The organism is Asanoa siamensis, assembly GCF_016862555.1.
Taxonomy (GTDB): Bacteria; Actinomycetota; Actinomycetes; order Mycobacteriales; family Micromonosporaceae; genus Asanoa; species Asanoa siamensis.
This window is the reverse complement of record NZ_BONE01000061.1, coordinates 1-44,817: the sequence shown is the minus strand read 5'-3', so window position 1 is coordinate 44,817 and position 44,817 is coordinate 1. Positions and strand designations below refer to the sequence as shown.

Annotated in this window: 44 protein-coding genes and 2 pseudogenes; 23 read left to right on the top strand and 23 right to left on the bottom strand. The window is 72.4% G+C overall.

Features of this window, described 5'->3' with window-relative positions; genetic code table 11:
* Positions 1-254: pseudogene (locus tag Asi02nite_RS29865) on the top strand (hypothetical protein); the annotation flags it as partial.
* Positions 255-287: 33 nt separating this feature from the next.
* Positions 288-878, top strand: a complete 591-nt coding sequence (locus tag Asi02nite_RS29860; RefSeq protein WP_203717331.1) for a septum formation family protein — start codon at positions 288-290, stop codon at positions 876-878.
* Here the strand turns inward: Asi02nite_RS29860 and Asi02nite_RS29855 are convergent.
* The 4 genes from Asi02nite_RS29855 to Asi02nite_RS29840 all read right to left on the bottom strand — a co-directional run bounded on the left by Asi02nite_RS29855 (position 787) and on the right by Asi02nite_RS29840 (position 2,988).
* The gene (locus Asi02nite_RS29855; RefSeq protein ID WP_203717330.1) at positions 787-1,194 is read right to left on the bottom strand and encodes a VOC family protein; all 408 of its coding nucleotides are present in this window, start codon (positions 1,192-1,194) and stop codon (positions 787-789) included. The two genes, Asi02nite_RS29860 and Asi02nite_RS29855, sit on opposite strands and share 92 nt — an antisense overlap.
* Before the next feature lie 9 nt (positions 1,195-1,203).
* Positions 1,204-1,647: a helix-turn-helix domain-containing protein gene (locus Asi02nite_RS29850; RefSeq protein ID WP_203717329.1), complete on the bottom strand. Its 444-nt coding sequence runs from the start codon at positions 1,645-1,647 to the stop codon at positions 1,204-1,206.
* Complete coding sequence (locus Asi02nite_RS42445) at positions 1,648-2,304, bottom strand: DivIVA domain-containing protein (protein ID WP_203717328.1); 657 nt, start codon at positions 2,302-2,304, stop codon at positions 1,648-1,650. It lies immediately after the preceding gene.
* Between the two features lie 195 nt (positions 2,305-2,499).
* Entirely contained in the window at positions 2,500-2,988 is a 489-nt protein-coding gene (locus Asi02nite_RS29840) for a cupin domain-containing protein (RefSeq protein ID WP_203717327.1), read from the bottom strand.
* A 109-nt stretch (positions 2,989-3,097) separates the two neighbouring features.
* On the opposite strand from Asi02nite_RS29840, the gene Asi02nite_RS29835 reads away from it, so the two are divergent.
* Positions 3,098-3,574 (top strand): RrF2 family transcriptional regulator, encoded by a 477-nt coding sequence (locus Asi02nite_RS29835; RefSeq protein ID WP_203717326.1) that lies wholly within the window; start codon positions 3,098-3,100, stop codon positions 3,572-3,574.
* Between the two features lie 430 nt (positions 3,575-4,004).
* The gene (locus Asi02nite_RS29830) at positions 4,005-4,316 is read left to right on the top strand and encodes a MerR family transcriptional regulator (protein WP_203717325.1); all 312 of its coding nucleotides are present in this window, start codon (positions 4,005-4,007) and stop codon (positions 4,314-4,316) included.
* Positions 4,317-4,320: 4 nt separating this feature from the next.
* Here Asi02nite_RS29830 and Asi02nite_RS29825 read toward each other — a convergent pair whose 3' ends face one another.
* The 5 genes from Asi02nite_RS29825 to Asi02nite_RS29805 all read right to left on the bottom strand — a co-directional run bounded on the left by Asi02nite_RS29825 (position 4,321) and on the right by Asi02nite_RS29805 (position 7,536).
* Positions 4,321-4,635 carry a winged helix-turn-helix domain-containing protein gene (locus tag Asi02nite_RS29825; RefSeq protein ID WP_239127226.1) on the bottom strand — a complete coding sequence of 105 codons (315 nt, stop codon included), beginning with the start codon at positions 4,633-4,635 and terminating at the stop codon, positions 4,321-4,323.
* Positions 4,632-5,084, bottom strand: a complete 453-nt coding sequence (locus Asi02nite_RS29820) for a hypothetical protein (protein ID WP_203717324.1) — start codon at positions 5,082-5,084, stop codon at positions 4,632-4,634. Before Asi02nite_RS29820 ends, Asi02nite_RS29825 begins: the two co-directional genes overlap by 4 nt.
* 74 nt (positions 5,085-5,158) lie before the next feature.
* Positions 5,159-5,938: a hypothetical protein gene (locus tag Asi02nite_RS29815; RefSeq protein ID WP_203717323.1), complete on the bottom strand. Its 780-nt coding sequence runs from the start codon at positions 5,936-5,938 to the stop codon at positions 5,159-5,161.
* A 194-nt stretch (positions 5,939-6,132) separates the two neighbouring features.
* A complete protein-coding gene (locus Asi02nite_RS29810) occupies positions 6,133-7,002 on the bottom strand; it encodes a DNA/RNA non-specific endonuclease (protein WP_203717322.1) in 870 nt (289 codons plus the stop codon).
* A gap of 96 nt (positions 7,003-7,098) precedes the next feature.
* Entirely contained in the window at positions 7,099-7,536 is a 438-nt protein-coding gene (locus Asi02nite_RS29805; RefSeq protein WP_203717321.1) for an ATP-binding protein, read from the bottom strand.
* A 207-nt stretch (positions 7,537-7,743) separates the two neighbouring features.
* On the opposite strand from Asi02nite_RS29805, the gene Asi02nite_RS29800 reads away from it, so the two are divergent.
* Positions 7,744-8,538: a SigB/SigF/SigG family RNA polymerase sigma factor gene (locus Asi02nite_RS29800; RefSeq protein ID WP_203717320.1), complete on the top strand. Its 795-nt coding sequence runs from the start codon at positions 7,744-7,746 to the stop codon at positions 8,536-8,538.
* Positions 8,539-8,572: 34 nt separating this feature from the next.
* Entirely contained in the window at positions 8,573-8,902 is a 330-nt protein-coding gene (locus tag Asi02nite_RS29795; RefSeq protein WP_203717319.1) for a DUF6506 family protein, read from the top strand.
* On the opposite strand, the gene Asi02nite_RS29790 is transcribed toward Asi02nite_RS29795, so the two are convergent.
* On the bottom strand, positions 8,871-9,821 hold the full coding sequence (locus Asi02nite_RS29790) for a threonine ammonia-lyase (protein WP_203717318.1): 951 nt from the start codon (positions 9,819-9,821) through the stop codon (positions 8,871-8,873). The genes Asi02nite_RS29795 and Asi02nite_RS29790 overlap by 32 nt on opposite strands.
* A gap of 119 nt (positions 9,822-9,940) precedes the next feature.
* Here Asi02nite_RS29790 and Asi02nite_RS29785 point away from each other — a divergent pair, with 119 nt between their 5' ends.
* Positions 9,941-10,225 (top strand): GlsB/YeaQ/YmgE family stress response membrane protein, encoded by a 285-nt coding sequence (locus Asi02nite_RS29785; protein ID WP_203717317.1) that lies wholly within the window; start codon positions 9,941-9,943, stop codon positions 10,223-10,225.
* Positions 10,226-10,281: 56 nt separating this feature from the next.
* Here the strand turns inward: Asi02nite_RS29785 and Asi02nite_RS29780 are convergent, their stop codons facing one another.
* Positions 10,282-11,097 carry an alpha/beta fold hydrolase gene (locus Asi02nite_RS29780; RefSeq protein ID WP_239127228.1) on the bottom strand — a complete coding sequence of 272 codons (816 nt, stop codon included), beginning with the start codon at positions 11,095-11,097 and terminating at the stop codon, positions 10,282-10,284.
* 181 nt (positions 11,098-11,278) lie between these two features.
* Between Asi02nite_RS29780 and Asi02nite_RS29775 the strand changes: the two genes are divergently transcribed.
* Positions 11,279-11,593: a serine aminopeptidase domain-containing protein gene (locus Asi02nite_RS29775; protein ID WP_203717316.1), complete on the top strand. Its 315-nt coding sequence runs from the start codon at positions 11,279-11,281 to the stop codon at positions 11,591-11,593.
* On the opposite strand, the gene Asi02nite_RS29770 is transcribed toward Asi02nite_RS29775, so the two are convergent.
* Genes Asi02nite_RS29770 through Asi02nite_RS29755 form a run of 4 tightly spaced genes read right to left on the bottom strand, consistent with a single transcriptional unit; the run spans position 11,546 to position 15,055 of the window.
* Positions 11,546-12,730 (bottom strand): ABC transporter permease, encoded by a 1,185-nt coding sequence (locus tag Asi02nite_RS29770; RefSeq protein ID WP_203717315.1) that lies wholly within the window; start codon positions 12,728-12,730, stop codon positions 11,546-11,548. The genes Asi02nite_RS29775 and Asi02nite_RS29770 overlap by 48 nt on opposite strands.
* Positions 12,727-13,413 carry an ABC transporter ATP-binding protein gene (locus tag Asi02nite_RS29765; RefSeq protein ID WP_203717314.1) on the bottom strand — a complete coding sequence of 229 codons (687 nt, stop codon included), beginning with the start codon at positions 13,411-13,413 and terminating at the stop codon, positions 12,727-12,729. Before Asi02nite_RS29765 ends, Asi02nite_RS29770 begins: the two co-directional genes overlap by 4 nt.
* Complete coding sequence (locus Asi02nite_RS29760; protein WP_203717313.1) at positions 13,410-14,489, bottom strand: peptidoglycan-binding domain-containing protein; 1,080 nt, start codon at positions 14,487-14,489, stop codon at positions 13,410-13,412. Before Asi02nite_RS29760 ends, Asi02nite_RS29765 begins: the two co-directional genes overlap by 4 nt.
* Complete coding sequence (locus Asi02nite_RS29755) at positions 14,486-15,055, bottom strand: hypothetical protein (protein WP_203717312.1); 570 nt, start codon at positions 15,053-15,055, stop codon at positions 14,486-14,488. The genes Asi02nite_RS29760 and Asi02nite_RS29755 overlap by 4 nt, the downstream gene beginning before the upstream one ends.
* A gap of 129 nt (positions 15,056-15,184) precedes the next feature.
* On the opposite strand from Asi02nite_RS29755, the gene Asi02nite_RS29750 reads away from it, so the two are divergent.
* The 6 genes from Asi02nite_RS29750 (at position 15,185) to Asi02nite_RS29725 (ending at position 20,880) form a co-directional block, all read left to right on the top strand.
* Positions 15,185-16,492: a sensor histidine kinase gene (locus Asi02nite_RS29750; RefSeq protein ID WP_203717311.1), complete on the top strand. Its 1,308-nt coding sequence runs from the start codon at positions 15,185-15,187 to the stop codon at positions 16,490-16,492.
* Positions 16,489-17,145, top strand: a complete 657-nt coding sequence (locus Asi02nite_RS29745) for a response regulator transcription factor (protein WP_203717310.1) — start codon at positions 16,489-16,491, stop codon at positions 17,143-17,145. Before Asi02nite_RS29750 ends, Asi02nite_RS29745 begins: the two co-directional genes overlap by 4 nt.
* Positions 17,146-17,176: 31 nt before the next feature.
* Complete coding sequence (gene mhuD, locus Asi02nite_RS29740) at positions 17,177-17,473, top strand: mycobilin-forming heme oxygenase MhuD (RefSeq protein WP_203717309.1); 297 nt, start codon at positions 17,177-17,179, stop codon at positions 17,471-17,473.
* A 661-nt stretch (positions 17,474-18,134) separates the two neighbouring features.
* Positions 18,135-18,647: a DUF2231 domain-containing protein gene (locus Asi02nite_RS29735; RefSeq protein WP_203717308.1), complete on the top strand. Its 513-nt coding sequence runs from the start codon at positions 18,135-18,137 to the stop codon at positions 18,645-18,647.
* Between the two features lie 19 nt (positions 18,648-18,666).
* On the top strand, positions 18,667-20,457 hold the full coding sequence (locus Asi02nite_RS29730) for a thiamine pyrophosphate-requiring protein (RefSeq protein WP_203717307.1): 1,791 nt from the start codon (positions 18,667-18,669) through the stop codon (positions 20,455-20,457).
* Between the two features lie 24 nt (positions 20,458-20,481).
* Complete coding sequence (locus tag Asi02nite_RS29725) at positions 20,482-20,880, top strand: ChaB family protein (protein WP_203717306.1); 399 nt, start codon at positions 20,482-20,484, stop codon at positions 20,878-20,880.
* Here Asi02nite_RS29725 and Asi02nite_RS29720 read toward each other — a convergent pair.
* From Asi02nite_RS29720 to Asi02nite_RS29700, 5 genes are all read right to left on the bottom strand, one after another.
* Positions 20,792-21,727 (bottom strand): carbohydrate ABC transporter permease, encoded by a 936-nt coding sequence (locus Asi02nite_RS29720; RefSeq protein WP_239127224.1) that lies wholly within the window; start codon positions 21,725-21,727, stop codon positions 20,792-20,794. The genes Asi02nite_RS29725 and Asi02nite_RS29720 overlap by 89 nt on opposite strands.
* Positions 21,724-22,650, bottom strand: a complete 927-nt coding sequence (locus Asi02nite_RS29715) for a carbohydrate ABC transporter permease (RefSeq protein ID WP_203717305.1) — start codon at positions 22,648-22,650, stop codon at positions 21,724-21,726. The genes Asi02nite_RS29720 and Asi02nite_RS29715 overlap by 4 nt, the downstream gene beginning before the upstream one ends.
* Complete coding sequence (locus Asi02nite_RS29710) at positions 22,651-24,000, bottom strand: extracellular solute-binding protein (protein ID WP_203717304.1); 1,350 nt, start codon at positions 23,998-24,000, stop codon at positions 22,651-22,653.
* Between the two features lie 115 nt (positions 24,001-24,115).
* Complete coding sequence (locus Asi02nite_RS29705) at positions 24,116-25,537, bottom strand: serine/threonine-protein kinase (protein ID WP_203717303.1); 1,422 nt, start codon at positions 25,535-25,537, stop codon at positions 24,116-24,118.
* Positions 25,538-25,583: 46 nt separating this feature from the next.
* Positions 25,584-26,378: an MBL fold metallo-hydrolase gene (locus Asi02nite_RS29700; protein ID WP_203717302.1), complete on the bottom strand. Its 795-nt coding sequence runs from the start codon at positions 26,376-26,378 to the stop codon at positions 25,584-25,586.
* Positions 26,379-26,453: 75 nt separating this feature from the next.
* Between Asi02nite_RS29700 and Asi02nite_RS29695 the strand changes: the two genes are divergently transcribed.
* A complete protein-coding gene (locus tag Asi02nite_RS29695) occupies positions 26,454-27,179 on the top strand; it encodes a DUF72 domain-containing protein (RefSeq protein ID WP_203717301.1) in 726 nt (241 codons plus the stop codon).
* Between the two features lie 9 nt (positions 27,180-27,188).
* On the opposite strand, the gene Asi02nite_RS29690 is transcribed toward Asi02nite_RS29695, so the two are convergent.
* Complete coding sequence (locus tag Asi02nite_RS29690) at positions 27,189-27,782, bottom strand: TetR/AcrR family transcriptional regulator (protein ID WP_203717300.1); 594 nt, start codon at positions 27,780-27,782, stop codon at positions 27,189-27,191.
* Positions 27,783-27,885: 103 nt separating this feature from the next.
* Here Asi02nite_RS29690 and Asi02nite_RS29685 point away from each other — a divergent pair, with 103 nt between their 5' ends.
* Together Asi02nite_RS29685 and Asi02nite_RS29680 are read left to right on the top strand one after the other, a co-directional pair.
* On the top strand, positions 27,886-28,758 hold the full coding sequence (locus Asi02nite_RS29685; protein ID WP_203717299.1) for an SDR family oxidoreductase: 873 nt from the start codon (positions 27,886-27,888) through the stop codon (positions 28,756-28,758).
* The gene (locus Asi02nite_RS29680; protein ID WP_203717298.1) at positions 28,755-29,150 is read left to right on the top strand and encodes a VOC family protein; all 396 of its coding nucleotides are present in this window, start codon (positions 28,755-28,757) and stop codon (positions 29,148-29,150) included. The genes Asi02nite_RS29685 and Asi02nite_RS29680 overlap by 4 nt, the downstream gene beginning before the upstream one ends.
* Here Asi02nite_RS29680 and Asi02nite_RS29675 read toward each other — a convergent pair.
* Positions 29,147-29,389, bottom strand: a complete 243-nt coding sequence (locus Asi02nite_RS29675; protein ID WP_203717297.1) for a hypothetical protein — start codon at positions 29,387-29,389, stop codon at positions 29,147-29,149. The genes Asi02nite_RS29680 and Asi02nite_RS29675 overlap by 4 nt on opposite strands.
* A gap of 3 nt (positions 29,390-29,392) precedes the next feature.
* Positions 29,393-30,565 carry a DUF418 domain-containing protein gene (locus Asi02nite_RS29670; RefSeq protein WP_203717296.1) on the bottom strand — a complete coding sequence of 391 codons (1,173 nt, stop codon included), beginning with the start codon at positions 30,563-30,565 and terminating at the stop codon, positions 29,393-29,395.
* 55 nt (positions 30,566-30,620) lie between these two features.
* Here Asi02nite_RS29670 and Asi02nite_RS29665 point away from each other — a divergent pair, with 55 nt between their 5' ends.
* The 6 genes and pseudogenes from Asi02nite_RS29665 to Asi02nite_RS29640 all read left to right on the top strand — a co-directional run.
* Complete coding sequence (locus tag Asi02nite_RS29665) at positions 30,621-31,721, top strand: sensor histidine kinase (RefSeq protein WP_203717295.1); 1,101 nt, start codon at positions 30,621-30,623, stop codon at positions 31,719-31,721.
* On the top strand, positions 31,718-32,395 hold the full coding sequence (locus Asi02nite_RS29660) for a response regulator (RefSeq protein ID WP_203717294.1): 678 nt from the start codon (positions 31,718-31,720) through the stop codon (positions 32,393-32,395). Before Asi02nite_RS29665 ends, Asi02nite_RS29660 begins: the two co-directional genes overlap by 4 nt.
* Positions 32,396-32,399: 4 nt before the next feature.
* On the top strand, positions 32,400-33,395 hold the full coding sequence (locus Asi02nite_RS29655; RefSeq protein WP_203717293.1) for a hypothetical protein: 996 nt from the start codon (positions 32,400-32,402) through the stop codon (positions 33,393-33,395).
* 235 nt (positions 33,396-33,630) lie between these two features.
* Entirely contained in the window at positions 33,631-37,230 is a 3,600-nt protein-coding gene (locus tag Asi02nite_RS29650) for a LamG domain-containing protein (protein ID WP_203717292.1), read from the top strand.
* Between the two features lie 42 nt (positions 37,231-37,272).
* Complete coding sequence (locus Asi02nite_RS29645) at positions 37,273-43,818, top strand: RHS repeat-associated core domain-containing protein (RefSeq protein WP_239127221.1); 6,546 nt, start codon at positions 37,273-37,275, stop codon at positions 43,816-43,818.
* Positions 43,819-43,929: 111 nt separating this feature from the next.
* Positions 43,930-44,511 (top strand): annotated as a pseudogene (locus Asi02nite_RS29640) (hypothetical protein); the annotation flags it as partial.
* Positions 44,512-44,817 lie beyond the last annotated feature (306 nt).

Genomic DNA, 44,817 nt, shown 5'->3' with positions numbered 1-44,817 from the left:
CGACCGGCATCAGGCTTTCCCCCGGCACGACCCAGACCTCGGGTGTACGCCTCGGCGGCGCGGGAGCACCCGTGCCGGAGTCGAAGCGGACCCCGACGAGGAAGCCGACGCCGAGCGCCGCGGCGAGCCCGACGCCCACCGCGACACCCGCCGTCCCGACCTCGGCCCCGGCGACGGCGACGCCGGCGGCCGGGCCGACCGGGGCCGACGTGCTGGCCGGCGACGAGGCCGGCCTCGGCAGCCGCTGCGACTGACGAACCTGGCGGCGACCGGTAGCCTGCTCGCTCGTGACCGAACCCGCGTGGGAAGAGACCGGCTACGTGCCACCCAAGCCGTCGCGCCGGGGCTGGGTCGTCCTCCTCGCCGTGCTGGGCGTCCTCGTCGCGCTCTGCGCCGCCGGCTTCGTCTGGTTCTTCGACAGGGAAGGCATCTCGCGGGATCTCGAGGCCTACGAGCACATGGCGGTCGGCACCTGCTTCGACGTCCCGAAGAACCCGGCGTCGCTCGACGTCCCGATGGTCCCGTGCGACGAGGACCACGACGGCGAGGTGATCGCCCAACTACGGGTCTACGACGCGCGCGACTGGCCGGGCTTCGACTGGTTCGACGCGGAGTTCGCCCCGCGGTGCGCGGAGGCACTGAAGGCGTACGCACCCGGGGCGGACCCGGCGGTCGAGTCGAGCTGGATCGCGACCGACGAGGCCGGCTGGCACAAGGGCGCCCGCTGGGTGTCCTGCGTCGCCACCGACCCGGCCGGGAAGCGCTCCGCCCCGTTGCGCTGGGCTCCTAACCCTGTTGCAGGATCCGGATCGCGTTGCCCGACGGGTCCCGTAGGCCCATGTCCGTGCCGTAGAAGTGGGTCGTCGGCTCCTGCGTGAAGTCGGTGAAGCCCTTCGCCTTCAGCGACTCGTACAGGCCGCGCACGTCGTCCGTGTTCAGGACGAGGCCGTTCATGGCGCCCTTCGCGATCAGCTCGCGGAGGTGCCCGGCCGTCGCCTCGTCGTGCAGCGGAGGCCCCGGCTGCTCCAGCGAGATCTCCGTGCCGTCGACACCCGGCACGCGGACCGTCAGCCAGCGGTAGTCGCCCTGCTGGACGTCGTTGCCCTTCTCGAGGCCGAGCTTCCCGACGTAGAACTCCAACGCTTCGTCCTTGTCGAGGACGAAGATGGACACGACGTTCAATTTCGTGATCATCGTGTCAGGTTAGAGAGACACCACCGGCGGGCGCTTATCCGGAACTGCTGGATCGGGCGCGGCGGGTCGCGGCCGGGTGTTGGCCATCTGTACGCACTGCGGCACGACGACCGGCCGGTGACCGCGCCGGTAGCGCGACGGCGTCTCGCCGACGATCGCCCGGAAGGTGCGGCTGAAGGTGCCAAGGCTGTTGAACCCGACGTCGGCGCAGACGTCGGTGACGGGCCGGCCGGTCTCCCGCAGCAGGAACATCGCCCGCTCGATCCGCCGGCGCTGCAGGTAGCGGTGCGGCGTCTCGCCGAAGACCGCGCGGAAGCTGCGGCTGAAGTGCGCCGGCGACAGGTGGGCGACCGCCGCGATGGCAGGGACGTCGAGCGGCTCCGCGTACGCCCGGTCGATGGCGTCGCGGGCGCGGAGCAGGCTCCGGTTGAGCTCCTCGACCGCCCGGCTCACCTATTGGTCGCGGCCCATCAGCAGGCGCATCTGGGCGTCCATGTGTGCCTTGAGCATCGCGCGGTACTCGCGGCCCAGTTTCTCGAGCTCGGCGATCTGCTGCTGGGTGGCCGCGCGATCGACGGCGACGGCGTCGACCGACTCCTGGTGCCGGCGGCGGGCGTCCCGCTCGAGGGCGGCGGCCTTGCTGAGCGCCTGGCCGGTGATCTGCTGGGCCGTCTCGCGGGCGCTGGACAGCAGGTCGTCGGCCTCGCGCCGGGCTTCGGAGATGTGGGTTTCGGCGCTGCGTTCGGCCATGGTGAGCATCTGCGGGAGATCCGGGCCGCTGCCGGCGGGCGGACGGGCGGCGCGCGCCTCGCTCAGCTCGGCCTCGAGCGCCCTGGCCGCCTGCACGGCGGCGTGCCGGCCCGCCTGGAGGCGGTCGAGCGTGGCGGAGAGCTCGTCGACGGCCGTCGCCAGCCGCGGGTCGACGGTCCCGCCGCCGGGCGTCTCACGCGCGGCGGCCGCCCGCAGCGCGTAGTTCTCCTCGATGAGGCGGACGAGCTCCTGCTCCAGCGAGTCGAGGAACGCGTCGACCTCCTCCTCGTCGTAGCCGCGCTTGCCGATCGACGGCCTGCCGAAGGCGATGTTGTGGATGTCGGCCGGCGTGAGCGGCATCGAGACTCCTCGGGACGGCACGAACTGTTCCATCATGGACACACACCGCGACCGGAAGATGTCTCGGGCGGTGGCGATCGTATCGGATGCCGCCCGTGCCCTGCCTGCTGCGGCCGGCGCTGTCCGCGCCGGCCGCCTGACGGGCACGGGCACCGCGGCTGCCGTCGTCGCGTACCGTGTCGCCGCGCTCACCCGTCACGTCGACGGGCCGCCGCCGTCGTCCGCGCGCGACGACCACAGCGGGCTGTCCACGTAGTGGTTGTCGTAGCGGTCCTGGGTCTCGCCGACCTGCTGCCAGGTGGCTTCGCCCCGGTGCACGTCGTCGAGCAGGCGGTAGTAGTCGAACCGGGGCTTGCCGGGCGTGATCACGACGAGGAAGTCGGCGTCCTGGCCGGGGGCCGGGGCGAAGGCGTGCGGGGTGTTCGGCGGGACGAAGAGCGTGTCTCCGCTGTGCAGGACGTGCACCTCGTCGCCGACGAGCATCTCGAGGGCGCCGGCGATGACGAAGAACAGCTCGCCCGAGTGGGCGTGCAGGTGGGGCGGGGCGCCGGCGGTGCCGTTCTTGAGCAGGGTGCGGTTGCTGGTCAGGGCGCCCCCGGTGTGCTCGGGGTCGAGCAGCAGCGTGATCACGCTGGTGGGGTCGCTGTCGAGGATCTCGGCCCGCGCCGCGCGTACCAGTGTCATGTCGGCTCCTTCGGTGTTCGCTGTTTCCTAGACAATACATATCCAGGATTAGGTCGCGCCAGCGATCATGACGGGCGTCACAAATCCTGGACAGGTAAAGTCCAGAAACATGCGGACGAGCCAGGGCGTCGAATGGGCCCTCCACACGTGCCTGAACTTGAGCTGGTTGGACGCTCCGGTGCCGACCGGCGTCCTCGCGGCCTTCTACGAGCTGCCGCCGGCGTACCTGAACAAGCAACTCCAGGCCCTGGTCCGGGCCGGGATCCTGACGTCGACCTCGGGACCGCGCGGGGGATTCCGGTTGGCGCGGGACCCCGGCGCGATCTCCGTGCTGGACATCGTGGCCGCCATCGAGGGCCCGGAGGAGCTGTTCCGGTGCGATCAGATCCTGGACCGGGGTCCGGGCGACCACGCGGGCGTCGACTATCGACAGTCCTGTGCGTTCGCCCAGGTCATGCGCGGTGCCGACCTGGCCTGGCGGCGAGAGTTGGCCGGCCGGACCGTGGCCGACGTGCGGGCCGACGTCGAGCGCCGGCACCCGCGGTCCCCGGACGACACCCGCGCCAGGATCGCGGAGCTCCGCTGAGCACGACACGCCAAATCTATGCTCGAAAACCTAGACATGCTCGGTGTCGGCCACTAATGTAACTCGTGTCGAGAGTGGACCAACAAAGACGCTGACGTTTCCGCCCGCACGCGGCGAAGGGGCAGGCCGAGGAAGACGCGCGGCCCGCTCGCCAGAGGAGATGTAGGAAGACAGAGGAAAGGGAGGGTCTTACACCGTTGGATCGCCCGCCGCCGGCCGCACTGACGGGCCCGGGCGCGCGGACACCGCTGTTTCCATCGAACGAGAGGTGGTCACCGGTCACGCTTACGCGATCCTCGCACCCGAAGGGCCCGGACGGGCCTGGTGCGGCTACGACAAGCCGGCAGCTCTGCCGGTAGATGGTGTGTCAGTCCCACAACCCTTGGGCCCCGGTGCTTGCGGCACCGGGGCCCTCGTCATGGAGGGGTGCATGGACAAACCCGGCGACATGCTGGACGACGAGGACTATCCCGCCTACACCATGGGCCGCGCCGCGGAGATCATCGGCTGTACGCCGGACTTCCTGCGCCGGCTCGGCGAGGCGAAGCTGATAGACCCGTTGCGCTCGGGCGGCGGGCATCGCCGCTACTCCCGCTACCAGGTGCGGCTGGCCAGGCGGGCCCGGGAGATGTGCGATCAGGGCACGGACATCGCCGCCGCCTGCCGCATCATCATCCTCGAGGACCAGCTCGAAGAGGCGTTGCGCGAGAACAGGGCGCACCGGGCCCGCCAGCAGGACTGACCGCCTATGGCGCCCGGCTCGCGTGCCGCGGCAGATCGACGAGTCGGCGCAACGCCTCGACGTGGCGGTCGAAGGCGGTGCGACCGCGCGGGGTCAGCGTGACCAGGGTGCGGCGCCGGCGACCGGCGCCTTCCTTGCGGATCTCGGCGTACCCGGCCTCCGTCAGCGTCGAGACCTGTTTCGAGAGCGCGGAGTCGGTGAGCTCCAGGCTCTCCTTGAGAAAGCTGAACTCGACCCAGTCGGTCGCCGCGAGGAGGGCCATCAGGGCGAGCCGGGTCGGTGGGTGGATCAGCTCGTCGAAGCCTTCCGGCGTGGTCACGCCGACGTCCGGTGCTGCAGCGTCCGATAGAGCGGGTCGCCGGCCGCGACGAGGGCGGTGAGCAGCACACCGACGAGCGTGTAACGCAGCGGGAGATCGGTCCGGTCGGCCAGCCACAGCCCGCCGTAGGCGACGGCGCCCGTCGCGAGGGCGAGGCCACCGAGGACCGCCCAGAACCTGCCGGTCAACTGGGACCGGTGCAGCTGGACCTTGCCGCGCCGCCCCGCACGGGTGAAGCAGGCGAGCGCGACGACGGTGGCGACGCCGAGCAGCGTCAGCTGTGCGGCCGGGGGCAGGGGAAGGTCCAGCGCCGCGAACCCCGCGATCATCGCGACGGCCCCGGCGGCGTCCCAGCCGCGGTGCCGACCGCGGGACGCCCCGTCGACGACCTGGTTGCGCCGCTTGGCGATCTCGGCGAGCCCGGCCCGAGCCTCGTCGACCTGATCCATCGTCGTTCCTCCGCAACGTTGACTTGCCTGCCAGGAAAGTCAAGTTTCCACTTTCCTGGCAGGCAAGTCAAACGCTATGTCGCCGGCACCACGTCGGTCGGACGTTCGACCGTCGCCTCGACGCCGTAGTCGAACAGCACCAGCGTGGAGACCGACGTGCCGGAGGCGTTGCCCTTCAGCGTCGTTCGCCAGGTGTCGGTGATGGTCACCTTGCCGATCCGGCCGTCGGCGTCGAGCGTGACGTCGCCGCTCGTGGAGTTCGAGCCGTCGGCGTGCCGGGTTTCGAGCGTGAAGTGCAGCGTGCCGTCGCTGTTCTCGGTGACCGTCGCGTTCGCCGTCTGCAAGAACGCGTAGAGTGCGGCGGGATCGGGGGTGGCGGCGCCCAGGACGCTGCCCGGCTCGGCGTAGAGCGACAACCGGTCATGTGTGCCGGGGTACTGGCCGTACCGGCCGTACGTCTCGCCCGGGCCCTGCTTGTCGGACGGCAGCGGTCCGGGCAACCGTTCGCCGCCCGTGTACCTCGTGCCGTCGACCAGCAACTCCGTCTGCACCGAGTCGTCCAGCGTGACCTCCACGTATCCGGTGTCGGTCGTCGGGTCGAACGCGCCCTCGTAGGTGAGGTCGCCGCCGCCGCCCGCGGCACCGGTCGTCAGCCGTACCCGGTAGCTGATGTCCGTGCTCGTCGCGAAGGCCGAAGCGAGCTTGAGCTGCGGTGAGCTGGCGACGGTGCCGTGGCTCGCCGGTCCCGGCCGCGCGACGGTCGCGACGCCGGCGGTGGCCAGCGCCAGCACGGCGAGCGTCGAGCCCGCCACGACGGCCCGGCGGCGGTGCCGGGCGCGCCGCCCCCGCTCCAACAGTGGCGCAGCACCACCACCGCCCGCTGCCTGGGTGGCAGGGACAGCAGCGCCAGGCGAAGGTGGCGTTGCCAGGCCGCTTCGACGAAGGCCACGTACGACGCGTCCGCCGTGGATAGTGGCTCGGTGTGGTCCGTCACGCCCCTACCACGGTCCGGCGGGCCGGAAGGTTGCCTCGGATCCGGCCGGGTTCGTCAGAGCTGGATGTCGCGCAGCGTCAAGAGCTCGACCGGCTTCGGGTCCTCCGCCTCGCCGTGCGGCGGGCTGGTGGGGTCGTGGTCGCGCAGCGGGCCGAAGTCGATGCCGGTGCGGCTCTCGATGTGCCGCACCTGCGTCTGGTAGGTCCGGTACGGGCCGAACGGGGCCGCCGATGCCGAGCGCTCCAGGTCGTCCAGGAGGTCCGTCTGCTCCAGGAGGTACGCCGTGGCGTGGACCGCGCCGTCCGCCGGCGCGGCGGTGACGATCTTCCAGTACGCGCGGGGGATCTGGACGCCCCGGTAGAGCGGGTCGCCGGCGTCGAAGACCGGGCCCGTGTAGACGTTGGCGCGCAGCCGGTGGTCAGCGACGGTGTCGAGGAGGTAGTCCTCGAGGCCCTGCCAGGTCGTGTCGTTCTGGTTGAAGTCGCGGTGCTGCGGCGCGCAGTTCGTGTAATGGTAGGTGTCGGCCACCGCGTCCGCCGCCTCCGCGGGCGAGTCGCCCCAGAGCATGTCGGCGCGCCGGGTGAGGTGGCCGCGGTCCAGGTCGTTCCCCGCGTACAACTCGTTGCCGGTCTGCGCCGCGGGCAGGCGGGGGTCGACGACCCACCGGTCGGAGCCCGGGACGTGCGCGAAGCGCCGCCGGCCGTCGAGGTTGGCGGCGGCGTAGATCGCCAGCCGGCGCTCGGCGTGCATGACGACCGTGAAGTGGTGGTAGTGCAGCCGGCCGTCGGGCGCCTGCGGGCCGACCGCGACCTGCAGCCGGCGGTCGGGAGTGGGCAGCGCCAGGCGTGGGCCGAGGAACGTCGGGTCGAAGCCGCGGCGGGCGGTGTAGTCCGGGTCGACCCGCAAGGGGAGTGGTGTCTGCACGCGTCGTCCTTCGTCCGCGACCTGCCGTCCGATGAGAAGGACTCTAGGGCCGCCGGGCGGCACGGCGGCGTGTCCTGCCGCCTACCCGACTCGTCGTCATGGTTCGCCGCCGCGGCCGAGGTGACCGCTGATGGTGATGGTCGTCCCGGAGGCGCCGCTCTCGATGCGCATCTCGTCGCTCGCCTGCTGGGCGAGCCACAGGCCCATGCCGCCCGACGGCGACGGTCGTGGGCGCTGCTCTGGTCGCAGGTAGGAGGTGGGGTCGAAGCCGGGGCCGTGGTCGATGACCTGGCACATCAGCGCGCCGTCGCGCCAGAGGAGGAGCCGTCCGGTGCCGCCGCCGTGGCGTACCGCGTTGGTCATGGCCTCGTTGACCGCGACGAGGAAGTCGTCGAGCGCCTCGGCGCTCATCTCGCAGCGGTGCGCGGTGGCCTGGACCTGGCGGCGTACCGGCGCGACCGAGGCACGGTCGAAGGCAGCTTCCAGGACCAACGTATAGCCGTCCTCCGTGGGATCGGTGTACTTGACGGTCACGCCACCTCCGCTGCGCCAGCCCCGGCGACAGCGCTTACTTCCCAGGTCGCCGACGATCCAAACGGCTTCACCGGGGGTTCGTTTGGCGATTTACCTGGGATACCTCATACTTTCGGTCTAGCAATTAATCGGCCGACCGGCTACGGTTCGTACAGCCGAACGGCCGATCAGCCAAGCGGGCCTGGAGAGTGCAGGTCGAGGGGATACATGACCACAAACCTGGCAACCGCCGATTCGCGTACGAGCGACCTCGCCGTGCGGGAGACCGCTGACGAGCGTTTGCGGCTCTTCCTGGAGCTGCCCGCCGACCACCCCGGCCGGGCCGCCGCGCGGGAACGCGCCATCGAGGCGTGGCTGCCGCTGGCCCGCCACCTCGCCCGGCGCTACCACAACCACGGCGAGCCGGCCGACGACCTGGTCCAGACCGCGGCCGTCGGGCTCATCAAGGCGATCGACCGGTTCGAGCCGGAACGCGGCATCGAGTTCACCGGCTACGCGATCCCGACGATCCTGGGCGAGATCAAGCGCCACTTCCGCGACCGTACGTGGGCCGTGCGCGTGCCCCGCCGGCTCCAGGAGCTGCGCCTGGCGATCTCGAACGCGAACAGCACGCTGACCCACACGCTGGGCCGGTCGCCGACGGTCGCCGACATCGCCCTCCACCTCGGCGTCAGCGAGGACGACGTGCTCGACGGCCTCGAAGGTGCGCTCGCCTACCAGACGACGTCGCTGTCGACGCCCGTCGGCGCGGAGGGTGCCGGCGAGCTGGGCGACATGCTGGGCGCGCCCGACCAGGAGTTCGAGCTCGCGGACCTGCGGGTCTCCCTCGGCCCGGCCCTGGCCAAGCTCGACGAGCGGTCGCGGAAGATTCTCACGCTACGGTTCTACGGCAACCTGACCCAGACCCAGATCGCCGAGCAGGTGGGCATCTCCCAGATGCACGTGTCCCGCCTGATCACCCGGGCCCTCGCCCAACTCCGCGGCGACCTGGAGTCTGCGTAGTGCCGCGACCCTGACGACGCGTGACGGAGGGTGAATGAGCCAGAGCTGGGCTTACGTGTACGAGCATCCGGGCAGCGACCCGTCGGTCGATCGGCACGTGGTCGAAGGCGGCGGCCAGCGGACGGTGCTCGTCGCCGTGCCGGACGCGGGCACGGCGGTCGAGGTGGCGCGCGCGTTGGTCGACGACGGCGTCGGGCTCATCGAGCTGTGCGGCGGGTTCTCGACGGCCGCGGTGGCGGAGGTCGTGCGTGCGGTCGGCGACCGGGTCCCCGTCGGTCATGTCACCTTCTCCGTCGAGAACGTGCCGGGGGCCGCGGCCTACAGCGCGGCGTTCACGGCCGAGCAGGGCTCAGGGCGTCGGTGAGTGCCCGCGGCGTGATGTTGCGTCCGGAGACGACGGCGACGACGGGATCGTTCGACGGCACGAGGCCGGCGAGCACCGCGGCCACCGCGGCCGCGCCGGATCCCTCCGCGACGATGCCGCGGTCGAACGCCAGGTGACGCAGGGCGTCGCGGATCTGGTCCTCGGTCACGGCGACCAGCTCGTCGACGTGGTGGGCGACGAGGCCGACGGTCACGGAGCCGGGCTCGATGTTGCCGGCCATCCCGTCGGCAAGCGTCGGTCCGACCTGGACGGTCACGTGCTGACCGGTGCGCACGGCCGTCGACACGGCCCGTGACGCGGCGGCTTCGACGCCAACGACGCGTACACCGGGCTGCCGGGACGCCCACAGCCCGAGCCCGGACGCCAGCCCGCCGCCGCCCACTCCACACACGACGGTCATGGGGCCGGGCGCCTGGGTCGCCAGCTCGAACCCGATGCTCGCCTGGCCGGCGATGACCGCCCCGTCGTTGTAGGCGGACACGTAGTGGGCGCCCCGCGACGCCAGGTGCAGCGCGTGCGCCTCGGCCTCGTCGTAGCTCCCGCCGACCTGGACCAGCTCCGCACCGAGCGCCCGTAGGGCGTCGACCTTGGCCGCGGACGCGGTCGTGGCGGTGACGATCGTCGCCGTGCGCCCGAGCCGCCGCGCGGCCCAGGCGACACCGAGGCCGTGGTTGCCGGCGGAGGCGGTGACGACCGCGACGTCGGGAGCCAGCCAGGAGAGCGCGACGAGCGCGCCACGCACCTTGAAGGACCCGGTGGGCTGGAAGCTCTCGACCTTGAGCCGCGGCCCGGCGCCGCCCGCGTCCAGCAGGGGAGTCGGCGGCAGGGTGCCGGACACGACGGCCCAGGCCCGTTCCAGATCGTCGAGGGTGGGTTCGGTGACAGCGCGTGAAGTCATCGATCAGCTTTCTCGTGCCGGCAGGTCACACCAGTGTGCCGCGTCGTTTGGTGGGCCTTGTCGCAGGGAAATACACGGACGTCACCAACGTGGCGCACACCCTCGAGGAGGAACCCCCCATGACCGCAGGTGGGATCATCACCGCGCTGATAATCGGTCTGATCATCGGTGCTCTGGGTCGGCTGGTCGTGCCCGGGCGTCAGAACATCCCGTTGTGGCTGACGCTCGTGATCGGTGTCGTGGCCGCCCTGATCGGCTCGGCGATCGCGCGGGCCGGTGGCTTCGCCGACACCGACGGCTGGATCGACTGGCGTGAGCTGCTGCTGCAGATCGCCCTGGCCGCCGTCGGCGTCGCGATCACGGTCGGGGTCGCCGGCCGAGGTCGGCGCGGCGTCACCCGCTGACTTCTCTTACGGTGCCCCGGCCGACCCGGCCGGGGCACCGCTGTGTCCGAAGCGGACTAGCCGCGCGTGCCCGACGGGTCGACCAGGCGGCGCCAGCCCGCCTCGCTGTAGCAGAACGGCTCCGTCGCGGCCAGGAACGCGCGCAGGTGCGGGATCAGCCGCTCGGGCGCCGTCTCGTGCGGGAAATGGCCGGCGTCGGTGATCTCCGCCGTGTGCAGCGCCGGCAACCGCCGGGCCACCGCCCGCTGGTGGTCCGGTGGGATCGTCCGGTCGTCGCTGCCCCAGGCGAGCAGCACGGGCAGGTCACCGAGGAGCGTCAGGTGCGGTGCGGCACTGACCGTCTGCCCGTGGCGGTCGATGACCGTACGGGCCGTGCGGACGAACGTCCGCCGCTGCCGTGCCCCCGCCAGGCCGTGCAGCGCGTCGGCGACGGTACGGGTGTCCTGCCGGGCGAGGAAGGCGGGCAGCGCCGACAGCACCCCCCGGACGACGGTGCCGGGCAGCCGCGCCAGCCCGGCGACGGCCCACTCGGCGGAGGGGAGGGTGGCGGCCCGCAGGGCGGGGCTCACCTGCGTGCCCAGCCCGCCGCTGCTGATCAGCACGAGCCGGTCGGTGCGGTCCGGGAACTGGTACGCGAACTGCATCGCGATCCCTCCGCCGAGGCTGTGTCCCACGACGGTGGCCGACGGGTGGCCCAGGGCGACGAGCAGGTTGCGCAGCGCCGCGGCGTGGGCGCCCAGCGAGTAGTCGCCCGGCGGGGCCGCCGAGTCCCCGTGGCCCGGCAGATCCGGTGCGATCACGGTATGCGCCGCGGACAGCGGCTCGACGAGGTGACGCCAGGTGTGCCGGGTGCCGCCGAGTCCGTGGACCAGCAGCAGCGGCGGGCCGCTGCCGAGGATGGTGCAGGCGATGGTGCCGCTCGCCAGGGCTATGTCGGTGCCGCGGTGCGGCAGGGCGGGGCCGGTGATCGTGTCTCCTGGAGGTGAGGGCGGGGCGGGCTACGACGGGTGCCCGGCCCGCCACAGGCCAAACACCGGATCCGGACAGGACGACGTGACCCGCGACACGGGTGCCGCGGCCGATTGGACCCGCCTGGCTCGCAGCCAACGACCTGACCCGGCCTGCCTGCTCGGGCGCTCCTTCGGCGCCGAGGTGGTCGCCGCGACCGCCGCCGCGGCGAGCGATCGGGTGCGGGCGGTGGTGCTCGCCGCGCCGACCAGCGACCCCGCCGCCCGCAGCCGCACCGCGCAGATCCTGCGCTGGCTGCGCGACGTGCCACGGGAACCGCTGTGGCAGGTGCCCCTGTTCGCCCGCGACGCCTCACAGGGTGCGCAGCGCGTCGGTGGGGGAGAGGCGGGCCGCCCGTAGGGCCGGGTACAGGCCCGCGCAGCCGCCGATCAGGAGCGCGGCCAGGAGACCCGCCCCGACGGCGTACGCGGGCACCAGCGTCTGCCATCCCCGGGCCGTCGCCAGGGCGAAGGTGACCGCCGTGCCCAGCATGATCCCCGCCAGGCCGCCTGCCGCTCCGAGCAGCAGCGACTCCACGAGGAACTGCGCGCCGACGTGGCCGCGGGTGGCGCCCAGGGCGCGGCGCAGGCCGATCTCGCCCCGGCGTTCCAGCACGGAGATGACCAGCACGTTGGCGATGCCGATGCCGCCGACCAGCAGCGCCACCGCGCCGAGGCCGAGCAGCAGCACGGTGGTGCCGTCGGCGACCGCGAGGCGGGCGGTGAGCGCCTCGGACGGCCGGCTGACGGCGACCTCCTCGGGGTGCGCGGGGTTCGCGGCCCGGGCGAGGAGGCCGGCCACCTCGTCGGTGCGTTCGGTCTGGGCGCGTACGAAGATCCTCGTCGGCCTGCCCTCGTAGCCGAACTCCGTGCGGGCCGCCGTCGCCCCGATGATGGCCGCGGTGTCGAGTTCGGGCGCGAGGTCCACCGGGGCCAGCACGCCGACCACCGTGTACCAGCGATCGCCGAGGTAGACCCGCGGCTGCCCGGTGACGTCGGGGATGCCGAGCACCGTCGCGGCGTAGCTGCCGAGCACGACGGCCGGATAACGGCTCACCGCTGCATCCAGGAAGCGGCCGTGCAGCACCCGGCCGTCCAGGGTGATGAGCAGGGCCGGGTCGGCGACCCGGACCGACAGGCCACCGGTGCGGCCGCTCGGGATCCGGTCGTTGCGGTAGACGCGTACGGGCAGCGTCGCGGTGGCCGACGACGACAGGACCCCGGCGGTACGCGCCACCCCCTGCCCGGCGGTGACCGGCAACTGCGCCTCGGCGCCGCCGGTGGTCTTGCCGGTGGCGACGGTGAGCAGGTTGGTGCCGACGCGGTCGATCTGGGCGAGCACCTCGGCCTGGCTGGACCGGGTCACGCCGAGCACCGCGACCATGGCCGCGATGCCGATGGCGATGCCGAGCACGGACAGCGCCGCCCGGCCGGGCCGCGACCGCAGGCCCACCGTGCTGACCGGCAACAGGTCGACGGGACGCAGGCGTGACCTCATGACGCGCTCCCCGTGTCCAGGACGACAAGCCCGTCGCGCAACTCGACGCGGCGCCGCATCGCCGCGGCGACCCGCTCGTCGTGGGTGATCACCACGATGGTGACCCCGTCGGCGTTGAGCTCCCGGAGCAGCCGGATCACGCCCTGCCCGGTGACGGAGTCGAGGTTGCCGGTCGGCTCGTCGGCCAGGAGCACGGCGGGCCGGCCGACCAGGGCCCGGGCGATCGCCACCCGCTGCCGCTCGCCGCCGGAGAGGTGCGCGGCCGGGAAGTCGGCGCGGTGCGCCAGGCCGACGCGGTCGAGCGCGGCCCGGGCCGCCGCCCGCCGTCGGGCGCCGGGCACACCCCGGTAGAGCAGCCCGGTCGCGACGTTCTCCGTGGCGCTGAGGCGGTCCAGCAGGACGAACTGCTGGAACACCACGCCGAGGTGGTGCGCCCGGACGCCGGAGAGTTGCCGGTCGCCGAGCTTCTCGACCGGGCGACCGGCGATCCGCACGGACCCGCCGGACGGCCGGTCCAGCGCGGCGGCGAGGTTCAGCAGGGTGGTCTTGCCGGAGCCGGACGGGCCGAGGACGGCGACCAGGTCGCCGCCGCGCACGGTGACCGTGACCCCGCGCAGCGACTCGACCGGCGGCGGGCCCGGATAGACCTTCCGTACGTCCAGGAGTTCGAGGACCGCGGTCATGAGGCCGGCACCTCCACCGACTGGCCGTCCGCCAGGCCGCTGACGATCTCCACCTGCCCGGTGCTCTCGTCGAAGCGCCCCGGTTCGACCGGCGCGGTCCCGCCGCCGGCCAGCCGCACCTGGTAGCCGCCGCCCGGGGCCGCCAGCAGGGCGGCGATGGGCAGGAGCAGCACGTCGCGCTGCTGCCCGGTGGTGACGTCGACCGTCACCGGCGCCTCGTCCAGGCTGAAGCCGCGCGGCAGGCTGAGCGTGACGGTGATCTGGACGGTCGCGGCATCCGGATTCGCCTGCTGCTCGTCGCCGGCCGGTGCCGTGGCGACCTGGCCGATCGCGGTGACCCGGCCGGGGACGGCGGCGGTGTCCGGCAGCGACACCCGCACCTCGTCCCCGACGCGGACCCGGCCGCGGGCGGCGGTGTCGAGGCTGGCCACGACGGCCCGGTTCGTCGAGGTCCCGGCGAGCACCGTCGCTCCGGGCGCGACCGCGGCGCCCACCCGCGCCTGCGTCGCCGTCACGCGCAGCGGTGCGGGCAGGAACACGACCTGCCCCTGGGTGAGCCGCCCGGTCCGCGCGTACGCCCCGCGCCCCCAGGAGGCCTCCCAGCGCCTGATCGCCGCGGCCGTCGCCGCGCTGAAGTGCCGGTCGACCGTGCCCGGGCGCAGGCCCATGGCCGCCAGGTTCGCCTCGAGTTGCCGCACGTCGGGGCCGTCGCTCATGCCGGACCGGAAGTCCCGGTAGACGGGCACGTCGCCCAGCAGGAGGCGGACCGGCGCGTCCGACACCCGGAACAGGATGCCGCCGCGCCCCACCGTCGTCCCCGGCGCGGCCGCCGCCGTGAGCACGCCCGGGACACCCTGGTAGTCCACCGCGTAGGTCCCCGTGTAGGCGAGCGTGCCCTCGACGCGGACGGTCCGGGTCAGGGTGCCCCGGGTGGCCGTGGCGGTCCCGGTGGCGATCGGGGCCGTGGGCGTCGTGGTGGCCGTGGGCTCGGCCCTGACCGCGTAGGCCACGCCGACGGCGAGCGGGACGGCGACCACGAGCGCGACGACCGCGCCGGCGCCGCGCCGCCATCTCATTTCTTTCCCCCGCCGGAGTTGTCGCGGACGTTGACCTCGCCGCTCCAGACGCTGCGGCACGCGTCGTTCGCGCTGTCCATCAGGTTCCCCGGCACACCGTCGGCCAGCGGGGTGTCGGAGAGGTCGAACACGCCGTCGGAGTCGGGGTCCGGCCAGGCCGGGATGCCGTGCGTGCGCAGGCAGTCCGCGTACTCGCCGAGCTTGCGCAGGTCGTCGGCCGTGAGCTGCTGCCGGGGACGGAACGCGTTCGGCGGGTACCTGTCCTCGATCGGCTTGCACGCCTCGATGACGTCGGGGCGTTTCACCGCGTCGTCCTTCCAGTTGTAGCCGTCGGCGGGCGGGAAGGAGAGATAGCCCTCCTCGCTGAGCTGCGCGTCCGGCATCCGCGGCAGGCCCTGGTCGCGCATGCACCGCACCCATTCCTGGCCGAGCGCGAGCAAATGCTGGCCGCTCGCCGACGGGGAGGCCGACGGCGTGCCGGAGCCGGTCGCCGCGCCGGCCTGGCAGCCGGCGAGCCCGGCCGCGACCAACAGCGCGAGGAACGCAGTGGACTTCGTTCGCGTCATGGCCCCAGCCTGGCCGCCGGCGGGCGTGACCTCGTCCGACCACCGTTCCAGGTTCGGCCGCGGGTGGTGCCGCCGATGTAGTACCTGAGTCTGACGGCGCCGGCGGCCGGCGTTCCTACGATGGGAGGCATGTCCCGGGCCGTGCCGCGCCAGTTGCTGACGGATGCCGGCCTCGCGTTGGCGCTGCTGGCCGTGACCGTCGGGCCGGGGCTGGTGAGCGGGCTCCTCACACCGCAGAAGGTCGGCGACCCGACCAGCTTCGCGAGCCGGGCGGGCATCCCGCCGGACGTCGCCTGGTGGGCGTGGGCCGCGCTGGCGCTCGCCGGCGTCGTGATCAGGCGCCGGCGGCCGGCCGTGGCGCTCGTCCTCACGAGCGTCGGGACCACCGGTCACCTGCTGCTGCAGACCAAGTTCCAGCTGCTGGTGCTGGCCCTCCCGCTGGTGCTCTACACGGTGGCCACGGTCGCCCGCCGGCGCCGGCTCGTCCTGGGCGCGCTCGCGGCGACGATGATCCTGACCTATCTCGCGATGCTCGGCAGCCGGCTCGACCTCGTGCACGACCAGGCGGCGGCGGCCAAGAAGCTCGCGCAGCAGCACGTCGCGCCGGTGGAGGCGGTGCGGCCGACCACGGCCGAGGTCCCCGTCGACGCGCTCGTCGACGCGGGCCAGAGCGCGCTCGAGATGTGGCTCCTGCTGGTCGCGGCGTACGCCGTCGGCGACAGCGTGCGCAGCCGCCGCGCCCACCTGGCCGCCGTCGAAGCGCGCGCGGCCGACCAGGCCAGGCAGGAACGCCAGCGGGCGGCGCTCGCGGTGGCCGCCGAGCGGACCCGCATCACCCGGGAGCTGCACGACGTCGTGGCGCACGGCATGTCGGTCATGGTCGTGCAGGCGCAGGGCGCCGCCGCGGCGCTCGACCGGCATCCGGAGCGCTCGGCCACCGCGTTGCGGCACGTCATCGAGGTCGGGCGGTCGTCGCTGTCCGAGATGCGCCGGCTCCTCGCCGCCGAACGCACCGACGAGGCCGAGGACGCCCGGCTCACCCCGCTGCCGGGCGTCGGCGTCATCCCCGATCTGGTCGACCAGCTGCGGTCGGCGGGGATGCGGATCGACCTGGAGATCGAGGGGGAGCCCGCGGTCGTGCCCGCCGCGGTCGACCTGTCCGCGTACCGGATCGTGCAGGAAGCCCTGACCAACAGCCTCAAGCACGCGGGTACGGGCGCCGGCGCGCGGGTGCGGCTGCGGTTCGAGCCGCGGTCCGTGCGGGTGGAGGTGACCGACGACGGCGCGGGGCCGCCCGACGGGGTGGACGGCTACGGCAACGGCCTGCGCGGCATCGCCGAACGGGTCGCCCTGCTCGGCGGCGCGCTGGAGACCGGGCGCGCACCGGACCGCGGCTTCCGGCTCGCGGCGACGCTGCCGCTCGAAGCGCGGCGATGACGATCCGGGTGGTGCTGGTCGACGACCAGACGCTGGTGCGCACGGGGTTCCGGCTCGTGCTCGACGAGACCGACGACATCGAGGTGGTCGGTGAGGCCGCGGACGGTTCGACGGCGCTCGACGTGGTCTCGCTGACCCGGCCCGACGTCGTGTTGATGGACGTCCGCATGCCGGGCGTCGACGGCATCGAGACCACGCGCCGCATCCGGTCGAGCCGGCAGCCCGCCAGGGTCATCATCCTGACGACCTTCGACCTCGACGAGTACGTGCTGGCGGGCCTGCGCGCCGGCGCCAGCGGCTTCCTGCTCAAGGACGCCCTCGCGGCCGACCTGGTGTCGGCGGTGCGGGCCGTCGCCGCCGGCGAGTCGGCGGCGGCCCCGAGCGTCACCCGCCGCCTGATCGCGCACTACGTGAGCCGGGCACCGGCCCCGCGGGCGGCCGACGCGCGGCTCGCGGCCCTCACCGCCCGCGAGCGGGAGGTGCTGACGCTGGTCACCCGGGGCCTGTCCAACGCCGAGATCGCCACCGCCCTCGTGCTGTCCGAGAGCACCGTCAAGACCGACCTCGGTCGGGTCCTCACCAAGCTCGACCTGCGCGACCGCGTCCAGGCGGTCATCCTCGGCTACGAGTGCGGCCTCGCCGCCGACGAGTGAACGCCCCCGGGCCGCGACTACCGTTGGAGGCATGGCAGTTGTGAAGATCAACGCGATCGAGGTCCCCGAGGGCGCCGGCCCGGAGTTGGAGCGGCGGTTCGCCGCTCGGCTGCACGCCGTGGAGAACCAACCCGGCTTCCTCGAGTTCCAGTTGCTGCGTCCGGTGTCGGGCGAGAGCCGCTACTTCGTCTACACCAAGTGGGACAGCGAGGAGTCCTTCCAGGCGTGGTCCAACGGCCCGGCCAAGGAGGCCCACGCCGGTGCCCGCGCCAAGCCGGTCGCGACCGGCGCGAGCCTGCTGGAGTTCGAAGTCGTGCAGAACGCCTGACAGCCTCAGGAACGGTCCTCGGCGCGCCGGGCGCCGCGCTCGTGTGCGGGGCCGACGCCCTCGTCCGAGGCGCGCGTCCGCGGCGCCTGGCTCGCCGGCTGCTCGTCCGCCGGTGAACCCGTCGCCCGGCGTGTCGGCCGGATCCGGTGAGCTCATCTCGGGGTCGCGCACCGGCCCGGTCGCGCCGCCGACCTTCGCACCGTCCTTTGTGGCCGCGTCCGGCTCCCGGACGTCCGCGCCCTCGCGACGGCCTTCGTACGGCGGGATCTCCTTGCCCTGCGTGTCGATCTCGTCAGGACGGTTCGACTTCGCGGTCATGTCCCTCTCCTTCGCTCGGCGGCGGCCGGGCCACGCGCATCAGGAGTGAGAAAGTCCGTGGTGCCGCGAGGGGCCACCAGGTCCACCTCGGGTGCGCGGCGTGCCGATGCCGGGCTCCGAGGCACCGGTTCCAGCCTACTCCCGGCACGGTGACCGGCCACGTCGCCGCGGTCCCGGGACCGTGCGGCCCGTTCCGGGCCGCCACCCCATGGTCAACAGCCGTGGGCGATCGTCCGGCGCGTCACCCGACGGCGACGCTGAGGCGTGGGCGCCGTTTGACCGTGTCGCGCGCGGGTATCCGTTCTCCGTCGTCCTGCATGGACGGGTGGCTAGGAGGCGACACATGCACGCGCGGATCCGGGTGCTCGGGCACCCCGTACACCCCATGCTGGTGATGTTCCCGGCGGCGCTGCTCGTCACCGGCACGATCTTCGACCTGCTGTGGCTGGTCAGCGACAACGCTGTCTTCGGTGAGGTAGGTTTCTGGACCATTTCCGTCGGCATCATCGGCGGAGTTCTCGCCGCGCTGACCGGATTCGCGGACTGGACGAAGATTCCCGACGGCACCCGCGCCAAGCGGGTCGGCCGGCTGCACGGCCTGCTCAACGCCGTCGTCATGGTGCTGTTCGCCGTCGCCTGGTTCGTCCGGGTCGACAACGTCGGCCACGCCGTCGGCGGCGGCGCGTTCGTGCTCGAGGTGCTCGCCGTCCTCGTCGCCGGCGGCGCCGCGTGGCTGGGCGGCGAACTCGTCGACCGCCTCGGCATCGGGGTCGACCCCGACGCCCACCCGGACGCGCCGAGCTCCGTCGCCCCGCGGCAGCGGCGGCCCGCCGACACGACCGTCACCCAGCCCTGAGCCGTCGAGGAGTTCCGCCATGCCCGACCGTACGGTTTCCGACGTCCTCGTCGAACGGCTCACCCAGTGGGGCGTCGACCGCGTCTTCGGCTACTCGGGCGACGGCATCAACGGGGTGATCGGGGCGCTCCGCCGCGCCGGGAAACCCCAGTTCGTCCAGGCGCGCCACGAGGAGACCGCGGCGTTCATGGCGGTCGGGCACGCCAAGTACACGGGCTCCGTCGGTGTCTGCCTGTCCACGCAGGGCCCGGGCGCGGTGCACCTGCTCAACGGCCTCTACGACGCCAAGCTCGACAGCAAACCGGTCGTGGCCATCGTCGGCCAGCAGCTCTCGACGGTGCTGGGCACCGCCTACCAGCAGGAGATAGATCTGGTACGGCTGTTCGGTGACGTCTGCGCCCAGTTCGTCCAGGCGGCGCAGACGCCCGAGCAGGTGCCGGTCCTGGTCGACAAGGCGTTCCGCACCGCGCTGGCGACGCGCAGCCCCACCTGCGTGGTGCTGCCCCACGACGTCCAGACCGCGGCCGCGCCGGAGCCGACGGAGCACCGCCACGGCGTGCTGGTCACCAGCCCCGGGCTCCGGCCGGCCCGCGTCCTGCCCTACGACGACGACATCGCCGAGGCCGCGGCCGTGCTGGACGCCGGCGAGCGGGTGGCGATCCTCGTCGGCCAGGGCGCCCAGGGCGCGGCCGACGAGGTCGTCGAGCTCGCCGAGCGGCTCGGCGCGGGCGTCGCGGCCTCGCTGCTCGGCAAGCCCGTGCTGGACGAGCGGCTGGCGTTCCACACCGGTGTGATGGGCCACCTGGGCACCACCGCCAGCGCCCACCTGATGAAGCGGTGCGACACGCTGCTGCTCGTCGGCACCAACGACCCGTGGACCGAGTTCTACCCGGCCCCGGGCCAGGCCCGGGCGGTGCAGATCGACATCGACGGCCGCCGCCTGGGCGCGCGCTACCCCGTCGAGGTGCCGCTGCTGGGCGACGCGCGGGAGACGCTGCGCGCGCTGACGGCGGCGGTGAAGCCGAGCCGGGACGGCGCCTGGCGCGCCGAGGTCCGCGGCAGCGTGGCGAAGTGGGACGAGATCGCGACCGCCCGCGCGGCGGCCGCCGCGGACCCGCTCAACCCGCAGCTGGTCGTCCGCTCGCTGAACGACCATCTGCCGGCCGACGCGCAGGTCGCGGTGGACGTCGGCTCGGTCACCTACTGGTACGCCCGCCACCTGCGGCTGCCGCCCGGCGTGCCGGCCCACCTGTCCAGCACGCTCGCCTCGATGGGCTCCGCCCTGCCGTACGGGCTGGCCGCCAAGCTCGCCCGTCCGGACCGCCCGGTCCTGGCCCTGATCGGCGACGGCGCGATGCAGATGAACGGCCTCGCGGAGCTCGTCACGGTGGCGGCCCGCTGGCGCGACTGGGCCGACCCGCGGTTCGTGGTGTGCGTGCTCGACAACCGCGACCTGGCCGAGGTGAGCTGGGAGCAGCGCGAGACGGAGGGCGAGCCCCGGTTCGCGGCGTCCCAGGACCTGCCGGCGGTCCCGTACGCGCGCTGGGCCGAGCTGCTCGACCTGCGCGGCATCCGGGTGACGTCGCCGCGCGACATCGGATCGGCCTGGTCCGCGGCCCTGTCGGCGGACCGGCCGACCGTCATCCACGCGGTGGTGGATCCCGCGGTGCCGCTGCTGCCACCCGACCAGCCCACGGAGAAGATCGCGCCGATGTTCGCCGGACTGCGCGCCGAGGACGGCCCGGCGGCGCGGCGGGCCGAGGACCACCTGCGCCGGGAGCGCGCGGACGAGGGCTACGACGAGGGCTGACCGCGTTTCGAGAAGGGAGACTCCATGCCAGCTCGCGAGGACCTGCCGAGCACCCTGCGCCGGTCGTCGAAGAAGGCGCAGGACACGTACGCCGAGACCCTGGACGCGGCGACCGAGCAGTACGGGCCCGGCGAGCGCGCCCGGCGTACCGCGATGTCGTCCCTGAAGCACTCCTTCGAGAAGGTCGGCGACCATTGGGAGCCGAAGGAGCGCAAGGGGCCGAGCGACGCCCAGGCCGCGCGCACCAACCGCGCGCGGCCGGGGAAGACGGCGGCCGGCGTCGACGCCAACGCCTCCAAGGCGCACCTGCTGGACATCGCGAAGCGGCTCGACATCAGGGGCCGCTCCCGGATGACCAAGGCGGAGCTGGTCGAGGCGATCCGGAAGGCCAACGCCCGCGCCGACCGCAAGGCCCGCTCCTAGCCCGGCTCAACCCTTGCGGCCCGTGGTCGCGATGCCGGCGATGAAGTGGCGCTGGGCGAGGAAGAACACGATGATCATCGGGATCGTGGCGATGACGCTGCCCGCGAGCACGATGTGCCAGTCCTGCTCGCCGCCGTACCCCGAAGCGGTCCAGCACGACCTTGAGCCCGCGGGGCAGCGTGAACAGGCTCTCGTCGCGCAGGTAGATCAGCGGTTTGACGAGATCGGTCCAGCTCGCCTTGAACTCGAAGACGAGGACGACCAGCAGCGCCGGGCGGATCAGCGGGAACGCCACCCGCCAGAACAGCGCGGGATAGCTGGCGCCGTCGACCCGGGCCGCCTCGAACAGCTCGCGGGGCAGCGAGAGCAGGAACTGGCGCAGCAGGAAGATGTAGAAAGCCGACCCGAACAGGTTGCCCGCCCAGAGCGGCACCTGGGTGTCGGTGAGCTTCAACTCCGACCAGATCAGGTACGTCGGGATCATCGTGACCGCGAACGGCAGCATCATGGTCGCCAGCACCAGCCCGAAGAGCAGGTCCCGGCCCGGAAACCGGAAGTACGCGAACCCGAACGCGACCCAGGCGCTGGACAGCGTCACCGAGACCGCCGCGGCCGTGCCGACCACCGCGCTGTTGAACAGCCACAGCGGCAGCGGCACCGCCTGGAACGCCTCCCGGTAGTTCTCCGGGTGGAACGGCAGCGGGAGCAGCCCGGTGGAGAACACGTAGCCGGGCTCGCGCAGCGACGCGCTGACCAGCCAGACGAACGGGATCACGAAGATCACCGCGGCGACGACCAGCGCCGCCACGAAGACGATCCGCCACGGCCCGCGCCGCGGCAGTGTCACGATTCCTCGCTCTCGTAGTAGACCCACCGCTTGGAAAGCCGCAGCTGCACGACGGTGATGACGAGGATGACCAGGAAGAGGAGCCAGGCCAGCGCCGAGGCGAAGCCCATGTGGAGGAACTGGAAGGCCTGCTGGAACAGGTAGATGACGTAGAACGTCGAGGCGTCGGCGTCGAAGCGCTGCTGGGTGCTCTGGTTGCCGAAGAACATCGTGTAGACCTCGGTGAACATCTGCAGCGCCGCGATCGTGTTGACGATCAGCGTGAAGAACAGCGCACCGGAGATCATCGGCAGCGTCACCGAGCGGAACCGCTGCCACGACCCGGCTCCGTCCACCGTGGCCGCCTCGTGCAGTTCGCGCGGCACGTTCTGCAGGGCGGCGAGGTAGATGACGACCGTCGAGCCGAGGCTCCACAGGCTCATCAGCACGATGCCCGGCATGACCCAGGCGGGGTCGGTGGTCCAGCTCGGCCCGTCGATCCCGAACCAGCCGAGGAAGCCGTTGACCAGCCCGTCCTGGGTGTTGAGCAGCAGCAGGAACAGGATGCCGACGGCGACCGCCGGCGTCATCACCGGCAGGTAGAACACCGTGCGGAAGAACCCGGACAGCCGACCGACCCGGTTGAGCAGCAGGGCCAGCCCGAGCGAGATCGCCATGGTCAGCGGTACGTGCAGCACCGTGTAGTAGACGGTGTTGCGCAGGCTGCGGGCGACCATCGGGTCGGCCAGCATCTGCCGGTAGTTGTCGAGGCCCACGAACCGCGGCGGGTTGACGATGTCGTAGTCCGTGAAGCTCAGCCACAGGCTCGCGACCATCGGCCCGGCGTAGAACACCAGGAACCCGACGAGCCACGGCGCCAGGAACAGCACCCCCCACCGGGCCTCCCGCCGGGCCAGGGTCGGGCGGCGACGCGGAGCCGCCATCTAGCCGGCGGCCCGGTTCAGCGCGGCCGACGCCTCACGCTGGCCGCGGGCGAGGTCGGCGCTCCCGTCGCCGCCGCCGGACAGGGCGCGGTTGACGGCGTCGTACCAGGCCTTGTCGAACTCGGCCCCGGCCGGCGACGCCGGCAGCGAGAAGCCCTTGTCCTGCACCGACAGGATCGTCGCGACGGCGTCGTCGAAACGCTTGTTGCCGCTCGGCCGGTAGAGCTCCGCGAAGATCCGCTTGTCGGCCTCGACGTTGCCGGTGTAGAGGCCGGTGAACGGCGTCCTGTCGGCGGCCCGCTTGTCGGCGCGTGCCTTCGCGGCCGCGTACCAGGTGTCGGTCGCCGTCATCGTCTTGGCGAACGTGCAGGCGGCGTCCGGGTTCTTGGCGCCCTTCGGCACGACCCAGGCCGACCCGGACGCGAACGTGAGCGGCTGGCCGGCGCGGTCGACGAACGGGCGCACGACCAACTCGGCGTCCGGCGTCTCCCGCCCGGCGACGTTGAGGAACCAGTCCTCCATCGGCCAGACGGCGATCTGGTTCTTCGCCAGCGGGCTCTGCGCGCCGAAGAAGTCGAACGTGTCGCGGAACGCCTTGAAGGCGCCCCAGCCGCCCTGGTCCTCGATCAGCGAGAGGCCGGTCCGCAGCGCCTCGGCGACCTTGGGGTCCGCGAGGTTGGCGGTCCGGCCGTCGGCCGCGAGCAGGTCGGCGCCGTTGGCCTTGGCCCACATCGGCAGGAACTCGGGGATCTTGGGGTCGATGCCGATCCGGGTCAGCTTGCCGCCCTCTACCTTGGCCAGCTTGGCGTTGAGAGCGGCGAGGCCGGCCCAGTCGGAGAGGTCGACGTCGTCGGGCGTCAGGCCGGCCTCGCGCAGGATCGCCTCGTTCATGTAGACGACGCGGACGCTGTAGAACTCGGGGATCCCGTACACCTTGCCGTCGAGGGTGACCTCGTCCTTCGCGGCGGGCCGGTACTGCGCCATGTCGATGCCCTGCTTCGCGACGCAGTCGTCGAGGGGCAGGATCGAGCCCTGCTTGGCGTACGTGCCGATCAGCTTGCGGTTCAGGTAGACGAGGTCGGGCGGGTTCCCGGACGCGACGGCCGAGAGGAACTGCTGCTCGTCGAACGCACCCTCGGTGATGGTGACCGGAATGTCGGGGTGCGCCTTCTTGAAGGTCTCCACCCGGGTCGTGGCGATCTCGTCGGGCAGGCTGAAGCCCAGCGTGCTGATCGCGCCCTTCCCGGCGGCCCCGCCACCGCCGCTGTCGTCGTTGCCGCCGACCCCGCCGCACCCGGCCACCGCGAGGGTGACCGCCGCGAGCACCGCGACGCTACGAACACGTGCCATCTACGCCTCCCCGAACACCAGACCGGCATCGGCGCCGGCCGGGGAGGCGGGTTCCCTATGACAAGCGATTGAAACTCAGTGTCAACCGCTGACCTTGCCTGTCCGTCAGGATCGGTCAGCGGCGGGTGATCCGGGCCGAGGGCGTTCCGTCCGCGCAGGTCACCGTCATCGTGACGTGGTCCTGGCCGTGCCGGAACGTGACCGCCGCGACCGTGGCCGGGCCGGGGTCGACCTCGTCGAGCGCGTAGCCCCTGCCGGGTGTCCAGGCCGTCAACCTCACCCGGTCGGTGGTCGAGCACGCCGCGTCGACGGTGCCGCCCTCGGACGAGAGCCGCTGCGCGGTGCCCCAGGCGGGCGGCTCCGCGGCCGGCGAGGTCGGCGCCGGAAGGGTCGGCGCCGGCGGTGGTGGCCCGGCGGTCGGCCGGGTCACCGGTGGACCGGTCCCCTCCGGTGGCGTGGTGGGGTCGGGCAGCACGACCGGGCCGGCGGTCGGGGCCGGTGCGCCGCCCAGGTCTTCGCGGCCCGCGTCCGCGGTCGGGGTGGCCGTCGGCGACCGCGGTGCCCCATCCACCGGTGCGCGGGCCGACCCGTCCGGGCCGAGCAGCCACCAACCGCCGGAGGCCAGCAGCACCGCGGCCGCCGCGGCCACGGTGAGCGGGCGGCGCAGCGACCGGGGCGCGGGGGAGACCGGCGCCGCGGCGACGGGGAGGTCGTCGTGGACGGTCCGCAACCCGGCCGCGCGGGCCAACGTCGCCGCGACCAGCGCGGCGGTCGGGCGCGCCGCGGGGTCGCGGGACAGGCAGGCGTGGCAGAGGTCGCGCACCTCGGGCGGGACGCCGCCGATCGCCGGTAGCGGCGCGGGGTCGCTGAACACGTGGGCGGTCATCACGGCGCTCTTCGTCCCTGCCGGCCACGGCGTGTGGCCCGCCAGCAGCTTGTAGAGGACGACGCCGAGCGAGAAGACGTCCGAGGCCGGCTCGACCGCGTCGTAGGTGATCCGTTCGGGGGCGAGGTAGGCCGGCGTCCCGTACAGCTCGCTCGCCGGCGCCGCCGGGCCGCCCGGCTGGGCGGGGGCGGCGATGCCGAAGTCGACGACCTTGGCACCGAGCGGGGTCACCATGATGTTGGCCGGCTTGATGTCGCGGTGGACCAGCCCCGCCTCGTGCGCGGCGGACAGAGCGGCGGCGACCTGGGCGCAGAGGCGGAACGCCCCGGTCGGGGTGAGCGGGGCGTGCTCGCTCAGCGGCCGACCCGTCACCAGCTCCATCACCACGAACGGCGCGCGTTGCTCGTCGTCGGTCTCGCCGAAGTCGTGAACCTGGGCGATGTGCGGGTGTGACAGCGCCGCGGCCATCCGCGCCTCGTCGCGGATCCGCCGCCGGGCCGGCTCGTCGATGGACTGCGCGTCCGAGAGGACCTTGACCGCGACGGCGCGGCCGAGCACGTCGTCGTGGGCGGCCCAGACCACCGCGGTGCCGCCGTCGCCGAGCCGCTCCAGGAGACGGTAGCGACCGATCAGCACTCCGTCGTCCCGCATCGGCCCAGTCTGCACATATTGATGATCGACTGCATCTCGGTGGGCGTTATCGGACCGGCAGCGGGAGCGTGTCGCCGCGGGCGATGGGGTGCACGGCGGCGACGTCGCCGGCGCGCGCGACGAAGTCCGCCAGCGGCGAGGTGAAGACGCTGTAGTCGTCGTAGTGCACCGGCACGGTCAGCGCCGGCCTGATCAGCCTGGTCAGCTCCGCGCCCTGCCGGCCGTTCATCGTGAGCAGCAGTCCGGCCAGCCGGGTGCCACCGAGGTGGATGATCATCGCGTCGATGTCGCCGTACCTGCGGGGGATCTCCGCCAGCACCGGCCGCAGGACCGTGTCCCCGGTGATGTAGAGCCGCAACCGGTTGGTTCCCTCGGTCTCGAGGTCCACGACGGAGCCCATGACGTCGGGCAGCAGGCGGTCGACCAGCCCGGGACCATGCCGGCCGGGCACCGCGGTGATCCGCAGCGACTGCCCGTTCCGCTCCCGGGAATGCGTCCGCCAGGTCGGCAGCCCGTGGACGTCGGTGAAGTTCCAGCGCCGCAGCCGCCCGGTCGCCTGCGGCGTCGTGACGATCGTGAGGTCGTGCGGCAGCTTGTCCCGGGCGACGCCGTCGAAGTGGTCGCCGTGCAGATGCGACAGCAGCACCGCGTCCAACGGCGGCAGCTCCTCGATGCCGAAGGCCGGGCCGCGCAGGCGGCGGGTGAAGGCGCCATAACCGAGATGGACCCGACTTCCCGCGGGTACGAAGTTCGGATCGGTCAGCAGGGTGAACTCACCGAGCCGGAGAACCGTCGTCGCGTTCCCGACGAACGTCACACTCGCGCCGATGGTCGGGTCCATCCGGCCCGCGTACCCGCGCTCCGGCGATGTATGCGTCGTGGTTTGGACCCGGCCGGTCGGTGGAACACGCGATGCGTGACCGTTCACGTCGGGACGTCGGGTTGGAGCTACGACCACTGGGCCGACGTCCTCTACCCGCCGCGGCTGCCGCCGGCGCGGCGCCTGGCCACCTACGTCGAGCACTTCCGGACGGTCGAGCTCAACGCCAGCTTCTACCGCTGGCCCCGGCCCGCCATGTTCGCCGGTTGGCACCGGCGCCTGCCGGCCGGCTTCGAGATGGCGGTGAAGGCGCCGCGCTGGCTGACCCACGGCCGGCGGTTGCTCAACCCGGACGATTGGGTACGCCGCATCGAGGAGGGCCTGCACGAGCTCGGCGACAGGCGTGGGCCGCTGGTGGTGCAGCTCCCGCCGGACCTGGAGCGCGACGACGGCCGCCTCGACGGTTTCCTCGGCCTCGTGCCGACGTGGATCCGCGTCACGGTCGAGTTCCGCCACCCGAGCTGGCACGACGAGGCCGTGTTCGCCCTGCTCGAACGCCACGGCGCCGCCTACTGCGTGATGAGCGGCGCGAAGCTGCCGTGCGTGCTGCGGGCCACGGCGCCGTTCGTCTACGTGCGCCTGCACGGCCCGGACGACCGCCACCTCTACGCGGGCTCCTACTCCGACGACAGCCTGCGCTGGTGGGCGGAGCGGATCGGGGAATGGCGGGCGCAGCACCGGGACGTCTACGCGTATTTCAACAACGACGGCGAGGGCAACGCGGTCCGCGACGCGACGACGCTCCTGCGGCACCTGCGCTGACGATCGCCGTCAGCTCGTCCCGGACTTCGTGACGAAGGCGCGCAGGGCGTGTGTGACGAGTGTGTCGAGCTGGGCCGCGTCGGGCATGCCGAGGTGGAAGACGAGACGGTGGTAGATCGGCCCGTAGACGAGGCCGAGCGCGACGTCGAGGTCGGCGTCGGCGGGAAACTGGCCGTCGCGCTGGGCCTGGCGCAGGCGCTCGTCGAAGCTGTCGATCCGTGGTCGGATGAGGCGTTCGCGCAGGTCGTGTGCCAGCTCGTCGTCGTGCATGGCCTCGGCGATCAGGCCGGCGACGGGGGACCGGTCCGACGGCGTGAGGAGCGCGACGACCGCCGCGAGCTGGTTGCGCAGGTCGGTCGCGAGGTCACCGGTGTACGGGTGGGCGGCGACGGCCTTCGCCCGTTCGTCGACGGCGTCCAGCATGACGGCGCCCTTGGAGGGCCACCACCGGTAGATCGTCTTCTTGCTGACGCCGGCGCGGGCCGCGATGGCCTCGACCGTGAGCCGTCCGTAGCCGACCTCGGCGCACAGCTCCAGCGCCGCGTCGAGGATCGATCGGCGACTGGCCTCGTTGCGGCGCAGCGGGTTGGGCGGCGTCGGCACGACGCCAGCATACCGGGAAACGACACGTGTCGTGTTGACACATGAAGGAAACGACACGTACCGTGTCGTCACCGCTGGACCAGTCGAACAGAGAGATCAATAGATGCCGAACGGTGTGGGTACGCGGGTCTGGTTCGTCACCGGTGCCAGTCGTGGCCTCGGTCGCGCTTTCACCCAGGCCGCGCTCGACGCCGGCGACCGGGTCGTCGGGGCCGCCCGCGACGTGTCCTCATTGGACGCTCTCGCCGCCGTACACCCGGATCGGCTCTTGACGTTGGCTCTGGACGTGACCGACCGCGCGGCGGTCTTCGCGGGAGTCGAACACGCGATCGCGCGTTTCGGCCGACTCGACGTGGTCGTCAACAACGCGGGCGCGTTGTACGCCGGGATGGTCGAGGAGTTCACCGAGTCCGACGCCCGGGCGCAGCTCGACCTGAACTTCTTCGGCGCGCTCTGGGTCAGCCAGGCCGTTCTGCCGCACCTGCGCGCGCAGGGCAGTGGGCACATCGTGCAGATCTCCAGCATCGGCGCCCTCGGCGGCTTCCCCAGCACCGGGCTCTACAGCGCGAGCAAGTTCGCCCTGGAGGGGATGAGCGAGGCACTGGCCGCCGAGGCCGGCACGTTCGGGGTCAAGGTCAGCATCGTCCAGCCGGGCGGCTACTGGACCGACCTTTACACCAGCAGCCGGGCGACAGACCCGAATCCGGCGTACGACGACCTGCGCGCGGAGTTGGCCAAGCAGTGGGCGGAGGGGTCGATCGACAGCGAGCCGACGCTGGCCGCCGAGGCGCTCATGAAGCTGGTCGACAGCGACGACCCGCCGCTGCGGCTCCTGCTCGGCAGCATGGTCTACGACCTGGCCTTCGACATCTCGAAGCGCCGCATGGAAACCTGGGCGGGCTGGGAAGCGGTCAGCCGCGCCGCCGAGAAGGCGGTCCCGGCCCCGACCGGCGCCACCGGTCAGGCGGAGCTGTGACGAGCCGGTTCACCGAGCTGACCGTCGACTGCCACGATCCGGAGCGGCTCGCGGCCTTCTGGTGCGCGGTCCTCGACTTCACGGTGATCGACCGCGGCGAAGGCAAGGTCGAGATCGGCTCGTGGGTGCCGACGGTCGAGGACGTCCGCGACCGCCAGATGCCGCCCACCCTGCAGTTCATCCGGGTGCCGGAGGGCAGGACGGTGAAGAACCGGCTGCACCTCGACGTCAGCCCGATCGACGGCAGCACCGCCGACGAGGTGTCCCGGCTGCTCCGCCTCGGTGCCACCCGGGCCGACGTGGGCCAGGACCCGGACCGGAGCTGGGTCGTCCTGGCGGACCCCGAAGGCAACGAGTTCTGCGTCCTCCGCACGCTCGCGCCGCCGAGTTAGCCCCGCCCGAGCCCGTTCCGTGGCACCCAGACGTACCGGAAGGGTGCCGTCGCGCGGGCCCTGATCGCTTCGAGCTCGTATCGTCCCGAGGTGTCGGCGTCGACGAGGTTTCCGCCCTGGGCGATGACGAGGTCCAGCTCCGTTATCTGCTCGGGCGGCAGGCCGAAGTCGTCGACGTCGACCAGGAAGTGGCGGCCGTGGAAAGGTCCGCCCGCGCACGGGACGCCCAGCTTGGCCACGCCTCAATGATCGCGCGGCCGCCGGTCGCCGCGTGGCGGAACGGCGAGGCCCGTCGGGGGACCGGCGGCCGTCGTGGTGTCCGGCGGCCTCGTGTCGACGCGGTTTCCGTCGGCGTCGGCGGTCACGCGGATCGGGGCGCGGCGCCACCAGGTCAGGCAGCGCCAGGCCCATTCCGCCGGACCGTAGCGGAACCGGCGCAGCCACCACGCGCTCCACAGTGCCTGCACCGCGAGGATGCCGATCGTCAGGCCGACGATCCGCGGCCAGTCGGCGGGGCTGTCGATGCCCAGCAGCGGGCCGAAGACCAGGAACAGCACGGTGGCGCTGAGGTAGTTGGTCAACGCCATCCGGCCCATCGGGGACAGCACCGCCGACAGCGCCGGGCCGAGCGGGGTGCGCAGCAGCAGGAGCAGACCGCAGCAGTACGCGAGTCCGGTCGCGATCCCGGCCAGCGGGCCGAGCAGGTTGACCCCGCCGCCGGGGCCGCCGACGACGTTGACCATCGGGACGTGCGCGCCGCGAACGTCGAGCACCATCCACGTGGCGGCCACCGCGGCGCACACCGCGAACGCGAGCGCGACCCGGTGCGGCCGTCGCTCCAGGGCCTCGGGGACGTCCAGCCGGGCCAGGGCGTACCCGAGCGCCAGCAGCCCCGGGATCGGCCCGTAGCCGACGATGAGCTGCGCGCCGACGAACAGCAGCACCAGCGCGACGGCGAGGGCCCACCGGCCGCCGACGTAGCTCAGCGGCAGGAGCACGACCAGGCCCGCCAACGCGTACGCCGTCAGCGCCTCGCCCGGGTGGAACACGAAGTGCAGGGCACCGATGAGCAACAGGAACAGCAGCCGGCGAGCCAGCACCAGCCGCGGCCGGTCCGTCCGTCGGGCCGCCCGCCGCAGGAAGATCCCGAAGCCGATGCCGAACAGGATCGCGAAGACGGGATAGAACCGCTCGTAGAACAGCAGTCGCACGGCGTCGGGCAGCAGCTCCGCCTTGCCCGCCGCCACGCCGCGCCACACGACCTGCTGATAGATGTTGATGATCAGGATGCCGCACAGCGCGAAGCCGCGCAGCGTGTCCAGGGCCCGGATGCGGGGCCGGCGGTGGAGACGTCTGGCTGCATGCGGTTGCGGTTCCCCGCGGGCAGGTCGCGCACGCGCTACGTCGGTCGGCATCGCACCCTACTTTCGTCGCACGGCCGGGGCGCGGACGACGGGTTAGGCTGCTGGCATGGTGCGCGTCCGGGCACTTCATCGCGGCGTCGACGTGTTCCTGGCGCTGGTCGCGGCGGTCGTCGGCAGCGGGCTGGAGCTCGCGGACCCGGACGTGGCGACCAAGGCGATCACGGCGCCGACCTGGTTCTACGTGGCGCTGCAGGTCGCCGCCGCGGCGATGCTGCTGGCGCGCCGCCGGCACCCGTATGCAGCCGCGCTCACGATCGCCGCGATCAGCCTCCTCGCGCCCGCCTGGGCGGCGGTCCTGGTGCCCTACGCCGTCACCGCGTACGGCACCGGGCGACGGTGGCGGCCCTGGGCCGTCGTCGCGGCCCTGACCGTGGCGTTCATGACCGGCGCGCACGCGTGGGCGATCGACGACCCGATCACCGCGCCCACCGTCATCGCGGTCTCGGCGGTGCTCGGCCTCTACGCCCGGGCGCGGCGCAGGCTCGCCGACGAACTGGCCGAGCAGGCCCGGGCCGAGGAGCGGGTCCGGCTGGCCGGCGAGATGCACGACGTCGTCACGCACCGGATCAACCTCATGGTGCTGCAGGCCGGCGCGCTGCGGGTCACGGCCGCGGACCCGGCGACCCGCGCCGCGGCGGAGGAGCTGCGGGTGACCGGCTGCCTGGCCCTCACCGAGCTGCGCGACCTGATCGGTCTGCTGCACGACGGATCCCGCCCGGTACGCGCGGTGCGCGAGCCGGCGGCCGGCTCGCTCGAGTCGCTCGTGGACGGTGCGCGCGCGGCCGGCGTTCCGGTGCGCCTCGTCGAGGACGGCGACCCGACGGTCGTCGACCCGGCGGTGGGACGCACCCTCTTCCGCGTCGTCCAGGAGTCACTGACCAATGTGGCCAAACACGCTCCCGGTGCCGACACGCTCGTCACGGTCCACTATGCCGGCGACGGGGTGCGGGCCACCGTGGCGAACCCGCCCGGTCACCTCCCAGCTCGTCCGGAGGTCACCGCCGCGGGTGCCGGCCGCGGTCTGGCCGGCCTCCGGCACCGGGTCGAGGTCGTCGGCGGCACGCTCACCTCGGGATCCACGTCGGACGGTGGGTTCGCGGTCCACGCGGTGCTGCCCGCCCACGTACCGGCGGCGGTCGGCCGATGACGCGGGTTCTCGTGGTCGACGACGATCCGATGGTGTGCGCGCACCTGCGTACCATCCTGACCGCGGCCGGGTTCGAGGTGGCCGGCGAGGCCCACGACGGCGCCGAGGCGGTCGAGGCGGCGGTCGGGCTGGCCCCGGACGTGATCCTGATGGACCTGCGCATGCCGGGCGTCGACGGCCTGACCGCCATCGGGCGCATCACGGCGCTGCCCGACCCACCGACGGTCATCGCCCTGACGACGTTCGACGTCGACGAGTACGTCGTGCGGGCCCTGCGCGCCGGCGCCGCGGGTTTCCTCGTCAAGTCCACGGCCCCGGAGGACCTGGCGGACCTGATCCGCGTGGCCGCCGCGGGCCACACCGTGTTGTCGCCGGTCGCCGCGCGGCGGCTGGTGAGCCGGACACCCGACCACGACCGCGCCCTCCGCCTCGTCGGTTCGCTCAACGAGCGTGAGATCGAGGTCCTGACCGGTCTGGGGGCCGGCGACTCGAACCTGCGGATCGCCCGCCGGTTGCACCTCGCCGAGGCCACGGTCAAGGGCTACGTCTCGCGCCTGCTGGTCAAGCTGAACTGCCCGAACCGCACCGCGGCGGCCCTGCTCGCCCACGAAGCCGGCCTGCTCGAACTTCCCCCGCCATGGGGAGGCGGACGGGGCGCGGCCGGCGAAAGCTGAGGGCATGCGCAATGCACGGTTGGCGGTCGTCGCGTCGGTCTGGCAAGTGGTCTACGGGGTCGTACACGTCTGGTGGGCGGTCGACGCCCCGCAGGGCCTCGCCCGCGAGTCGTATTTTCCCGGTGGATGGCTGCCCGTGGGCATCGCGGTGGTGGCCTTCGCGGGGTGTGGGTCGGTTGCGGTCGGCGCGGCCCGCGGGCTCCGCCCGGCCGGCCGCTACGCGGTCGCCGGCCTCAACGCGCTCGCCGGCATCGCGCTGTGCGCGTACTCGTTTCTCTTTCCGGTCATGCTCGCCTCGATCCTGTTCGAGGACGTCACCGCGGACACCGTGACACGCCTGCTGGCCAGCGGCAGCGGTGCCGTCGGCGGGGTCCTCTGCCTGGCCCTCGCGGCACGCGAGCGACGAGCGGCCGCGCGGGCGTGCGCGTCGTGCGGACGGGTGCACGGCCGGTCGCCGGAGCACCGCGACGAGCGGTCGCCCGCTTGGGCGTACGCCGGTGCCTACCTCGCCGTCGCCGGCTACCTGGCGCGCATGGCGGTGTGGCTGGACGCGGCGATCGCCGACACGTGGCCGTCCGCGGCGAGCAGGGCCAACGGCATCTCCGTACCCGCGATGGTCGTCTTCCTCGGGTTGATGGGCCTGGCCGGGACGCTGCTGCCGCTGGCGCTGGCCCACCACTGGGGGCGCGTCTGGCCGGCGTGGCTGGGTCCGCTGGCCGGACGGCCGGTGCCGCGCTGGCTGGTCCTCGGCCCGGGCCTGTTCATGGGCGGCAGCCTGGCGGCCTACTTCGGTGTGGCCGGCATGAGTGCCTGGGCACGCGGCGACATCGACGGCCCGTTCCTGACGCTGCTGCTGGAACTGGGCGGCTACACGCTCTGGGGGATCGGCCTGCTGGTGGCGTCCGCTTCGTACTTCACGCTTACCAAGCCCCCGTGCCCACAGCACGCGGTCGGCGGAAACGGCCACCAGCGCCGGAACTCGTCGAGGTCCCTCGCGTAGGGCAGCGGGGTCCGTCATCGGAGCGACCAGGTCCGTGGGACGCCGGGGTGTCGAGGCGACCGCGGCGTACGACGCTGCCAACGAGGAATCGCAGGGTGAACGCGAACGTCGGGCTAAACGTCCGGTTCAACGTCCTGTTCCGCCGGAGGCGCCCACGGTGTGATGAACCGGTCCCGGCCGGCCGCGGTCCCGGGCACGGCATGACCAGCAGGAGGACGGCGTGGTAAATGCTCCGGTGAAGCGGTGGCTGTACGCGTGGGTGGCCGCGGCCGTCGCACTCGCGGCGGGTACGGTCTTCGTGCCCGCGGCGATCTCCGCCCCGGCGGCCGCGGCACCCGCGTGCGTGGCGTCGACACCGTCCGAGAAGGACGCCCTGGCTGTCGCCGCCGCGTGCGGGCAGCAGGTCGTGGTCGGCACCTCGCAGTCCGAGTACACGCAGGTGGTGGCGCAGCCCGACGGTCGGCTGACGTTCGAGTCGGCGGTCGTGCCGCAGCGTGCCCGACGCGCGGACGGCTCCTGGGCGGCACTCGACCTGAGCCTGCGCGCCGGCACCGACCGCCTGCTCCGCCCGGCGGCGTCGGTGGCGGACGTCGCGTTCTCCGCCGGTGGCGACAGCCCGCTCGTGTCGCTGACCCGCGCGGGCAGGAAGCTCCGGTTCTCCTGGCCCGACCGGCTGCCGGCGCCGACTGTCTCCGGCGACTCCGCCACGTACGCGGGAGTGCTGCCCGACGTCGACCTGGTCGTCCGCGCCACCGAGACCGGGTTCACCCACGTCCTGGTGGTGAAGAACGCCACCGCCGCCGCGAACCCGCGCGTACGAACCCTCTCGCTAGGGGTCAGCGGTGACGCGCGGGTGGAGCGGACGTCCGACGGGGCGCTGCGCGCGGTCGCCGGCTCGACCGTGCTCGCCGCGGCCGAGCCGGCGGTCATGTGGGACTCGTCGCAACCGGCCACGATCGACGCGCACGACGGCTCGGTGCGGTCCAGCGCCGCCGCGGCCGGCGACGGTGCCCGTACGGCCCCTGTCGACGCTCGCATCGCCACCGGGGGCGGCCTCGAACTGGTGCCGGACGTGCGGCTGCTGCAGGGCCCGGACGTCACGTACCCGGTCTTCGTCGATCCGGCCTGGTCGGTGACGAGGTCGAAGTGGGCCTACGCGACCAGCAACGGGTGCACCAACACCGACTACTCGGTGGCGCGGGTGGGCCTGAGCCCCGACGGACCGTGCGCCGGCGTGCGGTTCCGGTCGTTCTTCGAGTTCCCGACCACCAACGGCAGTGTCTCGCTGAAGGGCAAGCACATCGAGTCCGCGTACGTCCAGATGAAGCTCGACCATTCGTGGTCGTGCGGCAGCACCTGGGCGCACATGTACCTCGTCCCCGCCATCAACACGACGATGAAGGCCTCCTGGTCGTCGATGCGGCTCAAGTCGTGGCTGGACTCGGCCGAAGGCCACGCCAACGAGGGGTCGGGCTGCTCGGACTCCCCGCAGCCGGACATGTACATGAACTTCACCGGATCGCGGGTGACCAGCCAGGTGCAGACGGCGGCGACCGGCAACTGGCCCACCGTCACGGTCGGATTCTGCGCCTGCAACGAGAACGGGGAGTGGGAGTCGGCCCAGGACCGCTGGAAGAAGTTCTTCCCCGCCAGTGCGAAGCTGGTCGTCGACTACGACTCCCGGCCGGGCCGCCCCACGAGCCTGCGGGTCGCCGGCGTCGACTGCCCGACCTCGGGCGTGCTGACCACCGGCACGCTGACACCGACGTTGTCGGCGGTCTACCCCGACGGTGACACGGGTCAGACGCTGACCGGCACGTACGAATGGGTCGAGGTGCCCGCCGGTGGCATCGGCGCGGTCACCGACACCTCGCCGCCGCGGCTGCCCGCACCGCCCCGCGCCCCGGCCACCGCGAACGGCCGGGCGACCACCGCGCCGGTGTCGGCCGTCAAGAACAAGACGTACGCCTTCCGGGTCACCGCCGTCGACCCGGCCCCGTACTCGCAGTGGAGCGGCTGGTCCGCCTGGTGCCAGTTCGCGGTCGACACGTCGGTGCCGCCGGCTCCGGTGATCACACCGGGCGCGATCCCCGGCCCCGGTAAACCGATCACCTTCACGTTCTCCAGCACCACGCCCGACGTGGTGAAGTTCGCCTACGACTGGTCGAGCTCGCCGGTCATCGAGGTGCCCGCCTCCGGAACCACCACCAAGACGGCCACCGTCACGCTCACCGTCCCCCGGTACGGCGAGAACATCCTGTGGGTGCGGGCGATCGACGCCGTCGGCAACCTCGGCAACGTCGGCTCGCGCGCGATCACGGTGGCCCGGGCCTCGCCCCCGGTCACCCGGTGGGGACTGGAGACCTACCCGGGGGAGACACAGGCGCAGGCGTTGCAGGACAAGCAGCCCTCGCTCAGCTTCGACACCCCGCTCTCCGCGCGGAACGTGACCTGGCTCGACGGGATCCGGCTGGTCGGTGGCCAGAGTGCGACCTTCAACGGCACCTCGTCGCAGGCGGTGACGTCCGGTCCCGCGGTCGACACGTCGGCGTCGTTCAGCGTGGCCGCGTGGGTGCGCGTGGACTCCTTCGCGGGCTGCGTCAATCTCTCCGCCGTCTCGGCCGATAGTGGTCCGTCGAGCGCCTTCCGGCTCGAATACGACTGCTGGGCCGGGAAGTTCAGGATGCGCGTCGCCGACAAGGAGGGCGGCGTCCTGGCGGAGGCGGCGTCTCCGGCCGCGGCCCCTGTGCGCCGATGGGTGCATGTCGCGGGGGTGTGGGACGAGACGGACCGCAAGATCAAACTCTATGTCGACGGAAAGCGGGTCGCCTCGGTGATGCCGTCGGCCACCTGGCTCGCCGTCCGCGGTGCGGGGTTCATCGCGACGGGCGCCGTCGCCGTGGGTCGTAGCCGCGACCTGGGCGTCGACGGCGACTGGTTCCGGGGCCAGATCGCCGATGTCCAGCTCTTCGACCGGGCCCTGGTCGACCAGGACCTCACCGGTCAGCTCGCCGCTCCGGAGAACGGCAATGTGGACGAACCGGGAATCCTCACGCCGATCGAGGTGGGCCGTTGGGAGTTCGAGCTGGCCCGGGACTGCCATGTCCAGGACCGCGCCGACACCTGCGACGCCGGCGACGGCACCCCGTTCGCCCGTTGGCTCGCAACCACGCGCGGTGCCGCGATCCAGGCCGGACGGGTGGACAACGGCCTGCATCTCGACGGCTACTACTTCCCCGACGAGAACCCGGAGCCGTGGGGCGCGACCCAGGAGTGGGCCCGTTCCGCTGCCAAGGCCGGACTGACCCCACCGGACGGGGACGGATACCAGAAGACCGTCTGGCAGGACCGGGCGGTGCTGCGCACCGACGAGTCGTACACCGTCTCCGCCTGGGTGGCACCGGATCGCCTCGCCGGGGAACAGACGGTGCTGGCCCAGCGCGGTTCCCACGAGAGCGGCGTCTGGCTCAAGGCGACCGCCTCCGGCACATGGACGTGCGCCATCACCGACGAGGACGTCTCCGGCTCGGTCACGGCCAACGTCACCTCGACGTCGGCGGTGCAGCTCGACGTCTGGACCCACCTCGCCTGCGTGTACGACGCCGGCCGTAACCAACTGCGCCTCTACGTCGACGGCGCACCCGACGGCTCGATCACGCCCTCCTTCGCCCCGATGGCCTCCTCCGGGCCGCTGCTGGTCGGTCGCACGTTCTGGCGCGATCAGCTCCGGGACCCCTGGACCGGCACCCTCGACGACATCGCGGTCTTCCAGGGTGCGATGACCGACGCCCAGGTGAGCGCGGCGTACGACGCCGCCGCCGGCCGGGCCGCGTAAACCAACCAGTCGCTGACTGGCAGACGTCTCGTGGAGGCATGGGTGTTCGACGTACAGAAGCCGCCCGCCGGCTCGGTGCGGGGCGGCAACGGCCGTCGTCGGCTGCGCGCGCTGGTCGCCGTCAGCGTGGTCGGGGCGCTGGTCGGCGGGGTGCTGGCCGTGACGCCGGCGCAGGCGCAGCCCGATCCCGCGTCCGGCGGCCCGACCCGGTCCGCCGGCCCGGCGCCGCAGCTCGAGAAGCCCGACGCCGACGGTGGCCCGGTGCGCCACCGGGCGTGGCCGCACACCCCGCAGCGGCGCGTGGCCGTCCCTCCGCCGTCCTGGCCCGCGGCCGGCACTGCCCGCGTCAGCCTCCCGGGGACCGCGCAACGACAGCCGGTGCGCGCCGGCGGGTTGCCCGTGCACCTCGATCGCGCCGCCGGCGCCGCGGGGGAGCGGCTCTCGGCGGTCGGCGTCCGCGTGCTGGACCGCGCGACCGCACCGCAGGGGTGGCGGGACGGGGTGCTGCTCCGCGTCGGCGCGCCGGCGTCCGCCGCCACCGGCACGGCCGAGCTGTCCGTGGACTACGGCGCCTTCCGGCACGCGTACGGCGGTGACTGGGCCTCCCGGCTGCGGCTGTGGCAGCTGCCCGAATGCGCGGTGACCACGCCGGCCGCGCCCGGCTGCGCGGCCCGGCCGTTGCCCTCCCGCAACGACGGGAACGCCGGAACCGTCACCGCCGACGTCCCGGTCGGCGCCGGCGACGCGGCGGCCGACACGGCGGCCGGCACCCTGATCGCTCTCGCGGCCGGACCGTCCGGAGCGGGCGGCGACTTCACCGCGACCGCGCTGTCGCCCTCCGCGACCTGGTCCGCCGGCGGCAACGGCGGAGGCTTCACCTGGAGCTACCCGATGCAGGCTCCGCCGGCGATCGCCGGGCCCGAACCCGAGCTCGCGCTGGCCTACTCGTCCTCCAGTGTGGATGGCCGGAGCGAGGTCACCAACAACCAACCCTCGTGGGTCGGCGAGGGGTTCGACTACTGGCCCGGCTACATCGAACGCCGGTACGTCCCGTGCGCGGAGGACATGGGTGGCGGCGCGAACAACACCCGCAAGACCGGCGACCTGTGCTGGCGGTCGGACAACGCGGTGCTGAGCCTGGGCGGTCAGGGCACCGAGCTCGTGTACGAGGCGGGCAAGGGGTGGCACGGCCGCCAGGAGAACGGATCCCGGGTCGAGAAGCTCACCGGGGCCGGCAACGGCGACGACAACGGCGAGTACTGGAAGGTCACCTCCACCGACGGCACCCAGTACTTCTTCGGTCTCGACAAGCCGTCCGGCCAGTCGACCGCGACCAACTCCACGTGGACGGTGCCGGTCGCCGGCAACCACCCGGCGGCGGGGACCAGGCCCGAGGATCCCTGCCACGCCACGACCTTCACGAGCTCCTTCTGCGCCCAGGCCTGGCGCTGGAACCTGGACCACGTCGTGGACGTGCGCGGCAACACGATCTCCTACTGGTACGCCAAGGAGGCCAACAGGTACGCGCGCAACCTGACCGACGGCGACGCGGTCTCCTACACCCGTGGCGGCACGCTGACCCGGATCGACTACGGCACCTGGGATCGCGGAGCCACCGACCGTTCGGTGCAGCCGACCGCGCAGGTGCTGTTCGATGCGGCGGACCGGTGCGTGACCTCGTCGTGCGGGTCCCACAACGCGGCGAACTGGCCGGACACACCGTGGGACCAGGAGTGCACCGGCAGCAGCTGCCCCAACAAGTACTCGCCGACCTTCTGGTCGACCAAGCGCCTCGCGAAGATCACGACCCGGGTCTGGGACACCACCAAGCCGACGGCGGCGTGGCAGGACGTCGACTCGTGGACGCTCACGCACTCCTTCCCACCGCTCGGGGACGGCTCCGACCACGCCGGGCTGTGGCTGGAGAAGATCGTCCACGCGGGTCTGGTCGGCACGGCGATCACCATGCCGCCGGTCACCTTCGCGCCGGTGTCCATGCCCAACCGCGTCCTGACCATGAACACCACCACCAGCAACTGGCAGCGGATCGACTACATCGTCACCGAGACCGGCGCCAAGATCGACGTCACGTACGACCGGACCGAGTGCACCGAGTCCCGGCTGCCGGCGTCGCCACAGGACAACGGGATGCGCTGCTACCCGGTCATGGTGACCGACCCGGACGACCCGCAGGGCGAACGGGTCGTCGAACAGTGGTGGCACAAGCACCGGGTCACCGCGGTGTCGCAGTCGGACCTTCCGTCCGACCACACCGGACACCCGGCGCCCCCGGTCTTCACCTACTACACCTACGTCGGCGCACCGGCGTGGCACTACGCCGACGACGACGGGCTCACCAAGCCCAAACGCAAGACCTGGAACCAGTTCCGGGGGTACGCCACCGTCGAGGTCCGCACCGGCGACGTCCCCGGCGCACAGACGTTGACCCGGACCCGTTACCTGCGCGGGATGCACGGCGACCGGGCCAACGCCGCCGGCACCTCCACCCGATCGGTGACCGCACCCGCCTCGATCGGGACGGAGACCGTCTACGACGAGGACCAGTTCGCCGGGATGGTCCGGGAGGAGGTCGTCTACAACGGGGTCGACACGAAACCCGTCTCCCGAACCGTCAACGTCCCGTGGATGTCGCCCGCGACCGCCTCCCGCACCATCAACGGCGACACGGTGACCGCCCGGTTCACCAACACCAGGGCCACCTACCGGTCGACCGCCCTCGGCGTCGACGGCGCACGCGGCTGGCGTACCACCCGTACGCAGTCCTGGTTCGACGACACCTACGGCACCGTCGAGCGCAATCAGGACGACGGGAACTTCGCTGCGGGCGGCGACGAGACGTGCACCACCTTCAGCTACAACCGCAACACCGGCAAGAACCTGACCGACGCGGTGCGGCAGACCACGACGACCGCCTTGCCGTGCGGCGCCGCGCCCACCCGCGCGGACCAGATGATCTCCGACAGCCGCAACTACTTCGACGGCGCCACGAGCGTCGCGACGGCGCCGACGTACGGCTCGGTGACCATGATCGAGCGTCTCGACGACTGGAGCCCGACCGGCGGAACGGTGTGGCGGATCAACGACAAGGCCACCTTCGACGCCTTCGGCCGGGTCAGCAGCACCACCGACGCGAAGGGCGGCACCACGCGGATCGGCTACACGCCGGCGAGTGGCGGGCCGGTGACGCGCATGACCACGACGACACCCGCCCCGTTCAGCTGGGTCACCACGGCCGACGTCAACCCGTACTGGGGGTCGACCACGAAGAAGACCAACCAGAACGGCGGCGTCACCGACGTGGCGTACGACGGGATGGGTCGGGTCTGGCGGGTGTGGAACGTCGGTTGGCCCAGGGCGGGGCACGAGTCGATGCCGTCGGAGGAGTACACCTACTCCTTCGCGCCCGACCGCGACGCCTACCCGTACACGACGTCCCGGACGTTGCATGCCGGCGGCGGGTATCGCACGACCTACCAGATCAGCGACTCACTGCTGCGTTCCCGCCAGACGCAGGCCGCCGGCATCGGTGGTGAGCGGGTCGTCACCGACATCAACTACGACAAGCTCGGCCGCGCCGCCTCGAGCTATGCCGCGCACGTCGAGCCCGGCAACCCCTCCGGCACGCTGTGGTGGGAGCCCGAATGGTCGGTCCCGGCCGTGACCCGCACCGTCTTCGACAACGCGAGCCGGCCCGTCGCCGAGATCTTCCTCAGCGGCGACGGGACCGACAACCTGGTCGAGCAGTGGCGCACCACCACGGCCTACGAAGGTGACCTCACGAAGGTGACGCCACCCGAGGGCGGCACCGCCACCACGACCGTCGTCGACGTCCGCGGCCGCACCACCGAGCTCCGCCAGCACACCACCGATCAGGGCGTCGGCGGTGCCTACCAGTCCACCAGCTACACCTACGACGGCCGCGGCGATCTCACCCTCGTCGCCGACCCGGCCGGCAACAGGTGGACGTACGCCTACGACGTGAAGGGCCGCCCGTACGCCTCCACCGACCCGGACAAGGGCCGCACCTCCACGGAGTTCAACCAGTACGACGAGGTGCAGAAGACCACCGACGCCCGCGGCGAGTCCCTCTGGTTCGGCTACGACACGCTGGGCCGCAAGACCGAGCTACGGGACGACTCGTCGACGGGCCGCCTACGGGCCAAGTGGAAGTACGACACCCTCTACACCGGATCGACCGCCGGCGCGAAGGGGCAGCTGACCGAGACCTACCGCTACGAGTACGACTCGACCGGCGCGGCCAGCATCTACAAGTGGCAGGTCGGCGGCTTCAACAGCCGGTCGCAGCCGTCGAACGTCAACTACGTGATCCCGGCGGTGGAGGGCGCCGACCTGGCCACGACCTGGAGCTTCGGGTACGGCTACTCGGCCTTCGACGGCAGCCCCACCAGCGTCCTCTACCCGGGCGGTGGTGGCCTGACCAACGAGACGGTGACGACCACCTACGACGCCACCACCGGCCTGCCCACCCGGCTGGGCACCACCGCGGTCGGGGTCAACGCGTACGTGTCCGCGCAGGACTACACCCGCTTCGGCGAGCCGACCAGGACCGTGCGCAAGACGGCCAACGGCCGCTACGTCGAGGACACCACCTTCTACGACGAGGCGACCCGCCGGATCCGCCGCACCACCGTCAAACCCGAGGGCGCACCCGGCACCGTCTCCGACCGTGGCTACGACTACTTCGACTCGGGCGCGATCCGCGCGATCGCCGACACTCCGCAGGTCGGCAACGGCGACAACCAGTGTTTCCGGTACGACGCCCTGCGCCGGCTCACCAGCGCCTGGACCCCGAAGGCCGGCGTCGCCTGCGGCACCGCGCCGAGCGTCGCCAATCTCGGCGGCCCGGCACCGTACTGGCTGGACTGGGCGTTCGACGCGGTGGGCAACCGCACCAAGGAGGTCTCCCGCGCCGCCGCCGGCGACACCACGCGCACCTACACGCTGCCGGCGGGGGGACCCGACGCGGTGCGCCCGCACGCCGTCACCCGCGTCACCACCTCGGCGCCAGGGCAGCCCGACCTCGTGACGAACTACGGATATGACAACAGTGGCAACACCACCTGCCGACCGACCGGCACGGCGGCGAACGCGTGCCCGACCGGCACCACCTCGCAGACCCTGAGCTGGGACGCGGAAAGCCGGGTCGCCGGCATCACCGCCTCGGGAAGCACCGTCGAGTCCAACGTCTACGCCGCCGACGGGGCACGCCTCGTCCGGCGTGACAGCGGTGGTGTCACGCTGTATCTGCCGGGGCAGGAGCTGCGGCGGGACAAGTCCGGCACGGTCACCGGCACCCGTTACTACACCTTCGCCGGCAAGTTGGTCGCGAGCCGCACGGCGAGCGGGCTCACCTGGGTCTACTCCGACCACCAGGGCACGCAGCACACCAGCGTCGACGAGCTGGGCCAGGCCGTCACCGTCCGCCGGCAGACGCCGTACGGACAGAACCGCGGTGGCGATCCCGCCTGGGCCAACGCCAAGGGCTTCGTGGGCGGTGACCGGGACGCGACCGGCATGACCCAACTCGGCGCGCGCAAGTACGACCCGGCGCTGGGCCGGTTCATCTCCGTCGACCCGGTCCAGGATCTCGCGGATCCGCAGCAGTGGCACGGGTACAGCTACGCCAACAACGATCCGGTGACCCGCAGCGACCCGACAGGTCTCGCACCGTGCGAGCCGGGCGAGGACTGCTCCGGCTACAAGCCTGGGAACGAACAGGCCAACCGGGACGAGAAGGAGAAGAACCCGTGCTGGCCCACCACGTGCGGATCGACGGGCGGCAGCAGCGGTGGGGGCAACGGCGGTGGGGGCAACGGTGGCGGAGGCAACGGCGGAGGCAAGGGAGGCGATGGCTGGCGCGGCGTGCCCTGGGCGTACAAGCCGGTCAAGCCGAAGTTCACGCTCGTGACCGTTTTCCCGCCCGCGCGTCCGTGGCGGACGACGCCGTACACGCGGCCGTGTCCCACCGGCAACAACTCGGCCTGGGCGTCGCCCGCCGAGTGTGAAGAGGCCCATGCGGCCGCCGCGGAGGAGTACGCCGCGAAGACGAAGCAGTACGAGCGCGACAAGTGGACACGCGAGGAGATGTGCTGGTTCCCGCTCAGCGCGGCCTGCCAGGTTCGGCCGACCAAACCGGAGTATCCCAGCCCGAAAGAGGCGCTGGAGCGCAAGCGTGCGGCCGACCAGCCGAAGCTGAAGGGCACGTGGTCGATGAACGGCAGTGGCGGCCTCTTCTGCTTCATCGGCTGCGGCGGCATCCAGATCGAGCGGGGCGGAATCGCCTTGCAGGTCGGCTGTTGCGGCATCGGCGGCAAAATCAACAAGCGACCGAGCCTCGATCCAGGAGCCGGACTCGGTGTCCAGTACGCCGAGGGCAAACCGGGGCCGTGGTCACTGCAGGGCTGCGGCGGGATCGTCGGAAACGTCTGCGGGCAGACGGGACCCACGGAAGAGGGCGGCGGGTTCCTGAACGTGACACTCAACTCCGGCACGATTCTGTTCTTCGGCCCGATGTACACACACCCCATCGTCGAGTTACCACAGTAGACCGACGTCCTGACTTCCCATCCCTCCGACGTACCAGGAAAGGCAGCGATGCGCGCGTTGCGCATATTGGTCCCGCTCGTGATCGTGCCCGGCATCATGCTGTTGCCGGCACCCGCCCAGGCCGCCGCCAACCCGAATCCCGCCCGGATCACCGACGCGTCCTGGTGGCTGATGGAACAGCTGCTGGCTCTCGAGCCCGGCACCAGGAACGGCGGCACCTACGTCGACAAGCCCGGCTACCACAACACCCGCGCCGGCAACGCTTCCGACAACTACTCGGTCAGGGACGCCGAGGACAAGGGCGGCCCGTCGGACAAGACCGCCGCGTACGACTGGACGTTCCCGGAGGCGCAGGGCTTCGCCGGCGACATCTCTCCCCATTCCGACGAGCCGATTCCGGCGAGGACCCTGGCCGTCGACTACAGCAACATCGCCCGCTACTCCAACCGCCTGCTGGCCTCCGCGAAGAACGCGAACGACCCGCGGCTGGACGGCTGGCGGGAGTTCTTCGGCCAGGCCGACAACGACGACAGCGTCGAGGGCTGGGACTTCCGGTACAACCGCGCCGCCACCTCAGGGCCGACGCACCTGTGGCACATCCACCTCAGTGAGGACCGCGACAAGGTCACCAGCTTCGACAACAAGCGGGCTCTGCTGAGCGTGCTCCGCGGCGAGACCGTGGACCAGTGGCGGAACGTTCGTACCGAGGACATCCCGATCTCTGGCGACTGGAACGGCGACGGTGTCGACACGGTGGGCGTCTTCCGTCCGAGCAACTCGACGTTCTACCTACGCGACGTCAACAGTGGGGACGCGACCACCATCTTCAAGTTCGGTCACGGCGCCTCCGGTGACATCCCGGTCGCGGGCGACTGGAACGAGGACGGCAGGGACACGGTCGGGGTGTTCCGGCCGGGCAACTCGACCTGGTACCTGACGGACGGCACGACCAGCCTGGACCACGAGTTCAAGTTCGGTCACGGCGCGTCCGGCGATCAG

Excerpts from the sequence above, each read along its gene's own strand:
- Asi02nite_RS29685 (WP_203717299.1), top strand. The coding sequence starts at position 27,886 with ATGCCGAACGGTGTGGGTACGCGGGTCTGGTTCGTCACCGGTGCCAGT.
- Asi02nite_RS29725 (WP_203717306.1), top strand. The coding sequence starts at position 20,482 with ATGCCAGCTCGCGAGGACCTGCCGAGCACCCTGCGCCGGTCGTCGAAG.
- Asi02nite_RS29755 (WP_203717312.1), bottom strand. The coding sequence starts at position 15,055 with ATGACGCGAACGAAGTCCACTGCGTTCCTCGCGCTGTTGGTCGCGGCC.
- Asi02nite_RS29770 (WP_203717315.1), bottom strand. The coding sequence starts at position 12,730 with ATGAGGTCACGCCTGCGTCCCGTCGACCTGTTGCCGGTCAGCACGGTG.
- Asi02nite_RS29760 (WP_203717313.1), bottom strand. The coding sequence starts at position 14,489 with ATGAGATGGCGGCGCGGCGCCGGCGCGGTCGTCGCGCTCGTGGTCGCC.
- Asi02nite_RS29735 (WP_203717308.1), top strand. The coding sequence starts at position 18,135 with ATGCACGCGCGGATCCGGGTGCTCGGGCACCCCGTACACCCCATGCTG.
- Asi02nite_RS29795 (WP_203717319.1), top strand. The coding sequence starts at position 8,573 with ATGAGCCAGAGCTGGGCTTACGTGTACGAGCATCCGGGCAGCGACCCG.
- Asi02nite_RS29855 (WP_203717330.1), bottom strand. The coding sequence starts at position 1,194 with ATGATCACGAAATTGAACGTCGTGTCCATCTTCGTCCTCGACAAGGAC.
- Asi02nite_RS29670 (WP_203717296.1), bottom strand. The coding sequence starts at position 30,565 with ATGCCGACCGACGTAGCGCGTGCGCGACCTGCCCGCGGGGAACCGCAA.
- Asi02nite_RS29710 (WP_203717304.1), bottom strand. The coding sequence starts at position 24,000 with ATGGCACGTGTTCGTAGCGTCGCGGTGCTCGCGGCGGTCACCCTCGCG.
- Asi02nite_RS29790 (WP_203717318.1), bottom strand. The coding sequence starts at position 9,821 with ATGACTTCACGCGCTGTCACCGAACCCACCCTCGACGATCTGGAACGG.
- Asi02nite_RS42445 (WP_203717328.1), bottom strand. The coding sequence starts at position 2,304 with ATGCCGCTCACGCCGGCCGACATCCACAACATCGCCTTCGGCAGGCCG.
- Asi02nite_RS29715 (WP_203717305.1), bottom strand. The coding sequence starts at position 22,650 with ATGGCGGCTCCGCGTCGCCGCCCGACCCTGGCCCGGCGGGAGGCCCGG.
- Asi02nite_RS29655 (WP_203717293.1), top strand. The coding sequence starts at position 32,400 with ATGCGCAATGCACGGTTGGCGGTCGTCGCGTCGGTCTGGCAAGTGGTC.
- Asi02nite_RS29745 (WP_203717310.1), top strand. The coding sequence starts at position 16,489 with ATGACGATCCGGGTGGTGCTGGTCGACGACCAGACGCTGGTGCGCACG.
- Asi02nite_RS29830 (WP_203717325.1), top strand. The coding sequence starts at position 4,005 with ATGGACAAACCCGGCGACATGCTGGACGACGAGGACTATCCCGCCTAC.
- Asi02nite_RS29700 (WP_203717302.1), bottom strand. The coding sequence starts at position 26,378 with ATGGACCCGACCATCGGCGCGAGTGTGACGTTCGTCGGGAACGCGACG.
- Asi02nite_RS29835 (WP_203717326.1), top strand. The coding sequence starts at position 3,098 with ATGCGGACGAGCCAGGGCGTCGAATGGGCCCTCCACACGTGCCTGAAC.
- Asi02nite_RS29785 (WP_203717317.1), top strand. The coding sequence starts at position 9,941 with ATGACCGCAGGTGGGATCATCACCGCGCTGATAATCGGTCTGATCATC.
- Asi02nite_RS29730 (WP_203717307.1), top strand. The coding sequence starts at position 18,667 with ATGCCCGACCGTACGGTTTCCGACGTCCTCGTCGAACGGCTCACCCAG.
- mhuD (WP_203717309.1), top strand. The coding sequence starts at position 17,177 with ATGGCAGTTGTGAAGATCAACGCGATCGAGGTCCCCGAGGGCGCCGGC.
- Asi02nite_RS29800 (WP_203717320.1), top strand. The coding sequence starts at position 7,744 with ATGACCACAAACCTGGCAACCGCCGATTCGCGTACGAGCGACCTCGCC.
- Asi02nite_RS29665 (WP_203717295.1), top strand. The coding sequence starts at position 30,621 with ATGGTGCGCGTCCGGGCACTTCATCGCGGCGTCGACGTGTTCCTGGCG.
- Asi02nite_RS29750 (WP_203717311.1), top strand. The coding sequence starts at position 15,185 with ATGTCCCGGGCCGTGCCGCGCCAGTTGCTGACGGATGCCGGCCTCGCG.
- Asi02nite_RS29820 (WP_203717324.1), bottom strand. The coding sequence starts at position 5,084 with ATGGATCAGGTCGACGAGGCTCGGGCCGGGCTCGCCGAGATCGCCAAG.
- Asi02nite_RS29660 (WP_203717294.1), top strand. The coding sequence starts at position 31,718 with ATGACGCGGGTTCTCGTGGTCGACGACGATCCGATGGTGTGCGCGCAC.
- Asi02nite_RS29705 (WP_203717303.1), bottom strand. The coding sequence starts at position 25,537 with ATGCGGGACGACGGAGTGCTGATCGGTCGCTACCGTCTCCTGGAGCGG.
- Asi02nite_RS29765 (WP_203717314.1), bottom strand. The coding sequence starts at position 13,413 with ATGACCGCGGTCCTCGAACTCCTGGACGTACGGAAGGTCTATCCGGGC.
- Asi02nite_RS29840 (WP_203717327.1), bottom strand. The coding sequence starts at position 2,988 with ATGACACTGGTACGCGCGGCGCGGGCCGAGATCCTCGACAGCGACCCC.